Origin of the sequence: Paenibacillus foliorum, from assembly GCF_013141765.1 — a bacterium.
Classification (GTDB): domain Bacteria; phylum Bacillota; class Bacilli; order Paenibacillales; family NBRC-103111; genus Paenibacillus_S; species Paenibacillus_S foliorum.
The window spans coordinates 1-57,671 of sequence record NZ_WHOD01000045.1; the positions used below are offsets into that span (position 1 = coordinate 1).

The 57,671-nt window shown below is 42.0% G+C and carries 53 protein-coding genes, 2 pseudogenes and 1 riboswitch (1 of these 56 running past the window's edge); of the genes and pseudogenes, 14 read left to right on the plus strand and 41 right to left on the minus strand.

From position 1 onward, the window contains the following. Positions 1–119 precede the first annotated feature (119 nt). The 14 genes and pseudogenes from lepB to GC093_RS08285 all read right to left on the minus strand — a co-directional run bounded on the left by lepB (position 120) and on the right by GC093_RS08285 (position 10,159). The gene (lepB, locus tag GC093_RS08225) at positions 120–770 is read right to left on the minus strand and encodes a signal peptidase I (RefSeq protein ID WP_171651389.1); all 651 of its coding nucleotides are present in this window, start codon (positions 768–770) and stop codon (positions 120–122) included. 444 nt (positions 771–1,214) lie between these two features. Beyond that, positions 1,215–1,472: an SDR family NAD(P)-dependent oxidoreductase gene (locus GC093_RS35825; protein ID WP_246313944.1), complete on the minus strand. Its 258-nt coding sequence runs from the start codon at positions 1,470–1,472 to the stop codon at positions 1,215–1,217. A gap of 415 nt (positions 1,473–1,887) precedes the next feature. Further along, entirely contained in the window at positions 1,888–2,274 is a 387-nt protein-coding gene (locus GC093_RS08235; RefSeq protein ID WP_171651390.1) for a rhodanese-like domain-containing protein, read from the minus strand. An 18-nt stretch (positions 2,275–2,292) separates the two neighbouring features. Beyond that, positions 2,293–2,553, minus strand: a complete 261-nt coding sequence (locus GC093_RS08240; RefSeq protein ID WP_171651391.1) for a metal-sensitive transcriptional regulator — start codon at positions 2,551–2,553, stop codon at positions 2,293–2,295. An 87-nt stretch (positions 2,554–2,640) separates the two neighbouring features. Beyond that, on the minus strand, positions 2,641–2,721 hold the full coding sequence (locus tag GC093_RS36865) for a sulfurtransferase TusA family protein (protein WP_376768639.1): 81 nt from the start codon (positions 2,719–2,721) through the stop codon (positions 2,641–2,643). Between the two features lie 45 nt (positions 2,722–2,766). Beyond that, positions 2,767–3,546 carry a sulfite exporter TauE/SafE family protein gene (locus GC093_RS08245; RefSeq protein WP_171651392.1) on the minus strand — a complete coding sequence of 260 codons (780 nt, stop codon included), beginning with the start codon at positions 3,544–3,546 and terminating at the stop codon, positions 2,767–2,769. Positions 3,547–3,576: 30 nt separating this feature from the next. After that, positions 3,577–3,897, minus strand: a complete 321-nt coding sequence (gene trxA, locus GC093_RS08250; RefSeq protein WP_171651393.1) for a thioredoxin — start codon at positions 3,895–3,897, stop codon at positions 3,577–3,579. A gap of 75 nt (positions 3,898–3,972) precedes the next feature. After that, a pseudogene (locus GC093_RS08255) lies at positions 3,973–4,071 on the minus strand (DsrE/DsrF/DrsH-like family protein); the annotation flags it as partial. A 163-nt stretch (positions 4,072–4,234) separates the two neighbouring features. After that, the gene (locus GC093_RS08260; protein ID WP_171651394.1) at positions 4,235–5,386 is read right to left on the minus strand and encodes an MBL fold metallo-hydrolase; all 1,152 of its coding nucleotides are present in this window, start codon (positions 5,384–5,386) and stop codon (positions 4,235–4,237) included. A 23-nt stretch (positions 5,387–5,409) separates the two neighbouring features. Further along, positions 5,410–5,805: a DsrE/DsrF/DrsH-like family protein gene (locus tag GC093_RS08265; protein WP_171651395.1), complete on the minus strand. Its 396-nt coding sequence runs from the start codon at positions 5,803–5,805 to the stop codon at positions 5,410–5,412. Positions 5,806–6,323: 518 nt separating this feature from the next. Continuing rightward, a pseudogene (locus GC093_RS08270) lies at positions 6,324–7,209 on the minus strand (3-hydroxyacyl-CoA dehydrogenase). Positions 7,210–7,338: 129 nt separating this feature from the next. After that, positions 7,339–7,722 carry a DUF302 domain-containing protein gene (locus GC093_RS08275; RefSeq protein ID WP_171651396.1) on the minus strand — a complete coding sequence of 128 codons (384 nt, stop codon included), beginning with the start codon at positions 7,720–7,722 and terminating at the stop codon, positions 7,339–7,341. Positions 7,723–8,023: 301 nt separating this feature from the next. Next, positions 8,024–8,161 (minus strand): hypothetical protein, encoded by a 138-nt coding sequence (locus tag GC093_RS08280; protein WP_171651397.1) that lies wholly within the window; start codon positions 8,159–8,161, stop codon positions 8,024–8,026. Between the two features lie 498 nt (positions 8,162–8,659). Beyond that, a complete protein-coding gene (locus GC093_RS08285; protein ID WP_171651398.1) occupies positions 8,660–10,159 on the minus strand; it encodes a malate:quinone oxidoreductase in 1,500 nt (499 codons plus the stop codon). 745 nt (positions 10,160–10,904) lie between these two features. Here GC093_RS08285 and GC093_RS08290 point away from each other — a divergent pair. After that, a complete protein-coding gene (locus tag GC093_RS08290) occupies positions 10,905–11,375 on the plus strand; it encodes a GlcG/HbpS family heme-binding protein (protein ID WP_171651399.1) in 471 nt (156 codons plus the stop codon). A 428-nt stretch (positions 11,376–11,803) separates the two neighbouring features. Here the strand turns inward: GC093_RS08290 and GC093_RS08295 are convergent, their stop codons facing one another. From GC093_RS08295 to GC093_RS08325, 7 genes are all read right to left on the minus strand, one after another. Then, positions 11,804–12,406: a class I SAM-dependent methyltransferase gene (locus GC093_RS08295; RefSeq protein WP_171651400.1), complete on the minus strand. Its 603-nt coding sequence runs from the start codon at positions 12,404–12,406 to the stop codon at positions 11,804–11,806. Positions 12,407–12,502: 96 nt separating this feature from the next. Continuing rightward, positions 12,503–13,561: a tRNA 2-selenouridine(34) synthase MnmH gene (gene mnmH / locus GC093_RS08300; protein WP_171651401.1), complete on the minus strand. Its 1,059-nt coding sequence runs from the start codon at positions 13,559–13,561 to the stop codon at positions 12,503–12,505. A 14-nt stretch (positions 13,562–13,575) separates the two neighbouring features. Further along, positions 13,576–14,625, minus strand: coding sequence for a selenide, water dikinase SelD (selD, locus tag GC093_RS08305; protein ID WP_171651402.1), 1,050 nt, complete (start codon positions 14,623–14,625; stop codon positions 13,576–13,578). 317 nt (positions 14,626–14,942) lie between these two features. Further along, positions 14,943–15,683 (minus strand): YheC/YheD family protein, encoded by a 741-nt coding sequence (locus tag GC093_RS08310; protein ID WP_312886479.1) that lies wholly within the window; start codon positions 15,681–15,683, stop codon positions 14,943–14,945. 308 nt (positions 15,684–15,991) lie between these two features. Then, on the minus strand, positions 15,992–16,690 hold the full coding sequence (locus GC093_RS08315; RefSeq protein ID WP_171651403.1) for a GntR family transcriptional regulator: 699 nt from the start codon (positions 16,688–16,690) through the stop codon (positions 15,992–15,994). Positions 16,691–16,764: 74 nt separating this feature from the next. Further along, positions 16,765–17,862, minus strand: coding sequence for a mandelate racemase/muconate lactonizing enzyme family protein (locus GC093_RS08320; protein ID WP_171651404.1), 1,098 nt, complete (start codon positions 17,860–17,862; stop codon positions 16,765–16,767). Between the two features lie 292 nt (positions 17,863–18,154). After that, entirely contained in the window at positions 18,155–19,027 is an 873-nt protein-coding gene (locus GC093_RS08325) for a helix-turn-helix domain-containing protein (protein WP_171651405.1), read from the minus strand. A 139-nt stretch (positions 19,028–19,166) separates the two neighbouring features. Here GC093_RS08325 and GC093_RS08330 point away from each other — a divergent pair, with 139 nt between their 5' ends. Beyond that, positions 19,167–20,732: a HEAT repeat domain-containing protein gene (locus tag GC093_RS08330; RefSeq protein ID WP_171651406.1), complete on the plus strand. Its 1,566-nt coding sequence runs from the start codon at positions 19,167–19,169 to the stop codon at positions 20,730–20,732. Between the two features lie 546 nt (positions 20,733–21,278). Then, complete coding sequence (locus tag GC093_RS08335; RefSeq protein ID WP_171651407.1) at positions 21,279–22,574, plus strand: stalk domain-containing protein; 1,296 nt, start codon at positions 21,279–21,281, stop codon at positions 22,572–22,574. A gap of 159 nt (positions 22,575–22,733) precedes the next feature. On the opposite strand, the gene GC093_RS08340 is transcribed toward GC093_RS08335, so the two are convergent. From GC093_RS08340 to GC093_RS08355, 5 genes are all read right to left on the minus strand, one after another. Beyond that, complete coding sequence (locus GC093_RS08340) at positions 22,734–24,056, minus strand: IS3 family transposase (protein ID WP_171651408.1); 1,323 nt, start codon at positions 24,054–24,056, stop codon at positions 22,734–22,736. Positions 24,057–24,179: 123 nt separating this feature from the next. Beyond that, positions 24,180–25,355 (minus strand): MFS transporter, encoded by a 1,176-nt coding sequence (locus GC093_RS08345; RefSeq protein WP_171651409.1) that lies wholly within the window; start codon positions 25,353–25,355, stop codon positions 24,180–24,182. Positions 25,356–25,440: 85 nt separating this feature from the next. After that, positions 25,441–25,752: an ArsR/SmtB family transcription factor gene (locus GC093_RS35830; protein WP_246313946.1), complete on the minus strand. Its 312-nt coding sequence runs from the start codon at positions 25,750–25,752 to the stop codon at positions 25,441–25,443. Positions 25,753–25,863: 111 nt separating this feature from the next. Further along, positions 25,864–27,279, minus strand: a complete 1,416-nt coding sequence (locus GC093_RS08350) for a glycoside hydrolase family 18 protein (protein WP_171651410.1) — start codon at positions 27,277–27,279, stop codon at positions 25,864–25,866. Between the two features lie 248 nt (positions 27,280–27,527). Beyond that, positions 27,528–29,015 carry an MDR family MFS transporter gene (locus GC093_RS08355; protein ID WP_312886480.1) on the minus strand — a complete coding sequence of 496 codons (1,488 nt, stop codon included), beginning with the start codon at positions 29,013–29,015 and terminating at the stop codon, positions 27,528–27,530. 475 nt (positions 29,016–29,490) lie between these two features. Beyond that, positions 29,491–29,640: riboswitch (cyclic di-AMP (ydaO/yuaA leader) on the plus strand. 3 nt (positions 29,641–29,643) lie between these two features. Here GC093_RS08355 and GC093_RS08360 point away from each other — a divergent pair. Further along, on the plus strand, positions 29,644–30,486 hold the full coding sequence (locus tag GC093_RS08360) for a C40 family peptidase (RefSeq protein ID WP_216624555.1): 843 nt from the start codon (positions 29,644–29,646) through the stop codon (positions 30,484–30,486). A gap of 109 nt (positions 30,487–30,595) precedes the next feature. Here GC093_RS08360 and GC093_RS08365 read toward each other — a convergent pair whose 3' ends face one another. Continuing rightward, the gene (locus tag GC093_RS08365; RefSeq protein ID WP_216624556.1) at positions 30,596–30,754 is read right to left on the minus strand and encodes a hypothetical protein; all 159 of its coding nucleotides are present in this window, start codon (positions 30,752–30,754) and stop codon (positions 30,596–30,598) included. 73 nt (positions 30,755–30,827) lie between these two features. Between GC093_RS08365 and qoxA the strand changes: the two genes are divergently transcribed. From qoxA to qoxD, 4 genes are read left to right on the plus strand one after another with little or no spacing between them, the layout of a single operon-like run. Then, positions 30,828–31,730, plus strand: a complete 903-nt coding sequence (gene qoxA / locus GC093_RS08370) for a cytochrome aa3 quinol oxidase subunit II (RefSeq protein ID WP_171651412.1) — start codon at positions 30,828–30,830, stop codon at positions 31,728–31,730. Positions 31,731–31,733: 3 nt separating this feature from the next. After that, a complete protein-coding gene (gene qoxB, locus GC093_RS08375) occupies positions 31,734–33,683 on the plus strand; it encodes a cytochrome aa3 quinol oxidase subunit I (protein WP_171651413.1) in 1,950 nt (649 codons plus the stop codon). Continuing rightward, entirely contained in the window at positions 33,680–34,276 is a 597-nt protein-coding gene (qoxC, locus tag GC093_RS08380; RefSeq protein ID WP_171651414.1) for a cytochrome aa3 quinol oxidase subunit III, read from the plus strand. Before qoxB ends, qoxC begins: the two co-directional genes overlap by 4 nt. Before the next feature lies 1 nt (position 34,277). Continuing rightward, positions 34,278–34,562 carry a cytochrome aa3 quinol oxidase subunit IV gene (qoxD, locus tag GC093_RS08385; protein WP_171651415.1) on the plus strand — a complete coding sequence of 95 codons (285 nt, stop codon included), beginning with the start codon at positions 34,278–34,280 and terminating at the stop codon, positions 34,560–34,562. 40 nt (positions 34,563–34,602) lie between these two features. Here the strand turns inward: qoxD and GC093_RS08390 are convergent, their stop codons facing one another. Continuing rightward, a complete protein-coding gene (locus tag GC093_RS08390) occupies positions 34,603–34,827 on the minus strand; it encodes a hypothetical protein (RefSeq protein WP_171651416.1) in 225 nt (74 codons plus the stop codon). Positions 34,828–35,368: 541 nt separating this feature from the next. Then, a complete protein-coding gene (locus GC093_RS08395; protein WP_171651417.1) occupies positions 35,369–35,554 on the minus strand; it encodes a hypothetical protein in 186 nt (61 codons plus the stop codon). 216 nt (positions 35,555–35,770) lie between these two features. On the opposite strand from GC093_RS08395, the gene GC093_RS08400 reads away from it, so the two are divergent. The 3 genes from GC093_RS08400 (at position 35,771) to GC093_RS08410 (ending at position 38,075) form a co-directional block, all read left to right on the plus strand. Continuing rightward, complete coding sequence (locus GC093_RS08400) at positions 35,771–36,022, plus strand: VOC family protein (RefSeq protein WP_171651418.1); 252 nt, start codon at positions 35,771–35,773, stop codon at positions 36,020–36,022. Continuing rightward, complete coding sequence (locus GC093_RS08405) at positions 36,022–36,840, plus strand: alpha/beta fold hydrolase (protein WP_171651419.1); 819 nt, start codon at positions 36,022–36,024, stop codon at positions 36,838–36,840. Before GC093_RS08400 ends, GC093_RS08405 begins: the two co-directional genes overlap by 1 nt. Positions 36,841–37,145: 305 nt before the next feature. After that, positions 37,146–38,075, plus strand: coding sequence for a DMT family transporter (locus GC093_RS08410; RefSeq protein WP_171651420.1), 930 nt, complete (start codon positions 37,146–37,148; stop codon positions 38,073–38,075). Positions 38,076–38,149: 74 nt separating this feature from the next. Here the strand turns inward: GC093_RS08410 and GC093_RS08415 are convergent, their stop codons facing one another. Together GC093_RS08415 and GC093_RS08420 are read right to left on the minus strand one after the other, a co-directional pair. Further along, positions 38,150–39,094, minus strand: coding sequence for a helix-turn-helix transcriptional regulator (locus GC093_RS08415; protein ID WP_171651421.1), 945 nt, complete (start codon positions 39,092–39,094; stop codon positions 38,150–38,152). A gap of 149 nt (positions 39,095–39,243) precedes the next feature. Then, positions 39,244–39,915 (minus strand): helix-turn-helix transcriptional regulator, encoded by a 672-nt coding sequence (locus tag GC093_RS08420; RefSeq protein WP_171651422.1) that lies wholly within the window; start codon positions 39,913–39,915, stop codon positions 39,244–39,246. A gap of 179 nt (positions 39,916–40,094) precedes the next feature. Here GC093_RS08420 and GC093_RS08425 point away from each other — a divergent pair, with 179 nt between their 5' ends. Together GC093_RS08425 and GC093_RS08430 are read left to right on the plus strand one after the other, a co-directional pair. Then, complete coding sequence (locus tag GC093_RS08425) at positions 40,095–41,474, plus strand: MFS transporter (RefSeq protein ID WP_171651423.1); 1,380 nt, start codon at positions 40,095–40,097, stop codon at positions 41,472–41,474. A gap of 41 nt (positions 41,475–41,515) precedes the next feature. Then, the gene (locus GC093_RS08430; RefSeq protein WP_171651424.1) at positions 41,516–41,866 is read left to right on the plus strand and encodes a DoxX family protein; all 351 of its coding nucleotides are present in this window, start codon (positions 41,516–41,518) and stop codon (positions 41,864–41,866) included. A gap of 252 nt (positions 41,867–42,118) precedes the next feature. Here GC093_RS08430 and GC093_RS08435 read toward each other — a convergent pair whose 3' ends face one another. From GC093_RS08435 to GC093_RS08460, 6 genes are all read right to left on the minus strand, one after another. Then, positions 42,119–43,849 (minus strand): hypothetical protein, encoded by a 1,731-nt coding sequence (locus GC093_RS08435; RefSeq protein ID WP_171651425.1) that lies wholly within the window; start codon positions 43,847–43,849, stop codon positions 42,119–42,121. A gap of 43 nt (positions 43,850–43,892) precedes the next feature. Then, positions 43,893–45,533 carry an extracellular solute-binding protein gene (locus GC093_RS08440; RefSeq protein ID WP_171651426.1) on the minus strand — a complete coding sequence of 547 codons (1,641 nt, stop codon included), beginning with the start codon at positions 45,531–45,533 and terminating at the stop codon, positions 43,893–43,895. Between the two features lie 70 nt (positions 45,534–45,603). Further along, positions 45,604–46,479, minus strand: a complete 876-nt coding sequence (locus GC093_RS08445) for a carbohydrate ABC transporter permease (protein WP_312886481.1) — start codon at positions 46,477–46,479, stop codon at positions 45,604–45,606. A gap of 24 nt (positions 46,480–46,503) precedes the next feature. Beyond that, positions 46,504–47,439, minus strand: a complete 936-nt coding sequence (locus GC093_RS08450; protein ID WP_171651673.1) for an ABC transporter permease — start codon at positions 47,437–47,439, stop codon at positions 46,504–46,506. Between the two features lie 355 nt (positions 47,440–47,794). Continuing rightward, positions 47,795–50,032 (minus strand): helix-turn-helix domain-containing protein, encoded by a 2,238-nt coding sequence (locus tag GC093_RS08455; protein WP_171651428.1) that lies wholly within the window; start codon positions 50,030–50,032, stop codon positions 47,795–47,797. Positions 50,033–50,224: 192 nt separating this feature from the next. Beyond that, positions 50,225–50,998, minus strand: coding sequence for a phytanoyl-CoA dioxygenase family protein (locus tag GC093_RS08460; protein ID WP_171651429.1), 774 nt, complete (start codon positions 50,996–50,998; stop codon positions 50,225–50,227). 141 nt (positions 50,999–51,139) lie between these two features. Here GC093_RS08460 and GC093_RS08465 point away from each other — a divergent pair, with 141 nt between their 5' ends. Then, a complete protein-coding gene (locus GC093_RS08465; protein WP_171651430.1) occupies positions 51,140–51,934 on the plus strand; it encodes an AraC family transcriptional regulator in 795 nt (264 codons plus the stop codon). A 288-nt stretch (positions 51,935–52,222) separates the two neighbouring features. Here GC093_RS08465 and GC093_RS08470 read toward each other — a convergent pair whose 3' ends face one another. The 4 genes from GC093_RS08470 to GC093_RS08485 form a co-directional block, all read right to left on the minus strand. Beyond that, on the minus strand, positions 52,223–52,510 hold the full coding sequence (locus GC093_RS08470; RefSeq protein ID WP_171651431.1) for a hypothetical protein: 288 nt from the start codon (positions 52,508–52,510) through the stop codon (positions 52,223–52,225). Between the two features lie 240 nt (positions 52,511–52,750). After that, complete coding sequence (locus tag GC093_RS08475) at positions 52,751–53,098, minus strand: hypothetical protein (protein WP_171651432.1); 348 nt, start codon at positions 53,096–53,098, stop codon at positions 52,751–52,753. Between the two features lie 389 nt (positions 53,099–53,487). After that, positions 53,488–54,474: a DUF3885 domain-containing protein gene (locus GC093_RS08480; RefSeq protein WP_171651433.1), complete on the minus strand. Its 987-nt coding sequence runs from the start codon at positions 54,472–54,474 to the stop codon at positions 53,488–53,490. Positions 54,475–54,867: 393 nt separating this feature from the next. Next, positions 54,868–57,671, minus strand: the 3' portion of a protein-coding gene (locus GC093_RS08485) for an S-layer homology domain-containing protein (RefSeq protein ID WP_171651434.1). 4,600 nt of this gene lie beyond the right edge of the window; the window shows 2,804 of its 7,404 coding nt (coding positions 4,601–7,404); its start codon lies beyond the right edge, outside the window; it ends in the stop codon at positions 54,868–54,870.

The window sequence follows — 57,671 nt, forward strand, 5'->3', positions numbered from 1 at the left end:
CACAACGCGGCTGCCGATCTATGCCGGCAGCCGCGTTGTGATTTGTTTATTGAACTATCGTTATCCATTAGCTTAATGAAGAACTAGGGATAAATCCGCTCCTGCACAAATCCGCATCACTATTGCTTATCACCCATAACCTTACCAAGTATGCTGTCTTTCGGAATGGTTCCAAAATATCTGCTGTCTGCACTGCGAAACCAATCGTCTCCAATAATGTAATACTGTCCGTCAGGTACTTTTAATTCTTTAATATTTGTATCTTTACTTTCTAAAAAATCTTTAGCGTTCCCTTTAAAATTATTACGGATGTTATCAGCTAAATCAGACCGCTCTGATGCCTTTTGCAGTTCCTCAATGTTCATTCCAAGGCGGTGTGCTTCCCCGTAAAAGGTATCAAGTTTTCTTCCATTTATATAAATCTGACCCTTATTAATCCTAATTTTTTCACCAGGCAAGGCGATAACTCTCGAAATTTCATATTCGCTTAAATTTAACTTTGAATTCTCCAATTTCGGATTTTTATAATAAATAATGTCTCCCCTTTGAATTGGAGTTGATTTGTAATAAGTTAAGTCCACAACAATATCAACACCATCGAATTCATGATGACCGCGGTCCATATTGTCGTAACCATGATGATACACACTCATCCCATTAGTGGCAGTTATTTTGCCGATTTCCTGCTTTGTTTCGTTATCTTGCAATGGCTCCTGACAACACGCTGATATTAGAGCTGCAATTAACAAAATGAAAATGCATACACGCATTTATTTCACCTCCAAATAGAACCCTTTCTCCAATGAAACTGACCTTTATCATCTGTATATTATACAATCCAATAGTTGGAGTTGCACTATCCTGCCCGTTCGTAGCGAGCATGATATTCGGGTCAAGTTCATTCGCGATTATGCGCATATGTTTGTGTCGTAAAACGATTATGCACATATGTTTGTGTCGTCGCCTCGCGACACAAACATATGCGCTTTGAAATAAAAAATCCCCTATCTACGGGGATCTCAAAGCATCTATGTTCTTGTCACCCGACACGCTTCTATAGCAGCGGTTTTCGTAAATCCTACAACTGCGTGTTTGGATGTACTCCGAGACTGTCATCCAAACCGGCCACGGACGCTTTTATGGCTTATTAGTCTGGGAATCACATGTTTAAGGCCTAGAAATACGCCGCATACACATTGACGCTGATCACTTGATCAAAATCTTGTTATTAAAGAAAATGTGAAATGCTCGATGACTTGTTTGACACATTGCTGGACTTCGGATTCGTTCGTTACATCGGCTTTGACAGCGTTGATGTCTTCCAGCTCACTTTTCGCTTTGTCTTGGAATCTTGCATTAAGTCTACTAATAAGGACTTTGGCTCCTTCCTTCAAAAACTTTTCAGTGGTAGTTTTCCCGATTCCACCAGCACCGCCAGTGATGATTGCGACCTTTCCAGCCAACGTACTCATAGGTATCTCTCCATGTGATTTTATCGAGATTTATTCTTAGGCTGAAGCTAAGTTACAATTTTATTCTCGATTGTTGCTCCTTCGGAAACACGATGAAAAAGTCGCCGCTTGTCGAATATTATATCCACGTTTGAAGAATTAATTAACTTAATCATTCCCTCTCAGACGGATTTTTTCAAGAGAAACTCCGCTTAATTCACTCATATTCTCCCTGCTCTAATGAGTATATATGCTTGTATATCCTTTACTAGTTGCTGCTGGGCCCATGAATTTTTGTTGCTATTCAACAATTGTTTTCCGTTACAAGTTGTTACGTTGTTACGTATTGCCGAATAACCTAATTGATTTCAAAGTTGAATAGAAAAATATGAAAACAAATAAAATGGCCAGAGTATAAGTTCTCTGACCATTTCCATTAGTTCGAAATTTTTCCTTTCCAAGCACTTATTCCTCCTTGAAGATGGGCTAATTGGATGAAACCATGTTTGATTAACAGCTTTCCAGCTTGTTTACTTCTCATTCCGCTTCGGCAGTATAAAAAAATTTCTTTATCTTTCTGCAGTTCATTCATTCGACTTTCCAATTGTGACAGGGGGATATTTTTGGCTCCAGGTATAAAGCCTTGTTTATATTCGAAAGGTTCACGCACATCAATAACCAATTGAGCGCCAGGGTGATGTAAGCTTTGCTGAAAATCTTTAGCACTCATATTTTTAAGTCCTTTAATAGGTGCAATGCGTGTGTAAATAAACCAAACTGCCAATAGGACAATTATTATATTCAAGATTGTAGAAAAATTCATATGATGGCCCCCCTAAGTTTAACGACTTTTTACCAACAAATCCATAGCTTCTTTGACCAGCTTCTCTGTATTATTTCCCTCTGCTTTTTCTTCAAGAATGCACCTTTCCAAGTTGACCGCTACAATGTAAGCAATAGCCTTATCTGTAGCACTTCGAATGGCAGACAACTGACTCACCACGTCCTTGCAATGTTTCTCCTCTTCCATCATGTTCAAAACTCCTCGAACTTGTCCTTCAATTCGTCTAAGTTGTTTTTTCACTCTATCATCATAGTTCATTCTTAGTCGCCGTCCTTTACTCGTTATTTCATGACTTTATGGTCAAATAAGAGTTTCCTCTTCAAAAGGCCATTCTATATATCCTCCTCAAATTTCGGGATTCATTTCGTCCATGATTTTTTTAGTCCTAACGACAGGCAGCGGGCACGCGAGCCCTTCACATTCCAAAACATGATTGACTTTTACAATTGACTTAAAATTTTTGACCTCCTTTTAAGTTAAAATATCCATCCATATTTTGACGACAGTAGCGACAATCAGTGCAGCCAAAATCCACTGCAGCACCTTAGCATTCAATTTCTTGCTAATTTTAGCCCCAATGGGAGCCGCGATGGTACTTGCAATAACCATGACAATCGATGGGACAAGGAGCATATGTCCCCCCATCGCCTTCCCGGTTGTTGAACCGATAGAGGATATAAAGGTAATGGCTAAAGAAGAAGCAATGGCAACTCGTGTAGGGATTTTCAGAATAACCAGCATTACGGGTACGGTAATAAACGCACCTGCTGCACCAACAATCCCCGATACAATCCCAATGATGCCCGCAAGGCTAGCGGCTAGCGGTTTATTGAACTTTAATTTTGTAAAGTCCATGTCTTCCTGCGCTTTTTTCGGAAGAAACATCATCACGGCTGCAATTAGAGCCAGAACCGCATAAGTAATGTTGATAAACGAGTCGGACAAAAATTTAGACCCGTATCCGCCTAGGAAGCTCCCGACAACAATGGTTCCCCCCATGACGAATACAAGGGATTTATTGATATATCCCCCTTTGCGGAAGGCCAACATACCGGCAAGTGTTGCAAAAAAAACTTGAACCGCACTGATGGCTGATACTTCCTGAGCGCTGAATGCAGCAAAGCCCAGGGCTGGAGGAATGTACAGTAGCATTGGATACTTGATGATGGAACCCCCGATTCCAACCATCCCAGAGATTAATGACCCAACGAATCCAATAGCGAGCAATAGGATGATCCATCCATAGTCCATAACTTTCTCCTTTCTGAAGTGATTCCAGCCTTACAAAAGATCTCTAATCATTTTAGTCAGTTCACTTTTGGGCTGTCGTCCAATCATCATAGCTGTCAGCTTTCCGTCTTTAAAAAGCTTCATTGTGGGTATACTTATGATATGGTGTTGATTTGCTACCATCGGATTTTCATCAATATTCACTTTTGCAATAACCGCGTGATTACTAAAATCTTCGCTCAATTCCTGCAGCATTGGTTCGATTACTTGGAATAGCTCACACCAATCTGCATAAAAATCGACGAGCACTGGAACTTTAGCCTTCATTACTTTTTCCTCAAAATCGTGATCCGAGACTTGAATTAAAGCCATCTACATGACCTCCTTGCGTTCCCATGACCTTTATTAAATAAATAAATTCACTTTAGCCTCTGATGCGTCACCTGATTACGCGGCAACACCCGCATATTCAATACCATCCATCAATTCTTCCTTTTGCAGACCTAACAGATCCATCGTCATTGTGTAAGCACCCATTCTCACGCCTTATCCAAATCTCCACTAAATAAAACAATCGTTGATTTTTCCTTACTGTCATTCATTTGATTAAATCATCCCGTTTTTCATCCATACACATACTTGTATGGGTATCAAAAGTGCGTGTTTTGCTCAACAAATAATAGTTTAAAAATTCCTGCTCATTCTAATCTTAATTATCGTGTATAGCACACCGGTTCGGCCCAATTTCCATCTCACGCTGCTCTTCATCTGAAGGGGTGATTTTCCCCATATTGGTTTGTCTAATTTCCTTATAGGCGTTTGGCTGAGGCGGCAAATTTTCAGTAACTGCTTTTCTGAATTGGGTTTCATCTTGAATGTTCAATCCTGGATTATCGCGATACAAGTCTCCCAAACGCGCAACTACTTTGCCTCCTTCACCTAACTCCGTCGATTTGCCAAAGTGTGCAGGAAGAACAAGTAAATCATCCGACAATTGTTTGTAGCGGTTATATAAAGTGTTTCGCAGATCGCCAACCCAATCTTCCGCTTTTCCGGCTAAATCAGGACGGCCAATCGATTTAACAAATAAAATATCCCCCGAAAGCAAATACTGATTATCAACGATTAACGAGGTACTTCCGATCGTATGACCTGGTGAATAAATAGGCTGGATATTAATTTTCGTTTTTCCAACCATAATATCCGCATTTTCCTCAAGATTTTGATAATCAAATACGACTTCATCTGCGTCTTTTGGTGGAAGCCAGTAAGAAGCCCCTGTCAATTCAGCTAATCTGCGCCCGCCTGAGATATGATCCGCGTGCAGATGCGTATCAATAGTATGTTTAATAATCGCATTGTTATCTTTGGCAAAATTCTCAAATACATCTATCATACGAAGCGTATCAATGATTGCAGCTTCTCCATTAGAGATCACCATATAAGAAAGGCAGCCTTTTCCGATCCGCACGAATTGATAAATAGAACCTCCATCCTTCAAATCGCCGATCTTTACAGGTTCTAAATGCTCGCTCCAAGATTTCATTCCTCCTACAAGGTAAGAAACGGTTGAAATCTCTTGTTCAATTAGTTGCTCGGCTACAAATTTAGATGAGCCTTCCTTGGCACAAACGACAAGTACTTCTTGATTGGCTGGAATTTTATCTAACACGCTGTCCACACCTTCAAGGAGTTCAAAGTAAGGAACATTAATCGTCTGAACCTGATTGCCTTCAATTTTCCAATCGTTAAAATCACTCTCATTTCGAACATCCAAAACAAACAATGGTTCGTTGCCGAGAATTTTCTTCGTCAACTCTGCAGCTGTCATTCCTCTTAATAGAACCTGATTTGCACTCATTATTTTTCCCTCCATTAGTTGATTTAGAATGATAAAGTTACGTCAGCATCAAAAGCAAAATCTAGGAACGTTGCTGCACCGCCTACTTCTATACCTTCAACAAAATGTTGTTTTTCCAAACCAATCACATCCATTGTCATTTGGCACACAATCAATCGAACTCCCATTTCTCGAACCATTTCAACTAAAGTTTCAATGGAAGGCACATTTGCCTTTTCAAACCCTTCTTGTAATTGCTCTTTTCCTTGCGGAAGTGGCAATTGCTTATGCATATCCTTATGAATTAGATTCAAACCTTCGAATGTGAAGAAAATCGCTACTTGTGCATCGGTTGCCGCTGCAGCCGTTGCAATATTGAAAACTTTATATGCATCAAATAATCCGCCGTTTGCTGCTATTATCGCTACTTTTTTATTCATCATAATAACCTCCATAGTTATGTTTTTTTGTTATTATTTTCGGGGTCAGTATTTGCTGTCAATAATCGATAAGTTCACCTCGCCGCCCGAACATTCATACAGATACCAGTATGGGTATATTGATAATATAAATGAATCATACTTACTTGTCAACAGACTTACGATATGAATAGAACTTTGGTCGTCGCGGTGTGCTGAGAAAGCAAAAGTTCCCTATTTAAACTGATCGTTAGCATAGTTGTGAATTCGGGAAGGGGATAATGTTCTTGTTCCCCGACAGCTTTTGTCAGACGAAGACTGTGAAAAAGGCATTCAGACCAAGTCCGAACACCTTTTTCCACTGATAAGTTCCAAGCAACTCTTTAGCGAGAAGCATTTCAATTACATGCCCACTCCAGTATGAATCCTGCCTTCTTCTCTTCTTTGTTCACCATAAAAGAAATATAGCACCTAATAATCGCTGACCCATGTCAATACATCCAAGGGATACCCCTGATCAAGAGAGAAGAAGATTGACTTTAACTTTTTAAAAACCCCGGCTTCATGAAACTGGGATTTGGGTATTTATAAAATCCTTCACCCGTTGCCCGACCGAGTTTCCCTTTATCGATGTATGCTGATTTCAATAACTGAGACACTTCTTCAAATTCTTGATTACCTGTAGCCAACGCTTTAGCATGTCCGATATTATAAGCTGTATTGATGCCCACCACGTCCAGGATGGCAAAAGGACCAAGGGGTGCTCCCGTTGCGACCATCCACGTTTTATCGATCGTTTCCACGTCGGCGACTTCTTTAATCAAGAGCAGTTGCGCAGCTTCCAAAAGAGGTACTAACAACGAATTCAAATTATAGCCCGGCTGTTCTTTATATAAAGGTAAAGCAACCATCCCGATGGCTTTTGCGAATTCGATAACATCATCGAACACTTTCTGATCCGTTCCGGGATGTTTCATAATTTCGGCCGTATTGTTTTTCCATATTTCATTAGCAAAATGCAACGCCAGAAATTTTTCCGGCCGACCTGTCGCTTCCGCAAATTGGCTTGGCAATAATGTTGAAGAGTTTGTTGCAAAGTTCGTTTTTTGGGGAGCTACTTTTCCTAATTCCTTATAGAAATCCATTTTCAGTTGAACGACTTCAGGAATCGCCTTCGATCACGAGGTCTGCCTTTGCAACCGCTGAATATAAATCGTTGTGAAACGTAATACGATGATAAGCTGCATCAACCTCATCTTCAGTTGCCCCGAGATCCTCTTGATAACGCGGTTTCAAATGCATAATTCTTTCTTTGGCGCGCGCTAACGCTTCATCGTTAACATCGTATATGAAAACATCAAACCCTTTGAAATCAATTTGGAACGTGATTTGACTCCCTAGAACACCGCTACCGGCAACGGTGATATGCTTTTAATTCATTGCAGGTCTCCTTTATTAATTTGAGTTAACCGCGTGCCAGGCTGTAATCATGATCTAGAACTAACCATCGCCTACTGTATTGTGACCGACCAGCACATCACTCTCTTTTGTCGGTTATTTCGTCTGATCAATACAAGAAATTAATCGTTTTTCAACATCCTCGGCAATAGCAGCCAGCGCACCGTTATCGACCATCCCAATCAACGCCGTAGGTTTGGGCAGTCCGATTTTTGTCGTTCCTTGGTCCTCGTAGACGACTATTTTGCAGGGCAGAAAATAGCCCACGATCATATTTTCACTTAGCACACGTTTCGCTTCGACAGGATTACAAACTTCCAGAATGTGATACTTTTGATGAAACTCTATTCCTTTCTCCTGAAGCTTCCCCTGCATGTCTAAATGCCATAATACACCGAATTTTTCTTCCATCAGGTTATGTTCGAGTTTTTCGATAACTTGCTCTACCGTTTGATTTGTTTCGACTGTGTAATGAAACATAGGTCTTTAACCACCGTTCATAAATTTCTATTTTCAATGATTCGGGTCTCCATTATAATTCGCAGTAAGTTAATCGGATTTAAAAGATACACCTCACATCATAAACTTTATAAGTAAACGAACACAGGGAAATGTCCAGTTTACAAAGAAACGCTTATTGCCGATGAATCGAGCGCCTTACTTTCACATATGAGAAGGAATTCATAGGGGCCTTAGAGGGTTATGTAGATCATTTCAAAACACCAACAAATTAAGTATTTGCAAGTACATGACACTTATGTACTATGAACAAAAAAAAACATTAGCCCGCTATTATGGCTAGTGTTTTTTTGTTCATTTCGTTAATTTCCTGTTCCAGAAAATAATGCCGCCTTGCAAATGGACTAACTCCCGGAAGCCATTCTTTTCGAAGAATACGTGCGGCTTGTTTGCTTCTCATTCCGCTACGACAATATAAATACACACTTTTATCTTGGGAGATGTCTAAAATTCGATTAATCATCGATTTTCCTTTAGTTACTCAAATTCACCCACATCATTTTGCATACATGTATGGGTATATTGTGAGATAATAATACTTACTCACATATCCGCTTTTCTTACGTGAAGTTTTACAAGATAAGCCTTTGTCGACTTAGGATTTCGTCATGTTCTGGGACACATCCGGCTAAATCCGCTAATTTGTTTACATAATTATTATTATGTTAATTCATTCGAAATGCCATCATCTTCTTGTCCCCCACAGAACACCCACTAAACCTTATGCGATGTCCGATTTGTGCATTTTCAAATGAAACAAATCCCCCTACAAAAAAATAAAAAGCCTGATTCCTCAAGCTTTTCTTCGATATATTATGTAAGTACATTTATATTAAAAAAAAGAATCTTCAATCTATAAATAGATCAAAGATTCTTTCATCATAGAAACGATTGCTCATTAACTATAGACTAGCTCTTTTTTGCTTAGGCCAAGCGTCTCTGCTGTTGAAGTATGAATTTCGTGCAGAAGCTCTGGATTTTCCATTAGTGGTACGCCATATGAAGGAATCATTTCTTTAATTTTCGGTTCCCAATCTATCATATGTTGCGGGAAGCATTTATTAATTATCTCAAGCATAACGTGAACAGCAGTAGAAGCACCTGGAGAAGCACCCAGTAATGCTGCAATCGAGCCATCAGCGGCACTAATAACTTCCGTACCAAATTGAAGAGTACCTTTGCCGCCAGCTTCAGTATCTTTGATAACTTGCACCCGTTGGCCCGCTACTACTAAATCCCAATCATCGCTTTTGGCGGTAGGGATAAACTCTCGTAACTCTTCCATTCTCTTTTCTTTCGATAACATGACTTGCTCGATCAGGTATTTTGTCAATGACATGTTCTTCGCACCTGCCGATAACATAGTTACGATATTATCCGATTTTACGGAAGTAACCAAATCAAACATTGAACCGGTTTTTAAAAACTTAGGTGAAAAGCCGGCAAACGGTCCAAATAGCAAAGATTTTTTATTGTCGATAAATCTTGTGTCAAGATGCGGAACAGACATTGGTGGAGCTCCAACCTTAGCTTTTCCGTATACTTTTGCATGATGCTGCGCTACAACATCCGGATTATTACACACCATAAATATCCCGCTTACAGGGAATCCTCCAAAATGTTTTCCTTCAGGAATACCGGATTTTTGCAGTAAATGCAGGCTTCCTCCCCCGCCACCGATAAAGACGAATTTTGCAGTATGGTGCTCGATGTTACCTCTGTCGTTTCGTACTTTCAATTCCCACGAGCCGTCGCTAGTACGTTTAATATTATCAACGCTATGTTTGTATTTGATATCGACGTTATTACTTTTTAAGTGATCAAACAAAATACGCGTTAAAGCACCAAAGTTGACATCAGTTCCAGAGTCGATTTTTGTTGCCGCTATGGGTTCATTCGATGGACGATCTTGTATAATAAGCGGGATCCATTCCATCAGTTTTACAGGGTCATCGGAAAATTCCATCCCTTGAAACAGAGAATTATTTGACATCGCTTCATAACGTTTCTTTAAAAACGTTACATTTTGTTCCCCTTGTACCATACTCATATGAGGCAATGGCATGATAAAGTCCTGTGGATTACGTATCAGGTTGCTGTTCACAAGATAAGACCAAAACTGCATTGAAAGCTGAAACTGTTCATTAATATTGATAGCTTTGCTAATATCTATAGAACCGTCTGGTTTTTCGACAGTGTAGTTCAGCTCGCACAGTGCCGCATGCCCTGTTCCTGCATTATTCCATTCGTTAGAGCTTTCTTCTCCTGCATTTTCGAGCTTCTCAAACACTGTAATTACCCAATCCGGTACTAATTCTTTCAGAAGTGTCCCTAAAGTTGCACTCATGATTCCGGCACCAATTAAGATGACGTCTGTCTTAGTTTCTCTGTTGCTCATTTTTACCATCCTTATTCCCTAAAATTTGCAGAAAGGATTTAGGCGCTCCTACTTAGACGCTACAGCAAGCCAGGACCCGACCTAGTTACACACCTTTTCTGGATCAATTATAAGTCTATATATTAAAAAAATATTTATATACTATTATATGATAGTTATAAGCTATACGACAAGATGTGCGGCGAAAAAGCCTTACCGGATAATCTTTAAACCGTAATCATCACCCAGCGGTACAACACACTAGCTAAACAAATCGCTATATTTATGGTTCTTTATTTGCTTATCTTTGTTTTTTATGTAAAAGTTGGTGCAATCTCCATTTTCTCTTTAATTTATTATTTACTTCGATTCACAAATTTGATAAAATCGTGCATTAATTCTATCAACAATCATTCCATAATCTCACCTGATAAATTACGTAGATCTTTATATAAAATCATTCTATCATTACTATATAACCATCATCCTATTATACCATATGTTAGGATTAACAGTACGCATATCCACGGGCTAGTTTAGTAGATTTCTAGAATTGATTGCTAAGTTGGATACGATCATCTGAGCTGCTAGGGTTTGAACAAGTTTGTGTTTGTTGCAACGGTGCACTTCGATAAATGAGAACAGAGTTACGGCATGTCCGATTTATTCGGTACATTCGCGAGATGGAGGGTAAACTGTTGAATTCACCTTACTAGGGGAATGACCATACAATAACGGAGTATTAAAATCCTGAGGAGTGAATAAATTGATCAAACTAACCTTGGATATTGCAAAACAATTGCTTACAGTCGCTGAACACAAAGCCAGGCAAATGGGGCTGTCCAGTGATATCGCGATCGTTGATGAGGGTGCGAACCTAATCGCTTTCAATCGCATGGACAATGCCCGAATTGCTGGTATCGACATCTCCCAGAATAAGGCTTGGACTAGCGTAGCTATGCAGATGCCGACAGCCAACCTTGCTCAATCGGCGCTTCCTGGTGGTCCCTCGTTCGGTATCAATACTACCAACCATGGTAGACTTGTTATCTTGGGCGGAGGCATCCCTTTCGTCAGCAAAAACAAAGTCATCGGTGGCATCGGTGTAAGTGGAGGCACGAGCGCTCAAGACATCGAAGTGGCCAATGCAGCCGTTCAAGCCTTTATGAGCCTACTTGGAGTTGGAGACGCGGCAATAACTAATGCTCGTATCGGTTCTAGCCATTCTTACAGGTGATTGACACAATAGAAAGCTACTACTAGCTGCTGTTTATTCCACATTCCCCTTCCTTATTAACCATGTCTTCAATTGCCCAATTGCTTGTTTAGATACTGGGACACTCGTTCTCAAATAGACTATTTGACAAAACTGCCAGTTAGTTTACGGCTGAAGATTGCATAACAATTGAATACTTTTATCCAATCGGGAATAGGGCCCAGTTCTTGTCCATGATCGGCAAATGGATCAAGTTCTTGTCTTTAGCTTTGGACAAGAACCTGATCCATTGAAATGAAAAAACCGCGCTAGTGCGCGGATTTTTAGTGGGATAGAACTTATTTTCGACCACGCCACCTCCAATTGAACTTCCGTTGTTATCCGTAAAAATAAAATTATGAATTGTGCACTGAACACCTGCCAAGCCATCGAGTAGCTAGAGTTCTGAGTCACTTTGGCGAAGCCCACACCAGATGAATGGTGTTAAATATGTACCTCTCCATACGGTGAACATGTACATTTGATTGTTGAAGAATATCCATTATATCTCGGTCCAAATGACAGCCGACTAATCGTTTGAACATAGGTTCCATCATCTTTTGGGTTCCACCGATCCATCGGTTTGAACTAAGACCATGCTCCATTAACAGAATTTGTCCTCCTGGTTTGCACAAGAAGCTAAGTGATTTCAATACTTGAACAGGATTGTCGTAGCCGCAAAAGGATAATGTTGATACGATTGTATCGAATGAGTTCTCGGGAAATGATAGCGCCTCAATATCGGTTTGCAAAAACGTTGCCCGAATTCCACTCTCGGCAGCAGAAGCTTTGGCTTTCGACAACATCTCACTGCTGAAATCGACAGCTATCACTTCAACATCTTTAGGATAAAAGCTAAAATTTGCTCCAGCGCCAACGGCAACCTCCAATACCTTCCCCTTCGCACTTCGAAGCAATGCTGATCGCCATTTTCGCTCAGATTGCTGCTTTCTTCTTATTTCGTACACTTTGGATTGTTTATCAAATTTACGGATTAATTTCTCTTTACTCACGGTACACCTCCGTTTACATAATCTGTATAGGATCAATCCAAAAAAAAGGAGCACTACAACTGTTGCCAGTTTGCACTCCATTTTAACCAATACAGATTACATTTGATTTATACTTATCGAATCGGCAGCTAATGACTTTAAAAATTCTTTTACAGCCACAACGGCATCTTCAATCGTCTCTGCATGAATAGTCATTATTTCTTGTTTATATTTTGTCATCGTATGCTCATAGCGAGGATCATAGTAATTCTCTAATAGGAGGCTGACAGCGTACTCAAATTGATCTTCGTTAAGAGCTGTCTCAATTTCTTTGGCGATCGGGGTGTGGATCCGGTCCTTTATATGCCGATACGCTTGAAGCAATTCTTGTTTGTTTTCCCAAGGACTATAATCTTCAATTATATGACGGGCACGCTCAAGAATAGGCATTTCAATGTACAGTTGTGAACCGGTATCCTTTTTGCTAACAATGAACTCAGGAATGACCGCTTTTCCAATACGTTTGCTTTCACCCTCTATGAGAAAATAAGGTGAATCCTTCAACTTCAGAAGGTTAGTGACAAGTAGGGCTTCAAATGTTTTCTGATTGTTAGCTTTAAGCCCGACATGTCCGAAAATGGATCCCCGATGCCCCGCAAGTGCTTCTAAGTCCAAAACTGGGTATCCGTCCACCTGTAGACGTCTTAATATAGCTGTTTTTCCAGCCCCTGTATTCCCAGAAATCACACAGGCCCGAGGTTTAAAATCCATCTTCTCCAGCGCATCGATTACCCATCTACGATAGGAACGGAAGCCCCCTGTTAAACGATAAGTTCGTATGCCCATAAACGAAAGAACTGTAGCAGATGTATGACTTCGCATACCGCCGCGCCAACAGAAAACCACCTTTTGCTCTTTGATTCCTTCAAACATTTTCACAAAAGATGGCAATTTGGCAGAAATAATTTCAAGACCTCTATCTTTAGCAGCCTGAACACTCTCTTGCTTATAGATGGTTCCAATTTCTGCACGCTCGTTATCATCAAAAAAAGGTATGTTTATGCTTCCTGGAATCGTTGAGTCCTGAAACTCAGAAGGCGAACGAACGTCAATCATAACTAACTCTTTCTTGTCCTTAAGAGCTAACAACTCTTCTATGGTGATGTCTTGAAACAATGGATTTCGCTCCTTTAAATAACGACGATATGGCCTGGATGCTCTATTGTTGTTTCTCCGATCATACTGGCTTCGACCCCGGCAAGTTTCAGTTTACTGAGCAACTCATCTGCTTGATCTCCGGCAACAGAGATTAAAAGACCTCCGGATGTAACAGCATCGCATAAGATCCACTGTCCGATTTGGTCTAATGTGTCTGGGAATGTAATTGAATTCTGTACATGAGAGAAATTATTTTTTGTGCCTCCAGGAACAAAACCCTCTTCAGCTAATTCCCTGACTCTTGGCAACAAAGGCACATCATTTGCAATAATGCGAATTCCGACTTTACTGCCTTTTGCCATTTCAAGTGAGTGCCCTATCAAGCCAAAACCAGTTACATCTGTGCAGGCATGTACCTCAAAGGGCTCCATAGTTTCTGCAGCCGTTTTGTTCAGTGTAGCCATAACCTGTGTTACTCGTAGTACTTCATCTTCAGTTAACCGATCTTTCTTAATGGAGGTTGTCAATATACCTACACCAATCGGCTTCGTTAAGATCAGTTTATCTCCCGGAATGGCTCCTGCATTGGTTCGTATCTTTTGAGGATGTACCAATCCTGTTACAGCAAGCCCGAATTTGGGTTCATTATCGTCAATGGAATGTCCCCCGACGAGTGTAATGCCTGCTTCAATCATTTTATCGCCAGCACCACGTAAAATTTCAGCAAGCACTTGCTTGTCCAAGGTACGAATCGGAAAAGCAACGATATTTAACGCTGTAAGCGGCTTGCCACCCATAGCATAAATGTCACTGATTGCATTTGCAGCAGCGACCTGTCCAAACGAATACGGGTCATCAACAATAGGGGTAAAAAAGTCTACAGTCTGTACGAGAGCGAGCTCATCGCTTAATTTATAAACACCGGCGTCATCACTTGTGTCAATGCCTACAAGAAGGTTTGGATTCGCTATGGCTGTTGGTAATGACTTAATCACCTCAGAAAGATCTGCGGGACCAATTTTGCATCCACACCCCCCCTTTGTTGAATAAGATGTTAGCTTAATTTTATTTGTTGTCGACAATGTACTTCACCCTTTCTTTACACAGTAGGAAATATGTATCTTCATATCTTTATTATCTTTACGATATGTTTTAATAATAACCTTTTAACTCGACAAAATCTAATATCTGGAGAATATAATGACATCTTCCAATAGTTCAACTCAAACAGATTTAATCAACAAAACTTTGGACAAAAACTTGACCCCTTAAAATGAAAAATACGCGCTGGGCGCGTATTCTTATGGGGCTATGATCTTATCCTCTTACATGATCCTCAGAAGCCCTTCGATAACGACTGCTTCTGTCGGCTGCGACCATCCTGCTTGATCCCAATCCGTCATCCTTTTAATTTGGAATATCTTAAAATTTTCCTATACATTGTTTTGTTTTTCAACGCGTTAAAAATACTCATATCCGGTCTAGTGTTTATTTCAAGAATCCAAGGCTTTAAATTAGAATCAATAGCTATATCAACCCCAAAAGCTTTATTTCTTCGATAACTTTCTCGAAGAACAACACTTGCTTGTTTTCCCAATTTCCCAATTTCTTTAATATAATTTGACCTCTTACTTCCTGTAAGATGTGATTGGAGAAGGGTTTCTATTGGTAAAGGTGTGCCTCCACTGTGGAAATTAGTTACTATTTTTCTCGCCTTAGCTAATCGCCCAATAATACCTGTCACAACTAGTTGTCTATTTCTGTTCGTTTGCACCATAACCCTTATATCAAGTGGACGTTTATTATGTTTCAACAGATCAATACTCTTTTGAACTACATATTTGTTTTTAACTAGCAAATTATGAAGTGATCTATATAATTCTTCAAATGAATCGTAGCTTCTTGAAGCCGTTCCTCCCTTTAAGATATATTTCTTATCTGTTTTAGTTATTTTATATATTCCTCGGCCTCCCGTGCCTTCATCTGGTTTTAAGTAGAGTGAGCCATATCGCCCTAGCATTTCGATCATTTTAGATTTAGTTGCAGCTTGTGTGTCAGGTAAATATTTACTTATACTGCTATATCTTTTCATGAAATTATGCTTGCCTAGTTTACCCATTTTATATTTTACCTTTTTCACTCTATCGCCCTCCTACACCTCGTTCTGAAGTAATATATGCGAATAGGTTCATAGAAGGTACAGGCATTAGATGATTTTGTAAAACCTGTCTTCTGTTCACCAGAAATATCGATTAAATTCCCATTTCGTAGGGAAAATAAAAAAGCCACCCTAAGCTAGGTGACTCAAGTAATACTATAGAGATTAATAACTGCACGATGCGATGATTAATCCAAGACATTTCCCGCGTTAATCGATACCATGAAGTGTAGACGAATCGAAACACTTTCTTCATCATACATATGGCCGCTTTTGGCTATTTCTTCTTTTTACGTAATTATTCCACTCGTCAACAGCTCATGCCCTTCTATAAACAATCTTCTTGTTCGACTTTGGGAATTGTTCAGATGATGCTCCAACCGCTCCACGGCTAGCTCAACGTTACCCTCAGATAGAGCTGAGAGCACTTGCAGATGCTCCGACCACTCTATCTGAAGCAGGTCCTTCTGGATATCCGGATGCAGCACCAGAAGATAACGTTGAATCCGTTCAATATATTGTTCCACCAGCTGTCTCAACATATCGTTGCCGCAGTGTTTTAAATACATGCCATGCAAATCATCGTTCATCTTTGCAAGAGTAAGTAAGGCCTCCTCAAGCGTTTGCTCTTGAGTGAATGTAACTGATTCCCAGTCCTTCAGCATGTCTAGGATGTGTTCCTTCTCGATAATAACCGCTGCTTTACGTAGTGCAAGCAATTCCAATGTTCGGCGAAGCTCGAATATGTCGTCGAGCTCCTTCACGCTCATGTGCATCACGAACATTCCCTTATAGGGTACGGCTGTAACCAATCCTTCGGCTATCAAGCGAGAGAGTGACTCCCGTATAGGAATATTGGACACTTCCAGCTCCCTAGCCAATTGGTCGATATTGATTTTGTCACCAGGCTTTAATCGATGATTAAGAATAAACTCTTTGATGATGTTATAAATTTCTTCTGTCATTACGGAACGTGTTAGCTTGCGCATTGTGCACCTCGGTCATGTCCAAACATTTATCATGTATGGTTAAAATATACATACGTAATTCGGCTATATCTCCCTTATTTTACCCTGTATTCTTCAAAAAATCTCGGAATTATCTGAGTGGAAGCACCCGGCATCTGAGGCAATATATAAAAACCGTCTTTAACGGTAGCAGGCTCTTCAAAAATATGACGAATCCAAGGGATATACTCCAGCATCGTTGCGTTCGACGTAGAGGCGACGAGATGCTGGTGAATTTGCCCCATATCTCCCACATGAGGACAGATTGGCAGGTCATAGGAAGCTGCGAGTCCTGCAACCTGCAACCACTCTGTTACTCCTCCCACTCGTGTCACATCGACTTGAACATATTCGATTGCGCCTTGATGAATATAATCACGGAATGCATATTTCGAATATACATGCTCGCCTAAGGCTATTGGCACCGTCAATGTATCCGCGAGCTTCTTGTGTCCAAGAATATCGTCCGGATTAAGCGGCTCCTCCAGCCAGTACAGGTCAAACTCCTCCAGCTTCTTGCCCCAAGTCATCGCTGTATTGATATTCCACTGCTGATTGACATCGATCATAAAGATTGTATTGTCACCGATTGCTTTCCTTACGGCTTTAACGCGGTCGTAATCTTCATGTGGGTCGGGCTTACCTACTTTAATTTTTACCCCTGTAAATCCTTGCTCGACGATTTCACTTACATCCTTGATCAGCCGTTCTTTGCTCCAATTAAGCCAACCCCCATTTGTGTTGTAAGCCTTTATCTGCTTCGATTTATGGCCACCCAAATACTGCCACAATGGCTTATTCGAAGCTTTGGACATAATGTCCCACAGTGCTATGTCCACTGCGGCAAGAGCCATGTGCGTAATTCCGGCCCTTCCGATCCAGTGCATCTTGCCAAATCGAAGCTGATCCCATATTTCCCTTACCATGAATGGATCTTTACCGATTAATTCGGGAGCATAATACCGATCTATCGTATCGGTTATCATTTCGTCTCCATTTGCACAAGTACCGGTGTATCCGTATCCTGTAAAGCCTTCATCCGTAAATATCCGTACCCCCGCCAGTCCCCAGTGAGTAGCAACATTTATTGCATCCGTTATCGGAGGAGTTATAGGCACATGCAGAACAAATGACTCAACTTTAGTAATTTTCATAAAATGATTCTCCTTTATATGTATGGTTTTCTGTTACCGTATTAACTTCAATTTTCATGCGACTTTAACTATTTAGAGTAATTTGAATTATGTTCAAACCCTAGCTGCTATTCTCCATCTAACTCTGAAATAATCACTCCTTCACTAGTTACGTTTAATGAATATCTAGTTAAATAATATATCATGTACGATACACGAAAAATAAAGGTGTTGTCAACAGTTTTATAGGTCACATAAATTACAACCAGTTAACTCAGGCAGCACGCTTCAACCCCAAACAGAAATCCCCTCGTCATTGACCTTCTCTGTACTCTTCACGATACTCTCGAGGCGATCTTCCGTTTAGCTTGCGAAATAGCTTTGAAAAATAATGAATAGATGTAAATCCATGCTTGTCCGCGATCTCGGTGACGCTCAAATCCGTAAAGCGGAGGTCGTCCTTTGCTCGATTGATTCTGAATTGGATGACATACTGTGTTGGCGGCAAGCCGGTAGCAAGTTTGAACAACTCGAAAAAATAACCACGGCTTATTCGCAGATCACTGTAATATGTCACCAACGGCTGTAGATTGCCGTGTACTAAATCCTGATCCAATCTCTCGAGCAGCTTATTCATCCGGGGATCAGGGAAATGTTCATCTTTCAGGGCAAAAGTGAGAAAAAACTCAATAAACTGCTGGAAGCTGCTCTGTATCTTTAAATTGCGAATATATGTTCGCTCGTTCGTAAAATGATTATCCGTGTAAAACTTCTCGAAGAAATCAATCCACAGTCGTACCTTCTCCACTTTCACATGCTCGGGTATTGAATAAGGAAATGATGGTCCTATCAGAGAAGGCCGCAGAGAGCCTGCATCAAAGCAGATTATACTCGGGTTGGTGAACTCCGCCCGACGATCTACGTACGTCCAATCGAAGTAACAGCACACATGCACCATCGGTTCGTCGCCGTCGGCAATCCAATGGTGAAGCTGCCCAGCCGGGATATACACGAAGGAACCGGCTGCGGTTTCGTAAGATCGATTGCAAGTCTGAATTACACCTCTTCCTTCACTAATCAAATAGAGAGCGGACGCGTAGCTGATTCGATTGCTGCTGGTCTGCCCTTTGGAAAAGGGGTAGCGGGTCGCATAATAAACATAAGGATGAAAGTCTCCAAAATCCAACCAGTTCACCACCTTTAACAAAATTTAAAAGCAATTCATATGACGATTGTACAAATGATTGACGTTTTTGCAAATACAAAATACACCGGATACTGTACTATTTTTAAAGTAATGACACAAATTCTAAGGGGGATTAAACATGCTAGATAGCAAGTACTTGTTGACTGATGAGCAAATGATGCATTTTATTACCAAAGGCTATCTTGTGCTTCATAATGACCTGCCTCAACAGCTTCATCAGAATATAATGAACCAGATCTATCACATTCTGCACGAAGAAGGCAATCCTGGCAACAATATTCTCCCCCGTGTTCCTGACATACAGCAGCTGTTCGATACGCCGGTTGTCAAAGGAGCCTTAACGAGTGTGCTTGGATCGGATTATTACATGCATCCGCACCGTCACTGTCATTTCAACCAGCCGGGAAATCTGACGCCGGGCGGTGGAAAATGGCACAAAGACGGCTATTGGTCTTCAATGCGCAGCCATCGACCGTGGTGGGCGATGATTTTTTATTACACCCACGATATTACCGAAGAGTTAGGGCCTACTACCATTATGCCGGGGACCCACTACTACGAAAAATTTATCGACAACCGTGGCGAGTCTCTGCTGCCGACAGGCAAGGCGGGAACTATGGTACTGGTGCATTTCGACTTGTGGCATAAAGCTTCGCTCAATGTATCTGATCTAGATCGGTATATGCTTAAGTTTCAATTTCTCCGATTGTCCGCTCCTGAACTTCCGAGCTGGAATCATCAAAGCAAGGAAATGATAGTTCCAAATGGGATGCCAGCTATCCATATGAATTTATGGCAAGACGTCTGGGATTGGCTCCGTGGAGAACAACATATGACAAAACAAGACGGCGTGACCTCGAATGAGGAGCGTTTGTTGGTATTAAGGCAAGAGCTTGAATCAGAGGATGCGACCCTTCGCGAGCTAGCAGCCGACGAGTTGGGACGATTCGGAGCAGTGGCCGGTTCTTGCGCCCCTAAATTAGGGCTTCTATTGAACGATCCGGTTGAAACGACCGCTTTAAATGCAGCCTATGCACTTGGACATCTTGGAAAACAAGGGATCGAAGTGCTGATCTACCAAATAAAGGAGGGCTCAAGCTTAGTAGCGGAACGTGCCGCATACGGATTACAAGGAGCTGGCATAGAGGCTATTCCCGAGTTGCTGAAGGTTATGAAACATGAGGATGAGAAGCGCCGTGCGCTGGCGGTGTTCGTAATCGGAATGATAGGATATTCTGGAGGTGAGGCGGTACCCTCGCTAATATCATGCCTTCAGGATGAAAGCGAATGGGTTCGTCGGAATGCGGTCGAAGCATTAGGTATAATCAGGAATGCTGGTGAACAGGCCGTTCAGTCATTAGCGAATGTATTGGAGGATTCCCTGCTATGTGAAACTAACGATGCTTCAGAATCGAAAAACATGGATATAAGCAATCAGCACTACATTACCAATAAGATTGGTTATACCGCTGCGCTGTCACTGCTGCGAACAGGTAAGACAGGCGATGTGAAGCAAGTTGTCCGCTCACTGGAGAAATCGATGTACAGCAATGACCGCTACGTCAGAGCTTACGCGGCGGAAGCAATTACTCACCTGCGAACAGAGGAAGCAGTTGATATCTTGATTCGGCATTACCGCACTTCCCGTTGGTGTTCGGATACAAGTAAAGCCAGCACCTTCTAAGTAAAATGCTCACCAATAAATAGGTTTTTCTTATTTAGCGGCCTTAGTTCGGTAATTTAACGGACTAAGGCTTTTTTTACCATTAGCCCTCCATATTGCAATAGAAGCGCGAGGAAGAGATATTAACTCATATTTCCAGCAGCACCCTTTTGTAGTCAGTAAGACTTATTTATCCGACAAAAATAATTGCCCACGTTTTCTTGAGTTAGTTTACATAATATATATTATGTAATTAAATACTCCTGCTGAATCTTAGCACCTCACGGGATGGATCAAAAAAGCCTTACCAGCTTCTCAACGCAACGCAGATTTGCAATCGCCCTCTTGTATTTATCGTCCATCATTCTCTACTTGGTTTTTATTGTCTTCTGTAGGAATTTGATGTCCTCATGTACAATTTCATCATTTTTAGGTTGAATTTTTATTTTTTATTAACTGACACCCGGAAAGTTCCTAGAGGCTTCGAATATATAATAGGAAAGCACCTTTTCATGAAACGGTGAAAAACGGGATTCTTCCCCCCCAGAACAAAGGAGTGTCACTTGTATGAAAAAAACAATACTAACGTGTATAACGGCTGCTGTACTCGCCCTGGCCTCAATTCCGGCTGGAATAACAGCAAGTCCGGAGCAAGCTTATGCCTGCTCAAAAGGCGAAAGCACTACACCGGAGTACGACTACTCGGTAGCGAGCAGCGTGTTTTACGGAGCCCCCATTAAAGTAGACAACGTATACTTCGAAGGCAAGCTCTACCGGATGGGAACATTTGTGACAGAGACAAACTACAAGGGTAGTGCAGTCCGCACCTTGCTTACACCCATAGATAGCGACCAGTGTGGTGCTACATTTGAGCTGGGCCACAATTATTTGGTGTATGCTAACAACCGTCTTGGATACCCTTCTGCAAGTGTGTTTGACATTTATGAAGGAGACCAGGTTCAAGAGCGCATAGCGCAGATCAAGGATTTGGACATAGTGCCTGTACCTGCACCAGGAGTACATACAGAAACTTTATACCCAGGGAACGATGTTACTATTTCCTTGGATGATAAGTTAATTCCATTCCAGCCTGCACCCGTCTTTTTCAAAAACTCGCTTTATGTACCCATGACTTTCTTCCGAGATGCTCTTGGTTATGTTACTATATGGGATTCCAAATTAGGGCGCTATGAAATTATGCTAAAATCCGATTGGGCTGGAATCTTCGCCAAGGGTGATCCTTCTCAATCCGAATTTACCGGTAATTCTACTGGCATACCGGCTGGAACTGCCCCTTTCGATGCAGGTGTAACTTATTCAGACGTCCAGATGCGTGTTGATGGAAAAATATTTGCCGCTGAAAACCTGCCATTTACCTATGATGGCGTAGTATATGTAGCACTGAGAAGCACAGCTGAGAAGCTCGGATTGCAGGTGAACTGGCTGGCGGATTCTTATATGGCACAGATTAAGGATACCAGGCCTATCGATGAGCTGCAGCGTCCTATCCTGGAGATGAGGTTATCCTCTAGCATAGCTGGGGAAGCCGATCTAATTGTCGACAAAGTCAATAACGATCAGGTGCTTTACCGTTACGACCGACCTCTAGAGTTAGGAGAAAAAGCGGTGCAGTTCACCGCCCCGTTCAACGAGCTGATCAAAGAACCCAATGGCGAGGGAAATCGTAAAATTCGCTTATTTCTACGCGCGGGCGAACGAGAGAAAGAAATGCTGGTCACCGAACCGTTGAACGATGCTCTCCTTCGCGACCCTGATGTACGATCAAGAGCTAATTTGGTACTAAGTACCTATCACTACATGTGGCCGGAGAATGGAGTATTCGGATTAGCCAATTTACGGTAACCTAATATATCTTATTAAAAAAACCTTAGGCGCGCCACAGTCGATATGTGGAGCCTAAGGTTTTTTCGTATATCCCAACCCATTATACTTTGATAAACCAAAAGAGGAACTGCCCAGTATAAACTGGAACCTTAGTCAAGGATACTTAAAAAAAGAGTATTAGGCTACACTTAAGAGGTGATTCCTGTATTGAACAGGAGTCATCTTTTTTAGTCCCCACTGATATCTGTGATGATTGTAATAACGAATATAGCGGTTAATTTCTCGTTCCAACTCGGCAAACGTTGTACAGTTTTGACTCTTAACATGGTCCTTCATATGGCCGAAGAAGGACTCCTGCGGGGCATTGTCCCAACAGTTACCACGTCGTGACATCGATTGTCCAATACCCTTTTTCTTTAATAAGTTCTGGTAGGTTGGGCTGGTGTAATGGCTCCCTTGATCGGAATGGATGAAGGCATCCTTATGCAGTTTCATGCGTCTCTGTTTCGTTAACGATTCAATTGTTTGTGTAGCCAGTGGCAGATGGAGGGATTCGGAGATGTTATGGGCTAGAAGCTCCCCTGTGGAGGCGTCCAGAATGGTTGACAAATAAGCCGTCTGCATGTTGCCATACGGAAGATAGGTGATATCGGTGAGTAGCACAAGGCCTGGGATTCCTTTCTTGAAGTCCCTCTGTAACTCATTGGAGAGTGTGCGGTGTTCTTGTGTAGCTTTGCGGCGATACGGGTTAGGTTTCCGATGAGGGCATACGAGGTCAAATTTCTTCATTAACCTTCGAATACGCTTCAGGTTGTAACAGGTGTCATATTCGTTCTCCAACGTCATTTTAATGGATCTGGAGCCCTTTTTGTAACCTCTTCGATTAAATGCTTTCTTGATGAGCGCGCCTGCTTGCTCATCCACTAGTGCACGCTCTTGGCGCTTCTCAGCAGCGTTGAGGTAGCTGTAATATCCAGAGCGAGACACGTCAAGCAGTCGACAGAGGTAACGTGTCATTCGCCCCGAGCCTTGTTGTAAAGCTTCCTGAATCAGTTTAAAACGCTCACTCTGGTTTAGAGTTTTTCCGTTTGCCGCTAACCTCCTTTCGTTCTTGTCTAACTTTTTTACATATTCCAGTTGAGCCTCCAAAAGTCTAATCTTCGCTTCCTGTCTAGCAATGATCTCATCTGGAGATAAATTTCGTTTTGAAGGGCGTAGCACCGTTTCTTTACGGGAGTCCGCAAGTCCAGTGATTCCGTCTTTTTCGTAAGCTTTCTTCCACCGGTCTGCACACTGTTCGATTCGCTTCATGCCAAGGATCTCCACATGGAACCCACTTGTTTCGAAAATCTCTCTAGGTGTTTGCCCTGACAGGTACCGGTCGATGAACAGGCGTTTGAATTCATCTGCATAGGTAATCGATTTTTCACTGACTCGTAAAACATACGGGTTATTATTTAACTGTTCCTGCTCATTTTTATTAAAGTATTTTTTGCTCATAAGTTCGCCCCCACTGTTCACTCTAGTATACAAAAAGGTACCCATACGCTAAACACTTTTTTTCAAAGTGTCCAGTGTATGGGTACCAGTTTAGTAGCGTGCTCCTCTTTACTGTCTTCTCCGTTAGTGTACGTTTACTTCCTCTGAGCTCGATTTGAAGATGTTTATTTTGATCATGATCATTAAAAAAGCAAGAAGTGCAAACATAATTCCGCTCCAGAAGAGTTGATGAATTCCCAATCGAGAAATAAACCAACCACCAATAGCAGTCCCTGCAGTAATTCCAAGATTAGAAAATGAGATAAACAAGCTGTTTCCGAATTCGGGAGCTTCTTTCGCCTCAGTCGTTAACCATGCTTGACTAACAATAAGGCCTCCAGAATGTACTGCTCCCCAAATGAACACGATTATAACCATCGGAATGAAAAAAGGACTCAGATAATAAGCGAATAAGTAAATTACCGCATAAAGTAGAGGAAACATGAAGACAGTCTTTGTAATACTTTTATGCAAAAATCCTCCAAATAAAAAATTCCCCCAAATCATGATCAGACCAAAAGCCATCAGCATGATACTAATCCAAGACCCGTTCATTTGTGTTACTTGTCCAAGATATTCAGCAAAGTAGCTGTACACAGAAAACATCGCTGCAAAAATAAAAATAACGGTTACGATATTTAACCACAATTGTGGTTTGCGTAATATACCGAGCTGCTTGCCATAAGACATTTTTTCCTTAACAGGCATTGAGGGAAGCCAAACTAATATACCTGCGAAGGCAATCACACTTACAAAAGCTCCAAACAAAAAAGCAACCTCTAACGAAAACTGTTCCGCGAGATAAGAAGTTAAAGGCACTCCAATAGCAAACCCTACCGTTATTCCAGCAAAAACCTTTGTAACCGCTTTGTTGCTTTTTTCCGAGGGGACAAGCTTAGCTGCTGTCACAAGGGCTACTGAAAAAAAGACAGGATGAAATATGGCAGGTAGAATGCGGAAAGCTAACATAACATCGAAATTTGTAGTATACGCATAAACCATATTTGAAATTGCGAAAATAAGTATAGCCGTTAAAAGAATGACTTTACGATTAACACCAGAAGCAAGTAATGTCAGAAAAGGACCTGAAATGGCAACGACTAAAGCAAATATACTTACAAGCCATCCTGCCTGTGAAGCCGATATGTTAAATTTTTGAGTTACTTGAGGAAGAACCCCTATTATACCCATTTCCGTTGTAATAATGCCGAACACGCCTAAAGCCAGAATAATGATAAGCAACGGGTTAATCTTTTTCATAATAATTGTAAATCTCCATTCATTTTCATATTTATATATATAGAATTATAGATGTAATAGGCCAAAAAAAAGCCTCCCTTTCCGTTTATAGATTCTTATTGATGTACTCGGAAAATTCCTGTATTGTTTTTTCGTTCCGACGATAATATGTCCACTTCCCTATTCGCTCAGATTCCAACAAACCAGCTTTTTGCATAGTGAACAAATAACTCGAGATAACAGACTGTGCAAGTCCCGATTTAGCCTGAATATCTCCTACGCATACACCAATTCGAATATTGAGACCTTGTTGTAAATAGGGTTTTTCATCAAAGAATTCCTCAGGCTTCTTTAACCACTGCATAATTTGACTACGAGTCTCGTTAGACAAAGATTTATAAATCAATAAAGGTTCCATATGATTATTATATCTATTATTATAGATTTGTAAATATAAAATATGCCTCTTTCTCTAATGTACTTTGAATCATAAAGCCCGCTGATGATACTCAACAGGCTAACATGACGTTTATATGAGTTTACGTATATTAAAATTATCTTTGAGTAACGCCCAATTTTGTGGGAATGGATAACCAAGTACCCAATAACTGACTCCTCTTAAGTTGTATTCCTTAACCAGATCGAATTTGGCCTGGGCACTTCTTGCATCCTCAAACCAGACTTCATGTGTACGCTGTTTTTCATCCGCATAACGATAGTTTGGAGTTTGAGACTGCTGATCGAACTTGATCTCCGCTCCATGATGAACCGCGCGGCGCACCGCTTCTTGCATATCAAATGTCTCTGCCTCTTGTCCTTTCACATGAGGAAGCAGCCAATCACGTGCGTATAACTGGAAGCCCATCAAGATTTTATTTCTAGGAATAACAGTGACAGCGTAGTCCAGTACCCGTCTTATTTCGTTGATGGGTGATATGGGTTGAGGAGGACCCAATCGATATCCCCACTCATAAGTCATAAGAACAACAAAGTCGACAATTTCTCCATGGGCCGCATAATCGTGGGCCTCGTAGAGCAAACCCTTTTGGTCTGCACTGGTTTTGGGGGCAAGTGCGGATGATACAAAAAAACCTTTCTCATGCAGCCTACGGACAGCTAGTCGAAGAAATTGGTTATAGGATTCTCGATCATCTGGATATACATTCTCAAAATCGACATTTAAACCCATATAACCTTTCTTCTCCATGATCGTTAAGATGTTGGTTATTAGTGTATTTTGCAATTCAGGACTGGATAAAATGGTATGAGCCAGCTTCGAACCCGCTTCTTTAGCGGAAAAATTAGTGATCGACATCACAGGTACAACATGATTCGCATATGAGGCTTCAATGAGCTGTTGATCATCAACAGGCGATAGGCTTCCATCGTCCTGCATACGATAAGCAAAAGGGCACAAGTAAGTTAGATACACTCCATCCTTCCGAACTTGCCTGGCAGCTTCCTCTCCAAAAACGTTGGTATAAGCATTGACATCGATGGTCATCTTCTGTTTCTCTGGAATTCTCAAATTTTGCCCCGGGTAGATCATCGTCGGATTTGTAATTCCATTGGTTTGCGCGATAGCCTGCGCGGTAATGCCGTAAAGTTGAGCGATTGCCCAGAGCGACTCACCTGCTCTCACGGTATGGTATAAAACCGGAATGATTAATACTTGACCTGGCGTAATCTGCGAAACATCGTTTATTGAATTTGCCCTTGCAATGGCCTCTGCGGTAGTGCCATAACGGGTGGCAATCGTCCCAAGTGTATCTCCTAATCGGACCACATATTCCGGATAAGGCGCTGGGATAAGTAACGCCTGACCGATGACTAAATGACTGGGATCCTGAAGCTCATTGACTACGATAATTCGATTGATGTTAACTCCATACCGACCAGAAATCAGCCACAAATTTTCTCCTTGTTGTACAACATGAATTTGCATTATTTTTTACCTCGCTCTCGCCTTAAGCTTCTACTGGTACATTATTCCGCTAATGTCCCTATTGATCTAGGCGAATACCCTCAACGCAGGTAGATTTGTGTTTCAACGTGATCTTTCGTTTTCAAATCTTATATTTCTTCATAACTAGGAATGCAGCCCGTTAGCACAGAGGGCACATAAAAAAGAGACAACCTGATTGATCAGTTGTCCCTTTTTGCTTATGAAAATGTCTTTGTTATTGACGGATGTCAATGTGCGGAAACGCGGTTACTTTCTAGTTCCCCTTCCGGCGGCACCGCTGACTTGACGAAGAACGAGACGAGCCAAGCAATAACAACCAGACCGAAGGCCATCAGGAACGCGCTTTTCATTCCAGTCATCATGGCGAGAACTTGAAGCACGGATTCTTCTTTCGTGCCTGCGGCGGCCTCCAGAAACCGTTTCGAGCTGTTCGTCATGATTGTTACAAGCAACGCGGTCCCTACGGCACCCGCTACCTGCTGGAGGGTGCTTATAATTGCCGTGCCATGCGGATATAACGGAGGTGGAAGCTCGTTTAAGGCATTGGTCATAACCGGCATCATTAACATGGAAATACCCAACATCAACAGCGTATTTAAAATCATAATAGTGCTGTATGAAGTTGACAGTGTGATAAAAGCAAATTGCCACAACGAATTAGCCATAAGTCCTAAACCGATAATAGCAAGCCACTTGGCTCCGAACTTATCGAATAATCGACCAGTAACCGGCGACATAATTCCCATGAGAATACCTCCCGGCAACATGACAAGTCCAGCCTTCAACGGACTGTAGCCTAGAGCGTTCTGGAGGAAAATCGGCAGCAGCATCATAGCCGAAAACATCGCCATCATGACGATCATCATAATTAGCGTCGACATTCTGAAAACATTGTATTTGAATGCTCTAAGGTTCAGTAACGGTTGTGACATCATTAATTGACGCCATGTAAACAACCCTATAGAAACGATGCCGACCGCAACAGGAATCAGGACCACATTGCTCGACCAGCCCCCGTGTCCTTCTCCAGCGCTGCTGAAGCCGTAAACGATTCCGCCGAATCCGATAGTTGAAAGAAACAGCGACAATAGATCAACCTTCGGATTGCTCGTTTCCGTTACATTTTTGAGCTTCATAAATGCAAATAGAATGACGAGCAATGCGACAGGCAGAACGCTGTAAAAAAGCACCCGCCAGCTGAAATGCTCCACAATAATCCCTGACAGCGTAGGTCCGATCGCAGGTGCGAATGTAATGACGATCCCTATCGTACCCATGGCCGAGCCCCGCTTATCAATAGCTACAATGGAGAATACTACATTCGTAAGTAACGGGAACATCAATCCAGTCCCGGCTGCCTGAAGCACCCTCCCTGTTAAAAGAGCAGCGAACCCTGGGGCGACAGCCGCTATCAAGGTTCCGGCTGTAAACAAGCCCATGGCCGCAAGGAACAAGCTTCTAGTTGTGAACCGTTGAATCAAAAATGCGGTGACCGGTATAAGTACACCTATAACAAGTAGGTAGCCGGTTGTAAGCCATTGCGCGGTGCTTGGCAAAATTCCTAAGTCATCCATAATTTTGGACAAGGCCACGTTAAGCAGCGTCTCATTCAATATGGCCACGAATACGCCCAGAATCATAACCATGACAACTATAAAATTATCCCGGCTCCCAAATGTCCCTCCGTTTGTATTTAATTTAGTATGATTTCCCACTATTTTACTCCTCTCGTTTGTCCTATTTTATATAAGCATTTAATACGACCAGTCGACAACCCTTAATCAGTTTTCGACGGCAGTACAACGTCACCGAATAACAGTGTAACATGAATCACTATTTTATGTTTCTTATGGATTGCTTAACATGCTGCCGTCATTCTTTGGATAACGTCCCAATAAATCACTCATATCCAAAGCTATAGACGATCGTATGTTCTATAAAGTTGCTAATTTTAAAAAAAGAAATTTGCTTAACTCTATTCTCTCTATATAAATAAGCTTCATCACAGGGGAACTTCGATAACGGTCACCCACCGATTTATGAATTGGGGGACGAATATATTGTATGGATAGCTTTTAGTAAGAAAACCTCTATCGAGCCCTTTCAAGGATGAGCGACCGGGATTCAAATGTAGGTTTTCTTGCAATATCAGACTTGTTCAGCTTCGCTGAAAACTAATAAAGTCTGATATGATAAAAAATGCCGAATCAGCACAGCACAAGTGCTAGTACGGGGGACATATTTTTCTGGGGTGAATATTCGTCTGCTTGGAGCTGCGAATAAGGGAAAACCTCTTCCCTAACCCGTCAACTAACCTCGGAGGCTTATAGGAGGAAAAACGCTTTGAAGTTTTCTGGTAAATCGTTTGTATTTTTATTTGCATTTGTTTCTTGCACGATCTTTTCTGCGGCTCATGCTCATGCCGCAGCTCCGAATGAAGGAGTTAAGATTCAAATCAATGACAAGCTCGTCAATTTTCCCGAAGGTCAGCCTGTCGTGGATACCCATTCTCAACTCCAAGTGCCGAATCGTCCATTGATGGAATCGCTCGGTTACCAGGTTAGCTGGTCGCAAGAGGATAGAGAGGTTCGAGTCACTATGAAAAAGGGTGATCAAACCTTAGTTTTGAAGACTGGAGATACGTTCATACTGGTCAATGGAAAAAAAGTGGAGGTGAATTCCATGATCGGTATGGAGCAAGGAAGCGTGTATATACCGCTCCGATTTGTATCTGAAACACTCGGAAACAAAGTCCAATGGGATGAAGAGAATCAGCTCGCTATCGTGGATGCAGACGGCAAATACCATGCACCGGCCTGGTACAAAGCTAAGAAACAGGATACTATGCTACAATTCGCTAAAGACTATCTTGGCGTACCCTATAAATGGGGAGGCGAAACTCCCGTAGGGTTTGATTGCTCCGGATTCATACGTTATGTATTTACTCATAATCGCGGGATTGATTTGCCCCGAACTTCTACTGAGATGTACGATAGCGCGGGCGTCGCAGTAGCCTACCCGTCTCCGGGTGATCTCGTGTTCTTCTCCAAAAGCGGCACGTCTCACGTTGGTATCTATATGGGTGACGGTCAATTCATTTCAGCTACATCGTCCCATGGAGTTCGCATCGATTCACTTGCCAGCCCTTATTGGAGCAACAGATACATAGGTGCAAAAAGCATATAGGCTTATTTCCTTCACCTCCATACTGGGTCAATGACCATTTACTCTCTTTATTCTGTTCGTTAGTGCGACGAGGCTGCCGATATAAATCGGCAGCCTCGTCCTTTTTTGCTTAATGAGCTGTCGCTTTTCTAATCTTACTTTTGCCAGCCATTTTAACCGAGTCATGATTGTTATTTTGTTCAGTTATTGTATCAACTACCCACTTCTTGAACAAATAGTGGCGTACTTGAAACAGCCATGTGACAAATTTCACATAATTATGTGACATCCCTCAAACTCGATTGTTTTATTCGTTGGGTGCAACTATCCTGAGAGTATCGATAAAAGAAAGGAGCTCGTCAATGAAATTGAAATGGTTTCTACTCACAGTATTACTTACTATGGTCACAGGATTAACCGGTTGCGGAAAACTAGCAGTCTTGGATCCTAAAGGGCCGCAAGCTCAAAGACAAGCGGATGACATTATGCTATCGATTGGATTAATGTCTGCTATTGTCATTATTGTTTTCGTAATTTTGGTTTTCATGTTATTCAAATATCGTGCGTCCAAACAACCGGAGGATTATGAACCCCCTCATATTGAAGGAAGCAAGGTTGTAGAATCGATCGTTGTTGGCGTTCCCATTCTCATCATCATATTCCTCTCTATCGTCTCTGTTCGAAGCAACTATATTGTCGAAGCAACACCTCAAGGATACGAAGATCAGAAACCATTGGTTGTTTACGCCTCATCTTCTAACTGGAAATGGCATTTTAGTTATCCCGAAGAAAATATAGAAACCGTAAACTATTTGTATATCCCAACTAATCGCCCCCTAGAATTTAAGCTTTATTCTTACGGGCCTATCACAAGCTTCTGGATTCCTCAACTAGGCGGACAAAAATATGCAATGTCCGACATGGTGAATACCTTGCATTTAGCAGCTGACGCTCCAGGTGAATATATGGGACGTAATGCAAACTTCAGCGGAAAAGGTTTTGCTGAAAATACATTTAATGTTACAGCAGTACCTGAAGCTAAGTTTGATGAATGGATTAAAGAGGTTAAACAAACAGCTCAACCTCTTACAAAAGCCAAATATGATGAGCTATTGAAACCAGGTCATCTTGGACAGCTGACGTTCACAGGAACACATTTAGAATTTTTACCACCACCAGACCATAATCACGGATCCAGCAGCAATGCAGATACTCATACTACTACACATACTAATACAGAAGTTTCACATGAAGGGAGACATTAAAGCATGGGCTTTTTTGAACGATTTGCTGTACCTCATCCAAGTCCAGCCATTTATGCATCTATGGTTGCTATTGCCCTTACCGTCATTGCAATCATCGTGGGCTTAACTTATTTTAAAAAATGGGGTTATCTTTGGCGTGAATGGTTAACAACTGTGGATCATAAACGCATCGGCATCATGTATTTGATCTCCGCTCTTATTATGCTATTCCGCGGCGGTGTAGATGCATTGATGATGCGTGCACAAACGGCAGTACCCGATAATACTTTGCTAGATGCCCAACATTACAACGAAGTTTTCTCAACACACGGGATCGTTATGATCATCTTTATGGCTATGCCTTTCATCTATGCCCTAATGAACTTCGTTGTTCCCTTGCAAATTGGAGCGCGTGACGTAGCTTTCCCTCGCTTGAATGCACTTAGCTTTTGGCTATTCTTTATGGGCGCCATGCTGCTTAATATTTCATTCGTCATTGGCGGCTCGCCTGATTCAGGCTGGACAGCGTACTTCCCGCTTTCAGGCAATGAATTCAGTGAATCTGTAGGAACCAACTACTATGCACTTGCTTTACAGATATCCGGTATCGGTACCTTAATATCCGGTATTAACTTCATCGTAACCATTCTAAAAATGAGAGAACCAGGTATGAAATTAATGAAAATGCCTATGTTCTCATGGTCTGCTTTAACTGCTAACGTAATCGTTGTTTTTGCTTTCCCTGTATTAACCGTAGCGTTAATCATGATGACTATGGATCGATTATTCGGAACACACTTCTTTTCCACCACGAATGGCGGTATGGATATGCTGTGGGCCAACCTTTTCTGGGTATGGGGTCACCCTGAGGTTTATATCTTAATTTTACCTGCATTCGGTATCTACAGTGAGATTATCTCAACCTTTGCGCGACGGAACCTGTACGGATATAAATCCATGGTAGCGTCCATGGTGATCATCTCTTTTCTTTCCTTCTTAGTTTGGACACATCATTTCTTTACCATGGGTCAGGGAGCGCTAACGAACAGTATTTTCTCCATCACAACGATGGCCATAGCTATTCCGACCGGTATCAAGATATTTAACTGGTTGTTTACACTTTGGAAAGGGAAAATTGTGTTTACCGTACCGATGCTATATGCAATTGGATTCATTCCGATATTCACAATCGGCGGGGTTACCGGAGTTATGCTTGCCATGTCAGCCGCTGATTATCAGTATCACAATACGATGTTCCTGGTAGCTCATTTTCATTACACCATTATTCCTGGTGTGGTATTCGCAATGATTGCCGGACTGACCTATTGGTGGCCCAAAATGTTCGGCTTCATGCTCAATGAAAGGCTCGGAAGATGGGCGTTTTGGTTTATAGCGATCAGCTTTAATGTTACCTTCTTCCCTATGTTCTTTACGGGATTAGATGGCCAAGCACGTCGTATGTACACCTACTCGGAAGCAACTGGTTTTGGGCCGCTCAATCTGCTTTCTTTTATCGGAGCGCTTGGTTTGGCGGTAGGTTTTGGATTACTTGTCTACACCATCTATTACAGCATTCGTTATGCTCCAAGAGATATCGGTTCAGATCCATGGGATGCGCGTTCTCTTGAATGGGCTACTCATAGTCCAGTTCCTGCCTATAACTTTGCTATTACGCCAAATACTAATTCAATCGAAGCCTTCTGGGATTTCAAGAAAAAAGGTCATGACTTATTCCCAGGTGAAATTAAAAAAATTCATATGCCCAATAACACCGGAGCTCCGTTTATTATGAGTTGTATCTTCTTTGTATGGGGATTTTCATTTGTATTTGGAATATGGATTTCTGTCATTCTTACAACAATTGGTATTTTTGCATGTTTGACTTATCGCTCATTTGAGAAAGATCACGGCTATTATATTTCCGTAGAGGAAATTGAAGAAACAGAAAAAAGACTGCGAGGTGCTAGTTCATGAAAACCGATCACTCGCTGCCACTTGAATACAGCACAGAACAAAACCAACTAAATATACTAGGATTCTGGATTTTTCTTGGTGCCGAAATTATGCTTTTTGGTACGCTCTTCTCTTCTTATTTTACATTAGTCGATCGTACAGCTCTCGGTCCTACAGGTAAAGAAATTTTCGAAATTACCCCCGTACTCATAGAAACCATATTGCTTTTAACAAGCAGTTTTATGATTGGTCTTGCTATTCATGCGATGCGGATTGGCAATAAGAAAGCCATGATGACATTCTTCGGGATTACTCTTCTTCTTGGGGTAGGTTTTCTAAGCGTAGAAGTTTATGAGTTCATTCATTATGTTCACATTGGAGCAGGACTGCAAACTAGTGCATTTACAGCGATCTTGTTAACAACATTGGGAACTCACGGGGCTCACGTAACATTTGGGGTATTCTGGGGATTATTCATCATGTTTCAGGTAAAAAGGGACGGATTGACACCTCAAACAGCTAATAAATCCTTCATCTTCTCTCTTTACTGGCACTTCTTGGACGTAGTGTGGATTTTCATCTTCAGCTTCGTCTATCTGAAAGGAATGATGTAAGATGAAAGAGCTATTCCCGCGCAAACAAGTAATGGGTTTCGTATCATCGATAATCCTTACGGCAGTCGCTCTTAGCGTTTACTTTATGAACATGTCCTTTGCCATCGGAATGACTATACTTCTTGTAACTGCATTCATACAGGCAGGCCTCCAGCTCGTTGTGTTTATGCATGCAGGTGAAACCGGGGATAGGGGCGCCATTTACACGAACATCTACTACGCATTAGCCATAGCTCTGGTTACCATCTTCGGTACATTATTATGTATGATCTGGGGTTTTGTATAATTCTAAGCTCAATAAAGAGCGCCATTACTGGCGCTCTTTATTAGCTTTTACTCCCCTCTCCTGTTTTCGTCAGCATTTCTTCCGTTACTACAAAAAACACTCCCATTACAAAAATGAGTACTGCTCCCGAAATGGTACCTATACCAATTGCAGTCATATTACTGTAACTTCCAAAAAAGCCTAATCCAAAAATGATAATTCCTATTGTAAGCAGTGAAATACCTATCACCTTTACTGCATTCAGTATTTGTGTATTATTTTTCAACTTCGTCAACTCCTTTAAGCTATATTATTCACAAAGTTCACAGAAACGTCAATGTTTTTTATAAAAAATAGCAATTCTTTATTGGCTCAACCCCAAAAATTAGCATTTGACCCTCCTCAGAACATCAGCCATCACAATATACTGCAAACATGCAGTTATTTTCTACCGGAATTTGCTGTTGGAGGAAATAACTGCAAAAAAGTACAGGAATGTCCAAGCAAAACGGTCCGTTTCAGCTAAGAATGAAAAAAGAGATGCACATTCGCATGAATTCACGAAGACTGCCGATAAAAACGGCCAAAAGCTGTATAGATACAGGCTTTTGGGGTAGGCAATAGCTTCGAATAATGTCTTGTGCGCTGTCATTTCTGTTCGTAAGGCCTCGCCAAGCGGTGAGCTGGGTACGGAGCCGAAATCGAATGATTTCGTCAAGCACTGTTTTCGGTTGTGAGCCTCTTTATAAAAAGATCCTTCGCATTTCGATGCGAAGGATCTTTTTATAGGACTTCTATTATGAAAGGGTTCTTTCCGACCCTCCGTTTCATGACAGTGTATAGGTAGGGTGCAAGACATATACCGCAAAAAACATCGCTGCGGCCTCTTCCTTGGTGAATGCGGTCGCAGGAAGCCCCCTCTCTCCCGAGCTGTAGCCCTCCTGCGGCCCACTTCTGAGTAGAGCGGCATCCCAAGTTCGCTCAACTACCGCAATTCCCATAGAATCGTACACGGCGAGAAACCGTATTCGTCAACTATCTCTTGAACCTCTAACCGCCATCTTGAAAATCATCATCAATTCCATGAGTCGTTTTAATTTGAACGTAGCATGAGTTTTTTTATATTCATGACAATATCTGTCACTATTATAATTTACAATTGGAACCAATCCCAGCTAAACATAGCTAGAAGACAAAGCTTAAATAATAGAAAAAGGAGCTGTTTAATCATGACATTGCAATTGACTCCCTTTATCATCTTAGGCGGTAATGCCAAGGAAGATATCCAATCTTACGAAAAAACACTAGATGTAAAAGTCCTCTTTAAGCAAACATTTGGAGAGCCGCAGGACAACGTTGAACATCCCGTATCGGAAGAAGCCAAAGAACGTTTAGCGCATTCCGTGTTACTAATCGGCGAGGCGGAACTGTTCGTTGCTGATACTTTCCCAGGTCAACCCAATCAGCGGGGTAATCTATAATGATGAATTCACTTGTTCCAATTGGGATTAGAAAATATTTTGAATCAGGCGATATGAAACTCTCCTATCTTGATTTTGGAAGAGAGGGTCAAAAGATACTACTGTTGTTGCATGGACATATGGGGAACGCCAGAGAATTTTCTAAATTAGCATCCAAATTCGACGATTGGCGAGTTATTGCTTTGGATCAGCGTGGCCATGGTTGGAGTGAACATCCACCTGAGAAAGATTACTCAAGAGAAAGTTATATAACGGATATTTATAACTTGATTCATCAGGAGCTGGGCGGAGCATCTGTATCCATACTGGGCCATTCATTAGGTGGAGTAAACGCTTATCAGTTTGCGGCTCGTTATCCTGAACTAGTCAATGCCGTCATTGTGGAGGACATAGGTGTAGAGTTAAATCACGATATATCTTTCGTTGCAAAGCTCCCAGAACGCTCTGCTTCGTTGCAACAACTAAAAGAAGAACTTGACCTAGTAGGATTAAAGGCAATTAATTACTTTTCCGAAAGTGCGTTTGAGGATGAAAAAGGTTGGGGCTTGCGTTTTGATTTAAAAGGGATGGTAATCTCAACACAGAGCATAAATGGAATTCGGTGGGAAGAGTGGCTTGCCTCTACTTGTCCTATTTTGCTAGTTCATGGTAAAAAAAGCTGGGCGCTCAAACTAGAAGAAGCGGAGCGTATGGTATCACGAAGACCTCATACAAAACTTGAAGTTTTTGAAGAATGCGGTCACGGTGTCCATTCTGATGACTTAAATGGTTTTTATCAGGTTGTAAAGAATTTTTTCGATGGATTACACTTTAACTAGAAAATTGAAGAAGATCTTATTAACCCCATCTTCCATCACAAAAAGCAACTTCAAATTCGTGAAAAAAGATGAGGAAAAAACAAAGATATTATATACAAAGTTATCTTGATGTCCACCCATTAACGAGCAGGCAGGCCACTCACTGGTCCTGATGCTCCAATATGACTGATTGTGAAATGAATGATGTTGAATATCATTTAAAAATGCTGGGGAAACCCAGCATTTTTCCTACATGCGTGCGGCATGGGCTTAAACTCTAGGATGATAGTAACCTACCACTCAATGCTAAGGGAGAGCGAAGAGGAATGAAACATATAAAAATATACTTGATGCTAGTTGGTTTTTCTGTCTTCACTGGAGCCTCTTTTAATCTTGCTAAATATACAGTTGGTTATTTCTCTCCATTTGCTGCTGCAGCATGGCGCTTTGGGTTAGCCGCTGCGACCTTACTGATTATTTTAATATTTACGGAAGGTATTAATAAACATCAACTAAAAAGGAATACCTTCTGGTATATGGTACTTGGTCTTGTAGGAATCTTTGGATTTAGTACCTTATTCTTTGTGGGTCTCAAATATACATCATCTGTAAATGGGGCGTTAATTATGGCGCTGAATCCTTTACTGACAACTATTTTAGCTAGGGTTATATTAAAGGACAGGATTACCAAAATACAAGCAGCTGGTATATTCTTGGCATTTATCGGCGTCTTGTTAGTAATTATGCAGGGTTCTATCGATACGATAAAGATGTTGTCATTTTCAATTGGGGATGTAATCATTTTTGGTGGAAACGTGTGTTGGACATTTTATGGTGTATTTGGGCGTCGATTTATTCAGGATGGAAATCCTTTATCTACAACCACATATACGATGATCATCGGGGCTATTTGTTTAATCGTAGTTTCTCTTTTCACAACTAACCCTATACCTCTACCAAACATTCCGATTGGAGCTTGGGGGGCAATTCTATTTATGGCCTTTTTCACGAGTGTATTAGGCTATATGTGGTGGAACAAAGGCATGAAAGAAATTGGGGCTACTAAAACATCCCTATTTTTCAATCTCGTTCCTGTTATAACCATGCTTATTTCATTTGCTACTGGTATACCTGTTTCCATTGTTCAAATATTGGATGCTGTTTTGGTAATATTGGGGGTCCTGACAGCTTCAGGGGTCTTTCATTTATCTATTAGGCAGCGAAGAAGGAAAGAAGGAACTTCTAATCTTTCGTAGTAATTCCGGTGAGAAGTATATCGACATAGGCACTTTATCCAGTACCGCATGAGTCTAATGTTCGCTGTGTGCGTTCATTGGTATCGGGCCAGCAACTCGGAGAGCCTCCTCCGGATCGCATCCTTCAATTCTTCTGGCTCCTCCAGAACGACCTCGTCACCCATTTCTATGAAGAACTCCGTATAAAAAGGGATATCGTCGCGGGAAACGTCCTTATCGATCACGCCGCTTCCGTCTTCACGCACATGCAGCATTGGAGAGAGCCATAGCTCGGCTTCGCAGCGCTGGACACCGATTCGACTTAGCTCCGCACGAAGCCTAATTGGCTCCCTCGGCTCTGCAGTCTCCCGCCTGCTGAGATGAATATCACCTAATTCGAGTGGCTCTGTTCCGGACGCGTCATAAGCTGCCTCACGAATCCGGTCACACCGGAATACGCGGAAACCCTTACGCAGGAAACAGTAAGCCGTACAATACCACAAACCGTTGTTCGCGTAAATGTAGACTGGCTGAATTCGGCGGCTACCCTCCTCCTTCTCCTTCGACTCGTATTCGATAGCGAGCACTTTCTGATGTACAGCCGCATCGAGAAGAATGGCTAAACAGGGAGCATCGCCACGCCTTGTCGGCGTAATGAAGTCCACCCGGTCCTTCATCCCGTCGATCCGGTCCCGGACGTCTCCAGGCATATGAAGGTAAAACTTACTCAACGCCGAGGCGGATTCCGCTTCAAACGGCAGCGAGGAGTAATGGCGCAGTGCGTGCACTGCAAAGAACATCGCCACAGCCTCTTCCTCTGTGAATGCGATGGGAGGCAGTACCCTCTCCCTTACAACCTGATAGCCCCCATGTGGACCTACTTCCGAGTAAAGAGGCACCCCCAGCTCGCTCAGCTCCTGCAAATCCCTTAGAATCGTGCGTTTTGAGACCCCGAATTCGTCGGCAAGCTCCTGAACCTTGAACCGCCGCTTCCGGTTGACAGTCATCATCAGTTCCATCAATCTTTTGGACTTAGGCATCCCAAACAACCCCTTTTATAATGGATAAACGAGTTCGTGACTAAATTTGTCACCATTATACCTTACGCTAAAAGATGCAAGCAAAAAAACTCGCTCAGCGGCCATTTCTTGCTGACTTTCTTGGTAACAATATCTCTATGTCATCAACGCTAGTTTATGGTTTTAATCGTATAAACACATCGGTTTCCACCAGCTAGCAGATGCTCGCTCCTTATCACTTCTACGTCTATTCCGAGGACTTGCTGTAAAACGCTAAGCTCTTTACTGCAAATGCCTGAACATGAAGATGCGGCTTCACAGATAGGACAATGCTTTTCTATAAAATAAAAAGTACGGTCTGGGTTTTCGATAACTTCCGCCATATACCCTTCGCTCGTGCGCTTCTGTGCCAAAGCTTTAAGCTTCTCCTCTAAGGTAAGGCTCATTGGTGCTCTAAGCTGATATTCGATGACCATTTTTCGATTTCGAATATCCAAGAGCTTCTCTAAACCCTCTTCACCAAAAGCCTCCCTCACGGATTCAATTAAATGAACTGTAAGTTCGGCATGCCCGTCGGGAAAAAGTCGGTTAGCCTCCGAGGTCAATTTCCACATTTTCGCAGGGCGCCCCATCGATCTTGCTTCCTCATCAAAGCTCACGAGCTTCTGATCCTCTAATTGATATAGGTGTTGCCGTACGGCCATGCGAGAGACACCTAGCTGCTTAGCTAACTGAAGGGCATCCATGCGCCCTTCTTGCTTCAATAGCTTCACGATGGCTCTGCTTGTTCTTTCAGCATGGATTTCTTTTCCTTGTTCTCTTCCTTGCGATTCTTTTTTCATTAGTGAACACCTTCATCTCTAATAAGAAAGTAACCAAATGCTATTACGAACATAGTAAAGAAAAACATTGACAAAGTCAATCAAGATCCTTACATTGAACATTGTAAAGATTTATGTTTACTAAATATCCGGATACATACAAAGTATACATAAAATATAGAAATAGAGGAGGAAAAAACATGTCTAGGGCCCAAAGTATATTTGGTCCGAAGTACCTTGCCTTATCCATCGGCATCATACTAGCCGTTATGGCAGTAGGTTTTGAAGGATTAGCTGTAACTACAGTCGCTCCGTCCATAGCAAACGAGTTAGACGGTATCAGCCTCTATGGTTGGGTATTCAGCGCATATCTACTTGCACAAATTATTGGTACATTGGTAGTTGGTCGGCAAATTGATCGTAATGGACCTGCTTTAGCATTTACTGCTGCTCTCCTATTGTTCGCAACAGGATTGATAGTTGCAGCGCTTTCGAGCCATATGTACGTTTTAATTGGATCACGTGCCTTGCAGGGCTTGGGTGCAGGGGCAATGATGACTTGCGTATATACAGCAATATCGTTAAGCTACCCTGATGAGCTACGCACTAAAATATTGGGTGCTTTTGGCACCGCCTACGTTTTGCCTTCGATGATCGGGCCTTACGTGGCAGGTGTAATTGCACAACAACTGTCTTGGCGCTTCATATTTTGGGGAGTCTTACCCTTCTTGCTTCTAGCAGCCCTCCTCAGCTTGCCTGTTTTCAGGAAATTAAAATCACCTGATACAAACGGAGACGGAACAGGAGTTGGGATTACTTGGCTTGCTATCTTGTTAGCCATAGGTACGGGACTATTTTTGAGTGGCCTCGGTTTGCTTCCTAAACCAATGGGGATCATTTTAGTAGTTCTGGGTTTACTTCTTATGGTGCAGCCACTTCGTAAGTTGCTGCCTTCTGGTACGCTAGCTTTAAGGAAGGGGTTGCCTTCAGTCTTAGCTTCCCGAGGACTATTTTTCGCCGCGTATGTGAGCACGCAGAACTTTTTGGTGCTTGCCTTGACGGAGATTAAAGGAGTAGCTCCAGATATAGCCGGATTAATTGTGGCAAGCGCGGCGCTTAGTTGGTGCGCTGCTACCTATGTGCAATCTTACTGGGATACTCATGATAAAGGACAAGGTCGCTATAAACGGATATCAATCGGTGTGCTGCTGATCGCCATTGGAATTGCCATGCTCATTTGGGTCCCAGTTGTCAATATTGTTATTGCCGTAATCGGTCAAATGATTACAGGCATTGGAATCGGATTAGCTCATCCAACTAGCGGTGCGGTTGCGTTCACAAGTTCGGATGAAGAAGGGGCTGGGAAAATTTCAGCTAACTTGCAATTCTCCGATTCATTTACGCCTGGAATTGTTATCGGTATTGGCGGTGCGATTATCGCCATTAGTCAAGCAACCGGTTTGTCGATGGAAATAGGCATTATTGGCGCCATTGCTTTTCATCTTGTATTGATCCTTGTAAGCTTGTTTGCCAGCTTTCGGATTAAAAACAGCCAAACAATCAGTAAATTAGAGATATGATGCTGTTCGCTCTACGATAATTTTCAGAAGGAGAATGGTACATGCAGTTAACAGCTATCCTATTACAAATCTTATTAGCCTTGGCTTTCTTATACTTCGGGACTCAAATCTTATTAAGAAAAATGGAAGCCTCGTTCGTACACTTTGGGCTGCCCGCATTTTTCAATACTTTGACGGGTTCCGTAGAAATCATAGGTGTCTTCGGTTTAATCATAGGAATTTGGTTCCCAATAATGGCGATTTACTCAGGCATTTGGCTAGGTATAACGATGATTTGTGGAGCCTTGGCACATCTTGTTTTGGGACGCGATCCGATTTCGAAAGCATTTCTATCTCTATTTTTGCTTGTCTTATGTGCAGTTGTCGTACTACTTAATCTGTCCCTCCTCTAATTTGGAGGCTGTATAACTAGGAGATGAGAGCTCGGTTTGCATATTCTTAAAATGAATTTGTAACGTGCCCCAACAAACAAATACTTTTTTTTATAAAACATATATAATTTAATATACTTGCAAGTATTTCAAGAGCAACCTGGTATTAAATCACTTACCAAAAAGACCTGTTTGCCGGGTCTTTTTGTGCCTTTCTGTATAAGGATTTCACTTCGCCTCTACTCTGCGCTAATTTCCCTATCACGGTTTCCCCTATCCGTGTTCCATAAAATCGTATAATAGCCATTGACTGTCTTTGCCAATCCGAATTTTTCCACTATCCCAATCGGATTGCATGTAAGGGCTATCATAGGATGCATATTCCAAATCCACAGGTTTCCCATCCAACTCCCTGTTCCCTGAGACGTCAATCATCAATTGTCCGGATCGCCGGGACTGATAGGTCAGAGTCATCGAGTTGCGGTCAAACTGAATAGGGTTGCTTGCGATTTCTTGACGGAATGATACAAAATCGCCAAAATCATCTGCGTGTCCAACCTCACAAACCACACCATTTTTCCCGCCAGGACTAAACACTTCCATTTGACTCCAGGGTCCGCCCACCGACCACTTGTATCCATTCAACAGCTTCAAGGCTGCGAAAACCAGACCCTCTCGAATAAATACATATTCATTCTCTTCAACGACTTCATCAAAATATTTTTTCGGTAAATAGGCATGAATCATCTGATAAGGAGCCTCTGGTGGAATATCGTACAAGGCAATGAGCGCCGTCCGATTCTGGAAGAAATGGCCGCAGCCAGAACCGCATTTGCAGCCCAGATCCCCCGTCCAATAGCCATGTTCATTACCATCTATCCCCGAGTGATGGGTAAACAGTCTGGCCATCGTGTTCGTTCCAAACGTCAAATCCCATTCGTGCTGCTCGTGATGGGCGTATATCGCGCTTGGAATATCTGGATAATTGTCCTGGTACTGTACACAGCCCATCACATAATCTGGGGTTCGGTACGTATATTTGCGAATACTTCCTTCAAGGGGGGCAGCCGGAAGACAATCGTCCATATTGTGCAAATGCTTCCGTTCACGGTTCTCATAAGTATCAGAACGGTTGAGTGCAATATCCATGATAATGTCGTTGGGCCGATAACCGGACAATAACGCATCAACTAAACAGTCTTCCCCTAAGGTGGACGGATCGACATTGCCGAAATACAGATACATGAGCGGGTAAACGGAGTCTTTGGCATAGTTGAGCGCATGATTACTGTATATACGACCATGTGCGCCTCCGCACATACCATTCAGCGTTTCCAACAACAGATCAGTTAACAGCACATCCAGCATCATACCAGCCATTTGCTTCAATCTGACGTCCGGTGCAAAATCGTACAGCGTCGTCAAGCACTCCCATTCCGGACCAAAGTAACATGTCGAGTCAAATTCTCCCCAACCTCGACGCGCCCGGAAACGAATAAACTGCTCCAGCCAACTCCTATCCATTTCCGCCAACTTGGCTCCATCGCACCCATATTCGCTGAATTTCTCCCGCCCATACACATGCGCCATTAAATAACGGCTCGTGTGAAACAGCAGATGATGATTCTCCGAATCATACATACTTTGGAAATCACTATTTAGGAAAAAGGCCTTGATACGCTCTAAAGTCAACGAATCTAGGAGCCCGCCATCCTGTCCGAATTCCAGATAAGCACGGCAAAGCTTCATCGCGGCAAAATCGCATTCCCCACGCAAATCTCTGCCATGAGGGTGCGGGTTTTCGAACCATAATGCTGCCCGCTGCAAACGAATATTCGCCTCTGCAACCTTGCGGTTCAAGCTTAAATTGGCAATCGCCCATCCTCCATAAATATCCGGCAAGTCAGCCCCAGCTAGCTGCTCCAGCAGTCCATATCTTCTGCGTTCGAACTGTTCATTAGACTTCTGTACGGTAAGCTCTGGCACATACAATTTGCGACTCATAGAAAGCTCCTCCATATATTTAAATCATTCTATCCTTCATTCCTCATTTTTTAGCTAGGAACTGGTAAATGTCCTTGGTAAGGAACGCATTCTTTTTATTCTGTTCGAACCATTTCGCATACCAATCGATCGTCTGGTCTTGGCCGATCTTCTGCTTCAAGCTCTTGAGATCATTCATCGCCTGATCAACGGTATAAGCACCGCCACTGACTACAGTCTTAGCAATAAGATCCTTGCTTTGCTGGATCCAGTCATTATTGATTTTCAACAAATCGGCTGGAAGCGTTGGCATATGCTCGCCATGCGTAAAAGTGTATAACGGTATTGCGGGATTTTCGTATAAGACACGTGTTTCTTGTCTGATTCCAGCCCATTCTTCAGCATTAGGAATATTCTTGTCAAGGACAGGAACGTTGCATACTTCTTTGGAATCAATCGTTGTCGCTCCCATGTACAAATCAGTGTTATAGCCTATTTCAATTTTACGTAAATCCGGATTAATTGGTCTAGGGCATCCTAGCTCGTCATTTTTCCAATGTACGTTTTCCGTACCGAATTTGAGCGATTTCCACGTAGGTTCAGCTATCATGAAGTCGATCGTTTTCACTGCAGCAACCGGATCCTTCGAGCCCGCATATACCACCGTCGTCATCTGAAGCGGATTTAACATTCTGATCGTGTATTGTCCGAACTCCGTTTTAGGCATAAGCATAGGGGCAATCGTTGCATTTCGATTTGTGCTGCGGAGTGTCGTTAATAAATCAACGTTAGGGTTGTCAGCCACATAGATTCCGAGCTTTCCAGACAAAAAGTCTTTTTTTGCTTTCTCGCCGTTCTTGTCCGTCAAATAATCACGATCAACAACGCCTTCGTCGAACAGTCGTTTCTTGAAGGTAACGGCCGCTTTCATTCTCGCATCTTCTTCGATCAGCTTGTCATCTTTAATAAACAGCGTATTGCCATTCATAGCATCAATCGCTTCATCCCCTAAATAGGCGAGTGAATAACCGTATGTGTCCTTCTTCCCATTGCCGTCCGGATCTTGTTCTGTGAACGCTTTTGCCACTTTCAGCAGATCATCGAGCGTGTGCGGTACTTGTAATGAAAGTTTTGTTAGCCAGTCGGTGCGGATGAATACGGCTATTTGTACGGAGCTAGGAATAACCCGCCCGATTTCGTACAACTTTCCGTCAGGTTTTGTACCGATTTGGCGCATGATCGGATACTTTTCCAGCAATTTGCTGTAGTTCGGCGCATATTGTTTGATCAAAGCCTCCAGTGGCAGCAGTTGCTTCTGGCTATAGAGTTGATCCCGATAGCCAGTTTCAAATTCGTTAATAACGTCCGGAGCTTCTCCGGAAGCAAACAGAGTGTTAAACTTCTGCTTCGCTTCAAACCTCGGAACAGCGACAAATTCGACATCCGCTGGCCCGTTCTCGTTAATCCATTTTGTCCAGCGGTTATTCGTAACCGTTCCTTCCGCGGGCGGAGTGTTACCACGATCGTAGAGAGACATCTTGATCTTACCCCGTTTCTCCGGTGCTGCCGATGATCCCTCTTTGGCTGGCAAGACGGAGGCTCTGCCTCCCTCTTCGCTCGATTTACTACAAGCAGCAAGCAGCGTCCCTGTCGCCAACACGACAGCCATTGTCGTAAACGTACTTATCTTCATTTTTCCTGCCATTTGTTGTTTTCCCCCATTTGGTATTAATGGACTGCTTTTGAACCCGTTCTTCCTATCGCTATTTTCCGGGTTAACCTTTGATAGCACCAAGCATCACACCTTTCACAAAATACTTTTGCAAAATAGGATATACGATCAGCATCGGCAGCGTCATGATGACAATGCCTCCGGCTTTCACGGCCTCAGGCGACATATTGTTTAAATCTTCAGGTTGTAGGGCAATCGTCTGCATCAGCATGCTCTGACTCTGCACCATCTGCTGAACAAATACGGTCAAATTCATCTTCTCCGCATCGTTGATGAATATGAGTACGTTTAGGAAGGAATTCCAGTAGCCGACAGCTAGAAATAAGCAAATCGTCGCAATAACTGGCATAGATAAAGGAAGAACTATTTGCACAAGAAGCCTCCATTCACCGCAGCCGTCGATGCGAGCAGACTCCTCTATCTCGACAGGAATCCCTTCGAAGTGGGTCCGCATGATCAACAGATTATACGCACCGACCAATCCGGGGAGCCATAGCGACCAGTAGGTATTAATCAGTCCGAGGCTTTTCATCAAAAGAAAGAATGGAATCAGCCCACCGCTAAACATCATCGTAAAAACCATAGCCAGTGTAATAAATTTGCGACCATAGCAATATTTACGTGACAACGCATATGAGGCAAGTGTAGTGCAGAGTAAGCTTAAGAAAGTCCCTCCCAACGTGATCTGCAAGCTGTTCAAAAACGAGGGGATGACTCTGGAGCCGAGAAACAATGTTTTATAAGCTTCCAGATTAAAATGAATAGGCCACAACCAGACGAACCCTGAATCGATGGCCGCCGAATCGCTGAACGAAACTGCGATAATGTTGATTAACGGAATAAGACAGCTGATGGCCGCTAACAGCAGAATTAAATGTACAATAACATTAAACCATTTCCCCGCGTAAGTCTCTCTCACGCTCCCACTTCCTTTCATGCCGGATTACCATAAGCTCTGGTTGAATTTACGGGCAATCTGGTTTGCCGTCAACACCAATACGAAGCCTACCAGTGACTCGAACAAACCCATCGCAGCGGGAACACCAAACTCTCCCCCCTGAATTCCCGTCTTGAACGTGTAGGTACTAATGACCTCTGAAATATCGGCGACTACTCGATTCTGCATCACATAGATGTGGTCGAAACCGACCTCCATTACTCGTCCTACCCCAAGGATCAACAGTAAAATAATCGTAGGTCGAATGCCCGGAAGTGACACGTGCCACATCTGACGCCATTTGCCCGCACCGTCAATTGCAGCCGATTCGTACAAGCTCGGATCAATCGTCGTAAGTGCCGCCAAATAAATAATTGCGGAAAAACCAGCTTCTTTCCAAATTCCTGAACTGAGATACACCGCGGTCCATGCGAACGGCTTGTATAGAAAAGGATACCTTTCGCCGGTCAGCTTCTCCAGAATGTCGTTCACCATGCCGGAATCCTGTGAAAACAAGGTGATAAAGATGCCGCCGACAATAACCCAGGAGAGAAAATGAGGCAAATATAGAAGTGTTTGCACCATTTTCTTAAACCACATCTTCCGAACTTCATTCAGCAGCAAAGCAACCATTATAGGAAATGGAAACCCGATAAAACTTAGTAAGCTCAGCATGAACGTATTACGGATTATTTTCCATCCTTGTGGGTTGTTAAACAAATAATCAAAATGCTTAAATCCGACCCATGAACTCCCCCAGATTCCATCCCAAAAGTTATAATCCTTGAATGCAAGGACGATCCCACCCATTGGTGCGTATTTGAATATGAGAAAACAAAAAATAGCGGGAGTGAGCATAATATAGAGTGGAATATTTTGCTTCAGATACTTATACTTGCTGGACCTCTTCTTCATATCTCTTGTTGGAATCGACATTTCCATTTCCAAAGCTGTTTGTTTCGAAGATACTCGCATGAGACTTCACCTCCTATGTCGCCCTGCCGAGCGTAGTATCGCATCATTGTGATCGTTTGTATTCCGCTCACAAACCAACACTACATCAAAGTCCGATTGCGGACAATTCACACATTTAGAGGTGATACACAATTTCAATAATCAGCAAAAAGCTTGGATTCACAGCTGTTTGTCGACAGCCTTGCGAGACTAGGGCGCATTCCATGCACAGTTTTTACACAAGACTCTGATTCCACAATTCCCCCAATATCAACAAAAAAGACCGGTTCAATAGGGACTATGTTGATCGTTCCCCGAATCGGTCATTTTCATCAATGGATGTTTAAGATTGCTGATACTCCTTGCGGTAATCGCCAGGTGTTCGACCCACAAGTTTCTTGAATACGCGGATAAATGAAAAGGTATGTGTATAGCCAACCTTCAATGCGATTTCCTGGATCGGCGCGGATGTTGTGGACAGCAAATATTTGGCTTGTTCTATTCGCAAGCCAGCCAAATAATCAATAAATTTCTCACCGAATTCTTCTTTAAACAAGCGGCTTAAATAATTAGGTGTCAGCTTGAACCTCTCACTCAGCATGACAAGCGAAAAGTCGGAGCTGTTATACTCGTTCTCTATATACGCTTTCACTTGGTCAATCAGTTCGTGCTGGCTCCGCTGTGTGCGAAGTAGATCCAGTCTCAGAGCGGCATCCTCCAGAATACTACGCAGTTCTTCCTCCAATTCATCTATCGTATCAAAGTTCACAATCCATTCGTTAATTGGATTCATTGCATATTCGCGCCAACATTCCAAATATTCTGCGGACAATCCCGACATTTCCTTATAGAAATGAAATAATAAATAATTCATCAGATTGGCAACTTGTTCCCGTGAAAAGCGCTGTACGCGAATTTCGGCAAACAGGGCATTGTAATGTTTTTTCCAATCAGATTCGCCTAGTCTGTAGAAATGGACCAGTTCACGGATATAGGGGAGTGAGCGGAAGATTTCCTCCCCGGTTTTGCTATTGATATCTGTGAATTCAATGACGCTGCTGACTCCGAACGTTGTCTTATAACCAAGTGCTTCTAAAGCTTCATCATACGAACTAGATACCCTATGAATGCCTGACACTTTCGTTCCAAGTCCACAGGTGATCGTAATCGCCACATTTTTGTGGATCCAAGCCACCGTTTTGCGCATAATTTCCCGGAACCGATCATCGACATCATTATCATTTGGCAGCTGACAAACAATGCATAACCGATGTTTTTCAATCCATTCTGGACAGATCGCAATGTCCGCTTTCTGATTCAATTCCTGAATGACGTTATCAATGATGAATTTAATTAAATATTGATCTTTATTATTGTAAGTGGAGGTAAATGAAGAATACTTGTCGATCTCAATAATGGCCACCCTGTAATGATCGTACGTTTCTTGAAATCCAAAGTGCGATAACTCCCTCTCCCATTCCCCTTCCTGCCGAAGCTGTCCTCCAGTCAGCAATTCTTCGAACAAATATCGCCGACGGTAGCTGAAATTCTCATCGTTCTCTAGTCGATACTTACTGAATTGCTCGAGCAGATGATCAAGCAGATTGTCAATAATTTTGAATTCATCATACTTGACTTGCCCAAGTATATGGGGTCGTTGAAGCGGAACGGATGAGAGCCGCTCCAATAGTGACTGAATCGGCTTGTAGTTCTGCCGACTCGCATATACGATCCATAATGCACCAGCAAGAATCGTGATGATGCCGATCACCATCCAGAATGTGTTGAGGCTCGATAGAAAACGAAAAACAATGCCGTCTACAAATCCACTACGGATCGTCCAACCTGTGTAGTCGGATTTCATTACAGTAAAATCTGTCCGATCTACGCTACCTCCTCTGCCTGCTATGTTTTCACCAATAATGATATCTCCATTGGCATCAAGCAGATGGAGATAACTGAATTTAGAACGAGCTACATTGCTGACGAGTGTTGAGAGTGTATGTATTTTTATATTTACAACTAATATCCCATCTGTGCCAAGCGGCAATGGCATGCGCTTAACCAGAGACACAACTGGCGTTGATACACCAGCATTATCGATATACTCGCGACCGACGCTCCAGTGATTGGCAGAGGGAGCGGCCATTAAAGCGTTCACATATTGACTGTTGGTGAATTGTTCGAGCGCCAGCATTGAAGTATCGCTTAAGATGACCTGATCACGCGCGCGATACAAATAGACCGAATCGATTTCATTGAAACTGTCGCGAAGCAGGATCAATTTCTTGTACACGTCACGGTCGTTAAGATAGCGATTTGGACTCGATGGGGACACACTGTAGAAATCAATGACAGACTGCTCATCGAGAAGGGTCTGGACGATATATTGTTCGATTGACCTCAGCTTGGAATCGACATATTGCATCGTGTTCTCAGCATAAATCTCATTAGCTTTTATCGCCTGCTGCTTGGACAACTCGCTCATGGTGACGAAAAATATCCACAACAACACGATAATAACGAGAATGAAGACGGGCAGATAAGCAAATACAAGACGATTTCCCCATTTTTTCCTCATGCAATATCCCCCCTTTCCTTGGTACAAGGTACAACGATTCGAATGAACAAGTCAATACTTAATTAAGTGAATCGTACACATAAAGAAGAAAACAGGCTAAGAAAATTTTGAGTTGTGATTTCCTGATCCAACCATAAACCAAAAACCCCCATAGTGGTGAATTTCTCTACGGGGGTAGTCAATCTTACATTCTTATTTGAAATACATCTCCGTCATCCCATTCTCGATTCTCCCCGCAGTTACATATCGGCAATAGTGCTGGTAGTGTGCATGGTAGAGCTGCCCGTTTTTCGCTGGAGAATAAGTCAAATATAATTGGCGACGACTTACGTTTGCCATATTGGGTCCACTTTGATGCGGAGTGAACGAATGGAATAGGATAATATCGCCCGGTTCTGTCTCCACGATTTGCCCTTTAGACGAATCAATTTCAGCAATCTCCTCCGCGTTCATATTGCGGAGCTCCCCATTAGTTGAACGAAGCCGATCATGATAGCCTGGAAATAGCTCCAATCCCCCATTCTCTGTCGAAGCGCCGTCAACCGCAACCATGACTGAAATCAGACCTTCTATCGGGAATCCTTGCCACCAGGCAGCATCTTGGTGCATCGTATATCCGGTAACACCAGGAAGCTTGTAAATAAGCTTGTCTTTAAAAAGTACCGGCTCATCCATATAAATATCACGAAGCGGTGCCAAAATGCGTGCATCGTTCACTAAACCCTGGAACACTCCGGAAAGATCCTGTACAGGATCAATCTTCTCAATAATTGAACGTTCTTCTATCTTTCGGTAACCGACACGCAAATTGTTCGGATCGAGATATTCGTCCAAGCTGAGCAGCCTTTCACTTTCTTGACGCCAAACAGCGGCTTCTTGAGCAGTAAATACTTTACGTAGAACAAGATAGCCATTTTCATGATAAGCATTTAACTGTTCGGGAGTTAGCATCTTCGTAATTTTCATATTCAACACATCCTCATATCTAATATATAGTTTTTGTTCATTTCTTGATATAATATTACTGCTTGAATTACCTATATTCCATGCAATAAATCATCAATTTTCATATCCTTTTTTGTGTGGTGTAGAGAGGAGAAATTATCTATGCTGGAGCAGTCTTTCCAAGTGAAATTAATACGTTGGTACAACACTTTGATCAAACGGTCCTTTATGTTGACAGAGGATACCTACAGCAATTGGGTGATATTGACTGCCGATGATGGCAGCTTCGATTATCGAATAGGCGAGGATAAGGGACGTGCGAAATTCGGAGAACTCATCCTTTGTCCCCCTGGAGTGACCCTATATCGCCAAGCGGTCGGGGTACTTTCTTTTCTATTCATAGAATTCAATTGGTATGATAATGAAGGACGTGTTATACAACCCGGACCAGATGTGCCTTTCGGAAAAATTTCCTTTCATCGAATCGATCGCTTCTCTTCGACCTTTGCGTGCATACGTGAATTATCTGACTCGAATATACACGATCGGTTCGCTTATAAGCAGCATTTGTTGATGGATATTCTATACATGTGCGCAGCAGAACATCAAGATAAAACCTTCCATATCACAGCGAATGACCCTATTATCCGTACTGCGGTTCTTCATATCCAGAATAATGCATATGAGCCACTATCCTTGATGCAGCTGGCTGATCGTGCATCTCTAAGCCAATCACAGTTTTCTAGGCGTTTTCAAGCAGCTATGGGAGTAACACCTATTGCGTATTTAACAGCTCTTCGAATGAGCAAAGCAAGTAATCTGCTGCTCAATACAGAGCTTACTTTAGAGGCGATCGCGCAGCAATGCGGCTACCAGAACGGATTTTATCTAAGCCGCGTCTTCACGAATACTTATAGCTTGAGCCCTTCAGTATTCCGCAAAACATATCGAATCTAGGAAATACTCAAATAAAAGAAAAAAACAGTACTGCCAATAGAATGACTTTTATATATATATTCTGATTTGATCAGACCTAAACACCAGTTTATAGGCTCCTTTCTTTTTTGCCGCAAATTGCAGCATACGTTTAACTCGATAATGTCTTACCTTCGGCTTTGTTAATTAGGGAGGGAGCAAAAGTAATAAGTACAAAAAAAGGTCTCCCAAGCCGTTTCGCGGCTAATGGGAGACCTCTCTGTCTCAGTAGCTAGAACCATATTAAAGTTTACGTTAGATGACTGTACCTTAATTTTCAACGATTCTTAATAAGGGCTTACAATAAGGCACTATCTCTTTGCAATAATTTAGTTTTTCACTGGACTTTTCCATTAAGTCTAACCTACTATATGTATTTGCCAGACACCAAGCTATCAGAATCTTAGGATAGAGTGGCGAACTCAGAAACTTCGATTCTAATACACCAATAACCTCTTCTTTGATATTTCCACTTAACAATTCACCTATTTCAACATAAGTTTCGTAAGCTTCTTTGCTTTTTTCACTACCAGGTACATTACTGGCGAGTTCCCCCATGCTCTGTGATACTACAGACCGTATAAAAACCAACAAAGGAACAAACATATAGAATAATAGCTAATAAAATAATGCTAAAACGAGGCTTTCTCCAATGTTTTAAGAAATACTCATTATTGATTTTCATCACTAATTCCGCCTTTTTTGGTTACATAGTGCTGGGTAAACAGAATTTTAATCAAGTACAATGCTACAAGTAATAACCCTAAGGTTAATCTGGTCCCAAATGAAATCATCGTTTTATTTTGGTATATGCTCTTGAATCTGCCTTTTTACTTCTTCTGGATTATTAATTTGAAAAACGACATTCTCAAATTCATGATTATTCAACCGTAACACTACCACGTCTTTATGATTGTTGTATGAAATAAACGACCATTTATCAGTCAGCATGAAACGTCCCTCTCTAATATCTGCAATAGATGTACCCACTCTGAATTTCAACAATGAAACTTTAAAGTCTTCAATTGTCACATCTTTTATTGATGAATATGGGATTTCCAATTGTCTTTTTAACGCTGCTAAACTTGTCAATCCACTTAGATGTAATATTATAGTGTTCTTAGTAAATTCAATTGTTCTAGACATCTTATTTTCTCCTTCCTATTAAAACCGTTATTTTATGTGGAGTATCCATTGAATCATCAATTTGATTAAATACCCGAAAATATCTGCTGCTGTGATTAGGACTAATATCAATAGAATAATAATTACTGCAACCATCATAAGGGTAATGTTTACTCTATTCATTCAAGCGATCACTTCCCAATACCGTTATTCATCGTTTTATCTTATTTTGTTGCCTTTCAACGCGCTTACTCTTTGTTAAACAAATACATCAACCAACTAATAACACCACCTATCATAAACATGATTCTAGCCCCTAAATAAGTGCTTTAAGACCTTTTCGGCAATTTTCTTATCGTCAATGTCCATTAGAATCACTCTCTTGTTAATAAAATCGTGCTTTTATAAAGCTACAATGTCCATCCTTCATAAAGAACTCTGTGTTTTTTCGCTACTAATGACATCAATCCCGATTGAACTGATACTTGATGTTGATACAATTGACAAGGCTTAGTGGCTGTAAAAACCAAATTACCGTCAGTTAATTTTTTTGAATTAAAATCATACCCCATTTTTTGAATGGTTTCAGTCAATTCATCAGATTTTTGCTTTTCGTCTGCAATAAAATGATGCTTAATCCCATGAGCTGTTTCAAATTTAATTATGTGAGTATCCAGTTGACGGATTTTATCCTGGTCTTTTAACTCTCTGAGTGATTTTTCTTCATTCGATTCTTCATGGCCATATAATCCTTCTTCAAATATTTCATCTATTTTCTTCCTATCATAATCTAAAATCCAATCACTAAATTTGGTATATATCCCCTTTAACGTCTGATTATTAGTCGAAAATACATCTAATCCTCTATCATCATACATGTGGAAAATATAATTCTTGGTTGTATTAATAAAAAAACAACTTTGTTCAACATAAGGTTTAATTAAAAAATCCACATGAGATATTGCTTTTAATAATGAAGTATAACGAATGTCAGAAACTTTACATTTTAATATATATGAGTAGGTAACTTGCCTTTCCTCATCTTCATTTTCTGCCCATAATCTTTTTATTACATGTAGTCCTTTTAAGAGTTCTTTATCTTTTAAATACTTGTCAAATATCTTAAGCTTCTTATATTTGTTTTTATTGGTTAGATCACCATATTTGATTACTAATAAGAAAATATCATCTAAAGGTTCATTCATTTCTTCAAAAATCGTTTTTGAACGTTTATATACATGGTTTAAATACAGTTCCTTATTTTCCTTCCAAAGACCTGGTAATCCCAATTCAAATCGAATCCACGATGGAACTTGATGGTATATATAGAAGGGATACGTGTTTATCTGTGTAAAGTGTTCTTTCATATAACACTCATACTGTTCTTTCGTATTCATCGTTCACCTCAGTGTTTCTCGATAAAATCGTACTTTCATCTACCATTTATGAAATCATTATCTATTTTGAGAATAGTAAAACTATACCATAGCTGCTAAAGATGGTATACTGCCCCCTCTCCTTTATGAGAACCGTAAAAAAAAGCTAAAGGCAATATCTCTCCCGGCCTAATTTGTTTACATAACAATAACTATGTAATCAACATAGTTATCGGACACCATTCATTTTTATTTGTACAACAGTCTCAGGCGGCGGCCTTAGGATCAGGGGCCACTGACAAGAACGGTAAGCTATTCTAGTTCCTTGATACAGAATCCATAGTAAATAACCTGCTACAGCGTTCAATTTTTACGTACAAAAGACCGTCAAGAAGCTTGACGGCCTTGAGTGAATCAATTGATAAATTGTAGCGATTGCAGCATGCGCTTCAGAATAGCAGCAGCTTGTGCACGCGTTGCAGGTTCATTAGGCATGAAGGCGTTGTCCGATACTCCTTGAATGAGACCAACTGACAGTGCTTGGGAGACGGATGCTCTCGACCAGTCGCCTATCTCCGAGCTGTCGGCGAACCGATTCAATATAGCGTTGTCGGCCTGGATTTCCTTGCCTCCGAATCTCATCGCCCTAATCATCATTGCCACCATTTGTTCACGATTGATTTTATCGTTTGGCTTAAACGTACCATCTTCATAACCTGTGATCAGTCCCGCTTTGTACGCCGTACCTACGGCTCCGGCAAACCAGTCGCTTGGTTGTACATCACGGAATCCATCAGCCTTCACTTCAACCAATCCAAGTGAACGAACCAACAAGGCGGCAAACTCGGAACGTGTAATGTTGAGCTCCGGTGCAAATTGCTGATCAGTTGTACCGTTTACGATCCGCTTATTCGCCAGCAGTTCTATATCCGCTTTTGCCCAATGCCCTTGCAAATCGGTAAATGATTTATCGGACTGGATAACTGTGTAAATGCTATTGTGCGGAGAACGAATCGAAATCTCGACAGAACCGTTATTCGTTGTGATTGTGGCTGGTACAAAGTGGAATTGATTGTTCGAGTCCATCCATACCGCAGTTATTTTGCTCGAATCAACCGTCATCATACCCAATACAATGGTACGTTTCACGTACACTCCGCCGAAGTCACTAATTTCTTTACCGTTGACCAAGATCGTAAATTCGATCGGGTTCGTGATCACTTGCTTCACGTTCAAGTCTCTCACCGCTGTATTTACATCGTCTCTGGCTTTACCGGATACATTAGAAATCCTGACGGTTACGATTGAATCCTTCGGAATATTTTTAAGCACTCCTACAGGCAGCTCATAAGAAGCACCATTCACTTGAATCTGAATCACCGGATTGTTTTGCTTACTGTTAGCATTCAGAATCGCATTGCCTGGCAGTTCTACTTGAACTGTTGAATCACTTCCCTTCACTTCGATCACGACAAGCGAATTCAATAAGGCTTTATCCAGCTTATCGGCGTCCACAGTGACTTTCGTTACCGTCTTTCCATCTGCTGTTGTTTCTTTGGTTACTTTTGCGTCTTTTTCTAGATCAAGAGTAACCCTACTTCCGGATGAGCCCGTTGTGGATGTCGTAGTATTGCCGGAATCTGTTACCGGTGCAGGTGTGCTGCCAGTATGTGTTCTCGAGGTAACAGAAGCTGTGTTAAAGCTAACCGTCGGTCCAAAAACACTCCGAGTACCATCCGTATCAATCGCTTGAATTATATACGTATAGTTGCTGTTTGGTGTCAAACCTGTCAGCTCATACATTAGAACATTACCAATCGATGCAAGTTCTGAGTAAGTATTGGCAGTTACGCTATAAAGCTTATAACCGGTTACCCCCCTGCTCGCTTGCGCAGCAGTCCAATTTAAGGTTGCTGTTCTTGCTGTCACCGCAGTAACGGTTAGACTAGAATTACTTGGCCATATAGGCTGTATGACCGTAATTGTCGCTTCGGCCTTAATGGAAGTACCCGCAACGGTTCCTTGAACGGTAAAGCTGCCTGCCGATGCATATTGGGATGCGTTGATGTTGTTCCACGTTACAGCAAGCTGTTGGGTCGTGTTGTTGTTATAAACCGCGGAGACAACCGTCGGCAATGTAGGTGCTGTCCCTGCTTTTGTTGTGATGCTAATCGGTGTAATGCTTACAATTACTGGCGCGGGGATATCCACTGAAGTAACTGTAATGTTCGCTAATGCCTTATAAGTTGTGCTCGTAACGGTTCCTTGAACGGTAAAGCTGCCTACTGATGCATATTGGGATGCGTTGATATTGTCCCAGGCTACAGCAAGCTGTTGGGTCGTGTTATTGCTGTAAACCGCGGAGACAACCGTCGGCATAATGGGTGCTATACCTACTTTTGTAGTTATGCTTACTGGAGTAATGCCTACAATTTTCGGGAGCACTAGTGGATCTGCTGGTATGGCCGGTGCCGAAATCATAAATTTACGAGAATACGGATCTGTTCCCTTTGACCTGACGGCGACTTTGGACAGATCGGTCATGTCACTCGGTAAAGTATAACTCGTTGCGCCTTTCTGTAAGTCGGCAAGTACCTTTGTTCCATCATAAACCGTGTAGCCTTCGCTTAAATCATTAGAATCCCACTTCAGAATTTTAGCTGAACCGCTAGCTTCAACAATTAGATTCTGTGGAGGACGTGGCGCATTAAACACTTGAACTTGTGTAAGACGTGGAGGCCCTGTTAGATCCGCACCTGTATTGCCGCCGGATGCATTCTCTACCGATACTTTAATGTATCTTGAATGATATGTCTTACCCAGGTTTATTGGATACGAACTATCTTCTGAATCCGTACCGCCATTATTGTTGCCAGTAGCATACGTAAAACCTTGGGCTGTCTTGATATCCACTTGTTTAAATGTCATGGCGTCAAAATCTGCTGAAGATGAATGGTTTGTGAAATCATCAGATACATATACGGTAACGCCTTTTAACCTGTTGGATTTTGCAAAGAGTCTCATTTGGCTGAAATCCATTGCCTGGCCAAGGTCTATTACGAAGCTGCCTTTTCTGTCTCCATTAGTTCCCAGCCATGAATAATTTCCGATTTGATCCAGACTGGTCACGTTGGTTACATTCCATTTTGTTGGATCTTGCAGTACGCCCTTAGTCAATTTGTCCGCATTGCCATATTCATTGGCCTTCGCAGATTGCA

Coding starts and splice junctions, on each gene's coding strand:
- GC093_RS08475 (WP_171651432.1), bottom strand. CDS start 53,098: ATGTCTAGAACAATTGAATTTACTAAGAACACTATAATATTACATCTA.
- GC093_RS08275 (WP_171651396.1), bottom strand. CDS start 7,722: ATGTTTCATTACACAGTCGAAACAAATCAAACGGTAGAGCAAGTTATC.
- GC093_RS08440 (WP_171651426.1), bottom strand. CDS start 45,533: ATGGCAGGAAAAATGAAGATAAGTACGTTTACGACAATGGCTGTCGTG.
- GC093_RS35825 (WP_246313944.1), bottom strand. CDS start 1,472: ATGAGTACGTTGGCTGGAAAGGTCGCAATCATCACTGGCGGTGCTGGT.
- GC093_RS08450 (WP_171651673.1), bottom strand. CDS start 47,439: ATGGAAATGTCGATTCCAACAAGAGATATGAAGAAGAGGTCCAGCAAG.
- GC093_RS08235 (WP_171651390.1), bottom strand. CDS start 2,274: ATGAATTTTTCTACAATCTTGAATATAATAATTGTCCTATTGGCAGTT.
- GC093_RS08365 (WP_216624556.1), bottom strand. CDS start 30,754: ATGTCACATAATTATGTGAAATTTGTCACATGGCTGTTTCAAGTACGC.
- GC093_RS08265 (WP_171651395.1), bottom strand. CDS start 5,805: ATGAATAAAAAAGTAGCGATAATAGCAGCAAACGGCGGATTATTTGAT.
- GC093_RS08280 (WP_171651397.1), bottom strand. CDS start 8,161: ATGAGAAGCAAACAAGCCGCACGTATTCTTCGAAAAGAATGGCTTCCG.
- GC093_RS08470 (WP_171651431.1), bottom strand. CDS start 52,510: ATGGGGGAACTCGCCAGTAATGTACCTGGTAGTGAAAAAAGCAAAGAA.
- GC093_RS08480 (WP_171651433.1), bottom strand. CDS start 54,474: ATGAATACGAAAGAACAGTATGAGTGTTATATGAAAGAACACTTTACA.
- qoxC (WP_171651414.1), top strand. CDS start 33,680: ATGAAAACCGATCACTCGCTGCCACTTGAATACAGCACAGAACAAAAC.
- GC093_RS08465 (WP_171651430.1), top strand. CDS start 51,140: ATGCTGGAGCAGTCTTTCCAAGTGAAATTAATACGTTGGTACAACACT.
- GC093_RS08425 (WP_171651423.1), top strand. CDS start 40,095: ATGTCTAGGGCCCAAAGTATATTTGGTCCGAAGTACCTTGCCTTATCC.
- GC093_RS08330 (WP_171651406.1), top strand. CDS start 19,167: ATGCTAGATAGCAAGTACTTGTTGACTGATGAGCAAATGATGCATTTT.
- GC093_RS08285 (WP_171651398.1), bottom strand. CDS start 10,159: ATGAGCAACAGAGAAACTAAGACAGACGTCATCTTAATTGGTGCCGGA.
- GC093_RS35830 (WP_246313946.1), bottom strand. CDS start 25,752: ATGGAACCTTTATTGATTTATAAATCTTTGTCTAACGAGACTCGTAGT.
- GC093_RS08240 (WP_171651391.1), bottom strand. CDS start 2,553: ATGAACTATGATGATAGAGTGAAAAAACAACTTAGACGAATTGAAGGA.
- qoxA (WP_171651412.1), top strand. CDS start 30,828: ATGAAATTGAAATGGTTTCTACTCACAGTATTACTTACTATGGTCACA.
- GC093_RS08405 (WP_171651419.1), top strand. CDS start 36,022: ATGATGAATTCACTTGTTCCAATTGGGATTAGAAAATATTTTGAATCA.
- GC093_RS08455 (WP_171651428.1), bottom strand. CDS start 50,032: ATGAGGAAAAAATGGGGAAATCGTCTTGTATTTGCTTATCTGCCCGTC.
- GC093_RS08430 (WP_171651424.1), top strand. CDS start 41,516: ATGCAGTTAACAGCTATCCTATTACAAATCTTATTAGCCTTGGCTTTC.
- GC093_RS08350 (WP_171651410.1), bottom strand. CDS start 27,279: ATGCAAATTCATGTTGTACAACAAGGAGAAAATTTGTGGCTGATTTCT.
- GC093_RS08345 (WP_171651409.1), bottom strand. CDS start 25,355: ATGAAAAAGATTAACCCGTTGCTTATCATTATTCTGGCTTTAGGCGTG.
- GC093_RS08435 (WP_171651425.1), bottom strand. CDS start 43,849: ATGAGTCGCAAATTGTATGTGCCAGAGCTTACCGTACAGAAGTCTAAT.
- GC093_RS08400 (WP_171651418.1), top strand. CDS start 35,771: ATGACATTGCAATTGACTCCCTTTATCATCTTAGGCGGTAATGCCAAG.
- GC093_RS08460 (WP_171651429.1), bottom strand. CDS start 50,998: ATGAAAATTACGAAGATGCTAACTCCCGAACAGTTAAATGCTTATCAT.
- qoxB (WP_171651413.1), top strand. CDS start 31,734: ATGGGCTTTTTTGAACGATTTGCTGTACCTCATCCAAGTCCAGCCATT.
- GC093_RS08315 (WP_171651403.1), bottom strand. CDS start 16,690: ATGCGCAAGCTAACACGTTCCGTAATGACAGAAGAAATTTATAACATC.
- GC093_RS08320 (WP_171651404.1), bottom strand. CDS start 17,862: ATGAAAATTACTAAAGTTGAGTCATTTGTTCTGCATGTGCCTATAACT.
- trxA (WP_171651393.1), bottom strand. CDS start 3,897: ATGGCTTTAATTCAAGTCTCGGATCACGATTTTGAGGAAAAAGTAATG.
- qoxD (WP_171651415.1), top strand. CDS start 34,278: ATGAAAGAGCTATTCCCGCGCAAACAAGTAATGGGTTTCGTATCATCG.
- GC093_RS08420 (WP_171651422.1), bottom strand. CDS start 39,915: ATGAAAAAAGAATCGCAAGGAAGAGAACAAGGAAAAGAAATCCATGCT.
- GC093_RS08260 (WP_171651394.1), bottom strand. CDS start 5,386: ATGAGTGCAAATCAGGTTCTATTAAGAGGAATGACAGCTGCAGAGTTG.
- GC093_RS08410 (WP_171651420.1), top strand. CDS start 37,146: ATGAAACATATAAAAATATACTTGATGCTAGTTGGTTTTTCTGTCTTC.
- GC093_RS08245 (WP_171651392.1), bottom strand. CDS start 3,546: ATGGACTATGGATGGATCATCCTATTGCTCGCTATTGGATTCGTTGGG.
- GC093_RS08415 (WP_171651421.1), bottom strand. CDS start 39,094: ATGCCTAAGTCCAAAAGATTGATGGAACTGATGATGACTGTCAACCGG.
- lepB (WP_171651389.1), bottom strand. CDS start 770: ATGCGTGTATGCATTTTCATTTTGTTAATTGCAGCTCTAATATCAGCG.
- GC093_RS08340 (WP_171651408.1), bottom strand. CDS start 24,056: ATGAGCAAAAAATACTTTAATAAAAATGAGCAGGAACAGTTAAATAAT.
- GC093_RS08335 (WP_171651407.1), top strand. CDS start 21,279: ATGAAAAAAACAATACTAACGTGTATAACGGCTGCTGTACTCGCCCTG.